Origin of the sequence: Streptomyces sp. CB02009, assembly GCF_001905825.1 — a bacterium.
Lineage (GTDB): Bacteria > Actinomycetota > Actinomycetes > Streptomycetales > Streptomycetaceae > Streptomyces.
In genome coordinates this window covers 827,189-880,574 of the sequence record NZ_LIVV01000005.1, presented here as the reverse complement: position 1 = coordinate 880,574, position 53,386 = coordinate 827,189, and the positions used below count along the sequence as shown (strand labels likewise).

General features: G+C 72.8%; 60 protein-coding genes (1 of these 60 only partly in view). 33 read left to right on the top strand and 27 right to left on the bottom strand.

The window, feature by feature from the left end; translation table 11 throughout:
- The 4 genes from AMK27_RS23670 to mshD form a co-directional block, all read right to left on the bottom strand.
- On the bottom strand, positions 1-333 hold the beginning of the coding sequence (locus AMK27_RS23670) for an ABC transporter permease (RefSeq protein ID WP_073911740.1). Its footprint begins 603 nt before the window's first position; the window shows 333 of its 936 coding nt (coding positions 1-333); it begins with the start codon at positions 331-333; the stop codon falls past the left edge of the window.
- On the bottom strand, positions 330-1,172 hold the full coding sequence (locus AMK27_RS23665; protein ID WP_073911737.1) for an ATP-binding cassette domain-containing protein: 843 nt from the start codon (positions 1,170-1,172) through the stop codon (positions 330-332). The genes AMK27_RS23670 and AMK27_RS23665 overlap by 4 nt, the downstream gene beginning before the upstream one ends.
- The gene (locus AMK27_RS23660; RefSeq protein WP_055601792.1) at positions 1,169-1,555 is read right to left on the bottom strand and encodes a GntR family transcriptional regulator; all 387 of its coding nucleotides are present in this window, start codon (positions 1,553-1,555) and stop codon (positions 1,169-1,171) included. The genes AMK27_RS23665 and AMK27_RS23660 overlap by 4 nt, the downstream gene beginning before the upstream one ends.
- A 150-nt stretch (positions 1,556-1,705) precedes the next feature.
- On the bottom strand, positions 1,706-2,632 hold the full coding sequence (mshD, locus tag AMK27_RS23655) for a mycothiol synthase (RefSeq protein WP_073911734.1): 927 nt from the start codon (positions 2,630-2,632) through the stop codon (positions 1,706-1,708).
- A gap of 162 nt (positions 2,633-2,794) precedes the next feature.
- Between mshD and AMK27_RS23650 the strand changes: the two genes are divergently transcribed.
- Both AMK27_RS23650 and AMK27_RS23645 read left to right on the top strand, forming a co-directional pair.
- Entirely contained in the window at positions 2,795-4,603 is a 1,809-nt protein-coding gene (locus tag AMK27_RS23650; protein ID WP_073911731.1) for a bifunctional metallophosphatase/5'-nucleotidase, read from the top strand.
- A gap of 140 nt (positions 4,604-4,743) precedes the next feature.
- Positions 4,744-5,595: a phosphatidylinositol-specific phospholipase C gene (locus AMK27_RS23645; RefSeq protein ID WP_073911729.1), complete on the top strand. Its 852-nt coding sequence runs from the start codon at positions 4,744-4,746 to the stop codon at positions 5,593-5,595.
- Here the strand turns inward: AMK27_RS23645 and AMK27_RS23640 are convergent.
- From AMK27_RS23640 to AMK27_RS23620, 5 genes are all read right to left on the bottom strand, one after another.
- The gene (locus tag AMK27_RS23640; protein WP_198955927.1) at positions 5,560-6,978 is read right to left on the bottom strand and encodes a sensor histidine kinase; all 1,419 of its coding nucleotides are present in this window, start codon (positions 6,976-6,978) and stop codon (positions 5,560-5,562) included. The two genes, AMK27_RS23645 and AMK27_RS23640, sit on opposite strands and share 36 nt — an antisense overlap.
- Entirely contained in the window at positions 6,975-7,703 is a 729-nt protein-coding gene (locus AMK27_RS23635; RefSeq protein ID WP_073911726.1) for a response regulator transcription factor, read from the bottom strand. Before AMK27_RS23635 ends, AMK27_RS23640 begins: the two co-directional genes overlap by 4 nt.
- Before the next feature lie 32 nt (positions 7,704-7,735).
- Positions 7,736-8,887: a S1C family serine protease gene (locus AMK27_RS23630; protein WP_073911725.1), complete on the bottom strand. Its 1,152-nt coding sequence runs from the start codon at positions 8,885-8,887 to the stop codon at positions 7,736-7,738.
- A gap of 155 nt (positions 8,888-9,042) precedes the next feature.
- Positions 9,043-10,071 (bottom strand): LacI family DNA-binding transcriptional regulator, encoded by a 1,029-nt coding sequence (locus AMK27_RS23625; protein WP_073911723.1) that lies wholly within the window; start codon positions 10,069-10,071, stop codon positions 9,043-9,045.
- Positions 10,072-10,095: 24 nt separating this feature from the next.
- Positions 10,096-10,926, bottom strand: a complete 831-nt coding sequence (locus tag AMK27_RS23620; RefSeq protein ID WP_073911721.1) for a response regulator transcription factor — start codon at positions 10,924-10,926, stop codon at positions 10,096-10,098.
- Positions 10,927-11,152: 226 nt separating this feature from the next.
- On the opposite strand from AMK27_RS23620, the gene AMK27_RS23615 reads away from it, so the two are divergent.
- The 8 genes from AMK27_RS23615 (at position 11,153) to AMK27_RS23585 (ending at position 16,443) form a co-directional block, all read left to right on the top strand.
- Positions 11,153-11,962, top strand: coding sequence for an alpha/beta hydrolase (locus AMK27_RS23615; RefSeq protein WP_079188559.1), 810 nt, complete (start codon positions 11,153-11,155; stop codon positions 11,960-11,962).
- Between the two features lie 45 nt (positions 11,963-12,007).
- Entirely contained in the window at positions 12,008-12,262 is a 255-nt protein-coding gene (locus tag AMK27_RS23610) for a MoaD/ThiS family protein (RefSeq protein WP_030323286.1), read from the top strand.
- A 10-nt stretch (positions 12,263-12,272) separates the two neighbouring features.
- Positions 12,273-13,544, top strand: a complete 1,272-nt coding sequence (locus AMK27_RS23605; protein WP_073911718.1) for a hypothetical protein — start codon at positions 12,273-12,275, stop codon at positions 13,542-13,544.
- A gap of 103 nt (positions 13,545-13,647) precedes the next feature.
- Positions 13,648-14,334: an LmeA family phospholipid-binding protein gene (locus tag AMK27_RS23600; protein ID WP_073911716.1), complete on the top strand. Its 687-nt coding sequence runs from the start codon at positions 13,648-13,650 to the stop codon at positions 14,332-14,334.
- Between the two features lie 281 nt (positions 14,335-14,615).
- Positions 14,616-14,696: a putative leader peptide gene (locus AMK27_RS44585; protein ID WP_350497993.1), complete on the top strand. Its 81-nt coding sequence runs from the start codon at positions 14,616-14,618 to the stop codon at positions 14,694-14,696.
- Between the two features lie 203 nt (positions 14,697-14,899).
- Positions 14,900-15,745 carry a sulfurtransferase gene (locus AMK27_RS23595; protein ID WP_073911714.1) on the top strand — a complete coding sequence of 282 codons (846 nt, stop codon included), beginning with the start codon at positions 14,900-14,902 and terminating at the stop codon, positions 15,743-15,745.
- Positions 15,746-15,794: 49 nt separating this feature from the next.
- Positions 15,795-16,082, top strand: coding sequence for a DUF1416 domain-containing protein (locus AMK27_RS23590; RefSeq protein WP_015035121.1), 288 nt, complete (start codon positions 15,795-15,797; stop codon positions 16,080-16,082).
- A 97-nt stretch (positions 16,083-16,179) separates the two neighbouring features.
- The gene (locus tag AMK27_RS23585; RefSeq protein WP_073911713.1) at positions 16,180-16,443 is read left to right on the top strand and encodes a DUF3099 domain-containing protein; all 264 of its coding nucleotides are present in this window, start codon (positions 16,180-16,182) and stop codon (positions 16,441-16,443) included.
- Between the two features lie 13 nt (positions 16,444-16,456).
- Here the strand turns inward: AMK27_RS23585 and AMK27_RS23580 are convergent, their stop codons facing one another.
- Positions 16,457-16,822 (bottom strand): DsrE family protein, encoded by a 366-nt coding sequence (locus AMK27_RS23580; RefSeq protein ID WP_073911711.1) that lies wholly within the window; start codon positions 16,820-16,822, stop codon positions 16,457-16,459.
- 187 nt (positions 16,823-17,009) lie between these two features.
- On the opposite strand from AMK27_RS23580, the gene AMK27_RS23575 reads away from it, so the two are divergent.
- The 6 genes from AMK27_RS23575 to ygfZ all read left to right on the top strand — a co-directional run bounded on the left by AMK27_RS23575 (position 17,010) and on the right by ygfZ (position 21,998).
- On the top strand, positions 17,010-17,867 hold the full coding sequence (locus AMK27_RS23575) for a hypothetical protein (RefSeq protein ID WP_241847582.1): 858 nt from the start codon (positions 17,010-17,012) through the stop codon (positions 17,865-17,867).
- Between the two features lie 17 nt (positions 17,868-17,884).
- Complete coding sequence (locus tag AMK27_RS23570) at positions 17,885-18,754, top strand: hypothetical protein (protein ID WP_241847581.1); 870 nt, start codon at positions 17,885-17,887, stop codon at positions 18,752-18,754.
- Positions 18,751-19,668, top strand: a complete 918-nt coding sequence (locus AMK27_RS23565) for a hypothetical protein (RefSeq protein WP_073911709.1) — start codon at positions 18,751-18,753, stop codon at positions 19,666-19,668. The genes AMK27_RS23570 and AMK27_RS23565 overlap by 4 nt, the downstream gene beginning before the upstream one ends.
- Positions 19,669-19,906: 238 nt before the next feature.
- Complete coding sequence (locus AMK27_RS23560; protein WP_073911706.1) at positions 19,907-20,479, top strand: FABP family protein; 573 nt, start codon at positions 19,907-19,909, stop codon at positions 20,477-20,479.
- A 91-nt stretch (positions 20,480-20,570) separates the two neighbouring features.
- The gene (locus AMK27_RS23555; protein ID WP_073911705.1) at positions 20,571-21,008 is read left to right on the top strand and encodes a Fur family transcriptional regulator; all 438 of its coding nucleotides are present in this window, start codon (positions 20,571-20,573) and stop codon (positions 21,006-21,008) included.
- 9 nt (positions 21,009-21,017) lie between these two features.
- Entirely contained in the window at positions 21,018-21,998 is a 981-nt protein-coding gene (ygfZ, locus tag AMK27_RS23550; RefSeq protein WP_073911703.1) for a CAF17-like 4Fe-4S cluster assembly/insertion protein YgfZ, read from the top strand.
- Between the two features lie 69 nt (positions 21,999-22,067).
- Here ygfZ and dtd read toward each other — a convergent pair whose 3' ends face one another.
- The gene (gene dtd / locus AMK27_RS23545) at positions 22,068-22,493 is read right to left on the bottom strand and encodes a D-aminoacyl-tRNA deacylase (protein WP_073911702.1); all 426 of its coding nucleotides are present in this window, start codon (positions 22,491-22,493) and stop codon (positions 22,068-22,070) included.
- 139 nt (positions 22,494-22,632) lie between these two features.
- On the opposite strand from dtd, the gene AMK27_RS23540 reads away from it, so the two are divergent.
- Together AMK27_RS23540 and AMK27_RS23535 are read left to right on the top strand one after the other, a co-directional pair.
- On the top strand, positions 22,633-23,253 hold the full coding sequence (locus tag AMK27_RS23540; protein ID WP_073911943.1) for an RsiG family protein: 621 nt from the start codon (positions 22,633-22,635) through the stop codon (positions 23,251-23,253).
- Positions 23,254-23,393: 140 nt separating this feature from the next.
- Positions 23,394-24,638, top strand: a complete 1,245-nt coding sequence (locus tag AMK27_RS23535) for a GNAT family N-acetyltransferase (protein ID WP_073911700.1) — start codon at positions 23,394-23,396, stop codon at positions 24,636-24,638.
- 23 nt (positions 24,639-24,661) lie between these two features.
- Here the strand turns inward: AMK27_RS23535 and AMK27_RS23530 are convergent, their stop codons facing one another.
- Positions 24,662-25,417, bottom strand: a complete 756-nt coding sequence (locus AMK27_RS23530) for an ABC transporter permease (RefSeq protein ID WP_073911699.1) — start codon at positions 25,415-25,417, stop codon at positions 24,662-24,664.
- Positions 25,410-26,357, bottom strand: a complete 948-nt coding sequence (locus AMK27_RS23525) for an ABC transporter ATP-binding protein (RefSeq protein WP_073911697.1) — start codon at positions 26,355-26,357, stop codon at positions 25,410-25,412. The genes AMK27_RS23530 and AMK27_RS23525 overlap by 8 nt, the downstream gene beginning before the upstream one ends.
- Before the next feature lie 124 nt (positions 26,358-26,481).
- Here AMK27_RS23525 and AMK27_RS23520 point away from each other — a divergent pair, with 124 nt between their 5' ends.
- The 3 genes from AMK27_RS23520 (at position 26,482) to AMK27_RS23510 (ending at position 29,980) form a co-directional block, all read left to right on the top strand.
- Positions 26,482-27,258: a TetR/AcrR family transcriptional regulator gene (locus AMK27_RS23520; RefSeq protein ID WP_073911696.1), complete on the top strand. Its 777-nt coding sequence runs from the start codon at positions 26,482-26,484 to the stop codon at positions 27,256-27,258.
- Positions 27,255-27,902, top strand: coding sequence for a TetR/AcrR family transcriptional regulator (locus AMK27_RS23515; protein WP_073911694.1), 648 nt, complete (start codon positions 27,255-27,257; stop codon positions 27,900-27,902). The genes AMK27_RS23520 and AMK27_RS23515 overlap by 4 nt, the downstream gene beginning before the upstream one ends.
- A gap of 74 nt (positions 27,903-27,976) precedes the next feature.
- Positions 27,977-29,980: a HelD family protein gene (locus AMK27_RS23510; RefSeq protein WP_073911692.1), complete on the top strand. Its 2,004-nt coding sequence runs from the start codon at positions 27,977-27,979 to the stop codon at positions 29,978-29,980.
- Here AMK27_RS23510 and AMK27_RS23505 read toward each other — a convergent pair.
- From AMK27_RS23505 to AMK27_RS23495, 3 genes are all read right to left on the bottom strand, one after another.
- On the bottom strand, positions 29,892-30,899 hold the full coding sequence (locus tag AMK27_RS23505; RefSeq protein WP_073911690.1) for a helix-turn-helix transcriptional regulator: 1,008 nt from the start codon (positions 30,897-30,899) through the stop codon (positions 29,892-29,894). The two genes, AMK27_RS23510 and AMK27_RS23505, sit on opposite strands and share 89 nt — an antisense overlap.
- Positions 30,896-32,350: an MFS transporter gene (locus AMK27_RS23500; protein WP_241847591.1), complete on the bottom strand. Its 1,455-nt coding sequence runs from the start codon at positions 32,348-32,350 to the stop codon at positions 30,896-30,898. Before AMK27_RS23500 ends, AMK27_RS23505 begins: the two co-directional genes overlap by 4 nt.
- A 228-nt stretch (positions 32,351-32,578) precedes the next feature.
- Positions 32,579-33,064: a MarR family winged helix-turn-helix transcriptional regulator gene (locus AMK27_RS23495; protein ID WP_073911688.1), complete on the bottom strand. Its 486-nt coding sequence runs from the start codon at positions 33,062-33,064 to the stop codon at positions 32,579-32,581.
- An 86-nt stretch (positions 33,065-33,150) separates the two neighbouring features.
- Between AMK27_RS23495 and AMK27_RS23490 the strand changes: the two genes are divergently transcribed.
- Both AMK27_RS23490 and AMK27_RS23485 read left to right on the top strand, forming a co-directional pair.
- On the top strand, positions 33,151-33,630 hold the full coding sequence (locus AMK27_RS23490; protein ID WP_073911685.1) for a hypothetical protein: 480 nt from the start codon (positions 33,151-33,153) through the stop codon (positions 33,628-33,630).
- Positions 33,631-33,796: 166 nt separating this feature from the next.
- Positions 33,797-34,546 (top strand): methyltransferase domain-containing protein, encoded by a 750-nt coding sequence (locus tag AMK27_RS23485; RefSeq protein ID WP_073911681.1) that lies wholly within the window; start codon positions 33,797-33,799, stop codon positions 34,544-34,546.
- Positions 34,547-34,722: 176 nt separating this feature from the next.
- On the opposite strand, the gene AMK27_RS23480 is transcribed toward AMK27_RS23485, so the two are convergent.
- From AMK27_RS23480 to AMK27_RS23470, 3 genes are all read right to left on the bottom strand, one after another.
- On the bottom strand, positions 34,723-35,139 hold the full coding sequence (locus AMK27_RS23480) for a VOC family protein (RefSeq protein ID WP_073911679.1): 417 nt from the start codon (positions 35,137-35,139) through the stop codon (positions 34,723-34,725).
- 78 nt (positions 35,140-35,217) lie between these two features.
- Positions 35,218-35,625, bottom strand: coding sequence for a helix-turn-helix transcriptional regulator (locus tag AMK27_RS23475; protein WP_073911675.1), 408 nt, complete (start codon positions 35,623-35,625; stop codon positions 35,218-35,220).
- 61 nt (positions 35,626-35,686) lie between these two features.
- Entirely contained in the window at positions 35,687-36,094 is a 408-nt protein-coding gene (locus tag AMK27_RS23470) for a RidA family protein (RefSeq protein ID WP_073911673.1), read from the bottom strand.
- A 114-nt stretch (positions 36,095-36,208) separates the two neighbouring features.
- Here AMK27_RS23470 and AMK27_RS23465 point away from each other — a divergent pair, with 114 nt between their 5' ends.
- Positions 36,209-36,598, top strand: coding sequence for a winged helix-turn-helix transcriptional regulator (locus tag AMK27_RS23465; protein WP_073911670.1), 390 nt, complete (start codon positions 36,209-36,211; stop codon positions 36,596-36,598).
- Positions 36,599-36,650: 52 nt separating this feature from the next.
- Here AMK27_RS23465 and AMK27_RS23460 read toward each other — a convergent pair whose 3' ends face one another.
- Complete coding sequence (locus tag AMK27_RS23460; protein ID WP_073911668.1) at positions 36,651-37,334, bottom strand: ATP-dependent endonuclease; 684 nt, start codon at positions 37,332-37,334, stop codon at positions 36,651-36,653.
- Between the two features lie 153 nt (positions 37,335-37,487).
- On the opposite strand from AMK27_RS23460, the gene AMK27_RS23455 reads away from it, so the two are divergent.
- The 3 genes from AMK27_RS23455 (at position 37,488) to AMK27_RS23445 (ending at position 39,086) form a co-directional block, all read left to right on the top strand.
- Positions 37,488-38,009: a helix-turn-helix domain-containing protein gene (locus AMK27_RS23455; RefSeq protein ID WP_079188558.1), complete on the top strand. Its 522-nt coding sequence runs from the start codon at positions 37,488-37,490 to the stop codon at positions 38,007-38,009.
- Positions 38,010-38,061: 52 nt separating this feature from the next.
- Positions 38,062-38,652 (top strand): hypothetical protein, encoded by a 591-nt coding sequence (locus AMK27_RS23450; RefSeq protein WP_073911666.1) that lies wholly within the window; start codon positions 38,062-38,064, stop codon positions 38,650-38,652.
- A gap of 89 nt (positions 38,653-38,741) precedes the next feature.
- Complete coding sequence (locus AMK27_RS23445; RefSeq protein WP_073911664.1) at positions 38,742-39,086, top strand: DUF2516 family protein; 345 nt, start codon at positions 38,742-38,744, stop codon at positions 39,084-39,086.
- A gap of 147 nt (positions 39,087-39,233) precedes the next feature.
- Here AMK27_RS23445 and AMK27_RS23440 read toward each other — a convergent pair whose 3' ends face one another.
- The 3 genes from AMK27_RS23440 to AMK27_RS23430 form a co-directional block, all read right to left on the bottom strand.
- Positions 39,234-40,469, bottom strand: coding sequence for a PP2C family protein-serine/threonine phosphatase (locus tag AMK27_RS23440; protein ID WP_374194161.1), 1,236 nt, complete (start codon positions 40,467-40,469; stop codon positions 39,234-39,236).
- Between the two features lie 550 nt (positions 40,470-41,019).
- Complete coding sequence (locus AMK27_RS23435; protein ID WP_073911941.1) at positions 41,020-42,069, bottom strand: C40 family peptidase; 1,050 nt, start codon at positions 42,067-42,069, stop codon at positions 41,020-41,022.
- 289 nt (positions 42,070-42,358) lie between these two features.
- Positions 42,359-43,153, bottom strand: coding sequence for an SAM-dependent methyltransferase (locus AMK27_RS23430; RefSeq protein WP_073911658.1), 795 nt, complete (start codon positions 43,151-43,153; stop codon positions 42,359-42,361).
- 319 nt (positions 43,154-43,472) lie between these two features.
- Here AMK27_RS23430 and mshA point away from each other — a divergent pair, with 319 nt between their 5' ends.
- From mshA to AMK27_RS23415, 3 genes are all read left to right on the top strand, one after another.
- Positions 43,473-44,840, top strand: a complete 1,368-nt coding sequence (mshA, locus tag AMK27_RS23425) for a D-inositol-3-phosphate glycosyltransferase (protein WP_073911656.1) — start codon at positions 43,473-43,475, stop codon at positions 44,838-44,840.
- A complete protein-coding gene (locus AMK27_RS23420; RefSeq protein WP_073911654.1) occupies positions 44,833-45,333 on the top strand; it encodes a YbjN domain-containing protein in 501 nt (166 codons plus the stop codon). Before mshA ends, AMK27_RS23420 begins: the two co-directional genes overlap by 8 nt.
- Positions 45,334-45,418: 85 nt before the next feature.
- Positions 45,419-47,167, top strand: a complete 1,749-nt coding sequence (locus tag AMK27_RS23415; protein WP_079188557.1) for a glycosyl hydrolase family 28-related protein — start codon at positions 45,419-45,421, stop codon at positions 47,165-47,167.
- Here AMK27_RS23415 and AMK27_RS23410 read toward each other — a convergent pair.
- Positions 47,154-48,170 (bottom strand): AraC family transcriptional regulator, encoded by a 1,017-nt coding sequence (locus tag AMK27_RS23410; protein WP_073911651.1) that lies wholly within the window; start codon positions 48,168-48,170, stop codon positions 47,154-47,156. The two genes, AMK27_RS23415 and AMK27_RS23410, sit on opposite strands and share 14 nt — an antisense overlap.
- 116 nt (positions 48,171-48,286) lie before the next feature.
- On the opposite strand from AMK27_RS23410, the gene AMK27_RS23405 reads away from it, so the two are divergent.
- A complete protein-coding gene (locus AMK27_RS23405) occupies positions 48,287-49,273 on the top strand; it encodes an MBL fold metallo-hydrolase (protein WP_073911649.1) in 987 nt (328 codons plus the stop codon).
- On the opposite strand, the gene AMK27_RS23400 is transcribed toward AMK27_RS23405, so the two are convergent.
- A complete protein-coding gene (locus AMK27_RS23400) occupies positions 49,263-50,678 on the bottom strand; it encodes an MDR family MFS transporter (protein ID WP_073911647.1) in 1,416 nt (471 codons plus the stop codon). The genes AMK27_RS23405 and AMK27_RS23400 overlap by 11 nt on opposite strands.
- A 126-nt stretch (positions 50,679-50,804) precedes the next feature.
- Here AMK27_RS23400 and AMK27_RS23395 point away from each other — a divergent pair, with 126 nt between their 5' ends.
- Both AMK27_RS23395 and AMK27_RS23390 read left to right on the top strand, forming a co-directional pair.
- A complete protein-coding gene (locus AMK27_RS23395; RefSeq protein ID WP_055601085.1) occupies positions 50,805-51,563 on the top strand; it encodes a phosphoglyceromutase in 759 nt (252 codons plus the stop codon).
- 251 nt (positions 51,564-51,814) lie between these two features.
- On the top strand, positions 51,815-52,282 hold the full coding sequence (locus AMK27_RS23390; RefSeq protein WP_073911644.1) for a GNAT family N-acetyltransferase: 468 nt from the start codon (positions 51,815-51,817) through the stop codon (positions 52,280-52,282).
- Positions 52,283-52,351: 69 nt separating this feature from the next.
- Here AMK27_RS23390 and AMK27_RS43070 read toward each other — a convergent pair whose 3' ends face one another.
- Positions 52,352-52,510: a hypothetical protein gene (locus AMK27_RS43070; protein WP_198955925.1), complete on the bottom strand. Its 159-nt coding sequence runs from the start codon at positions 52,508-52,510 to the stop codon at positions 52,352-52,354.
- 90 nt (positions 52,511-52,600) lie between these two features.
- On the bottom strand, positions 52,601-53,281 hold the full coding sequence (gene phoU, locus AMK27_RS23385) for a phosphate signaling complex protein PhoU (RefSeq protein WP_030323218.1): 681 nt from the start codon (positions 53,279-53,281) through the stop codon (positions 52,601-52,603).
- Positions 53,282-53,386 lie beyond the last annotated feature (105 nt).

Here is a 53,386-nt window from a genome sequence, read left to right as displayed (position 1 = left end):
CCAGGCCGTCGGGCTGATCGACTGGGTGAGCGAGAGCTTGTACGTGCCCGACTCCAGCTCGCGGGCGATCAGCGGGCCGGCGACGAACGCGCCGACGAGCAGCGGCAGCGCGATCATGCCGTGGGAGAGCTGCTCCATGGCGCCCCGCAGCATGTCGTAGCCGAGGCGGTGCTCGTACGGGAACGAGCCCGAGGCGCGGTCCTGGGCTTCCCAGATCCGCAGGGCGCCGATCACCGCGAGGGACGCGGCCACCGCGGCCCCCACCAGCCAGAGGGTGCGCCGGTACTGGCGGGCCGTCACCCAGTAGGGGCCCTTCAGGGCGAGGGTGCTCATGCCGGGGCTCCTTCGGTGGTGCGGAGGTGGGCGAGGAGGAGGTCCTCCAGGGAGGGGTCCCGGGTCTCCCAGGGGCCTTCGAGGGGGCCCTCGGGGCGGATCAGGGCGGTGAGTTGACGGCCCGTCGTGCGGGACTCGACGACCGTGTGCGGGGCCAGGTCGGCGACCGGGCCGGTGAGCAGGGTGTGGGCGGAGAGGAGTTCGTCGACGGGTCCGTCGAGGCGGATCCGGCCGCCGTGCAGCAGCAGGAGGTGGTCGCAGGCGCCCTCCAGCTCGGTGAGGATGTGGGACGACATGAGGACGGTGGTGCCGCGTTCGGCGGCGTCGGCCATGAGCAGGCCCATGAGCTGGTGTCGCGCGAGCGGGTCAAGGTCGGCCATCGGCTCGTCGAGGAGCAGGAGTTCGGGGCGCTTGCCGAGGGCGAGGGCGAGGGCGACGCGGGTGCGCTGGCCGCCGGAGAGGGTCCGTACGACGGCCTTGGGGTCGAGCGTGTCGGCGAGGGCGCGCCGGGCGGCGGCGTCGTCCCAGCGGTCCGGGTTGAGCTCGCGGCCCATGCGCAGGGTGTCGGCGACGGTGAGCCGGGGGTGGAGCGGCTTGTCCTGGGCGACGTAGGCGAGGTGTTCGCGGGCCGGGGCCTTGATGCTGCCCTCGGTGGGGCGCAGGAGCCCGGCGGCGAGGGCCAGGAGGGTCGACTTGCCGGCGCCGTTGGGGCCGACGAGGGCGCAGACCCGGCCGGTGGGGAGGGCGAAGGCGCACTCCCGCAGGGCCCAGCCGCGGGTTCCGCCCCCGTATCTCTTGCCCAGGAGATCGGCCTCCAGCGCGATGGCGTCTCGTGTCATGCGTCGTCCCCCTCGAAGTGTTCCTTCAGTACGGATGTGAAGAGCGCGGCCACGTCCTCGCGGTCCAGGCCCGCGGTGCGTGCGCGGCGGGCCCAGTCGGCGAGTTCGCCGCGCAGGGGTGAGTCGGCCGGGCCGGTGCCGAGCGTGGCGCGGACGAAGGTGCCGAGGCCGCGGCGGGCCTCGACGAGGCCTTCGCGTTCGAGCTCGCGGTAGGCCTTGAGGACCGTGTTGGGATTGATGGCCGTCGCTTCGACGACCTCGCGTGCGGTGGGCAGTCGGTCGCCGGGCTCCAGGAGGCCCATCCGGAGGGCCTGTTTCGTCTGCTGGACGATCTGGAGGTAGGTGGCGACGCCACTGCGCCGGTCGATGCGGTACTCGACCACGATCGCTTCCACCACCCTTTCACTAATCAAGTAGTGAAAGGGTGGTGGAAAGAAGGGGGCGGTGTCAACCGCCCCCTGAGTCACAGGTGTGACAACTCGGCTTCTGTGAACCGCTGTACGGCTCCGCGCCCGCGAACTACCGCTCCGCGGCTACGACTCCGTGCGGTACATCAGGTCCACCTCGTGCGTGACGAAGCCCAGCCGCTCGTACACCGTCACCGCCGCCGTGTTGTCCGCGTCCACGTACAGCATCGCCGTCGGCAGGGCCTGTGCCGCCAGGTGCCGCAGCCCGGTCGCGGTGAGCGCCTTGCCGAGGCCGCCGCCCTGCGCGTCGGGCAGGATGCCGACCACGTACACCTCGCCGAGCTGCTCCTCGGCGTGGGTCTTCGTCCAGTGGAAGCCGACGACCCGGCCGTCCTTCTCGGCGAGGAAGAAGCCCTTCGGGTCGAACCACGGCTCGGCCATCCGGTCGTCCAGGTCCCGCTGGGTGAGCGAGCCCTGCTCCGGGTGGTGGGCGAAGGCCGCGGAGTTGACGGCCAGCCAGGCCGCGTCGTCCTGGCCGGGGACGAAGGTGCGGACGGTGACGCCCTCGGGGAACACCGGCTCCGGGATGTCGAGCGGGGTCAGGGAGCGGCGGAGCTGGCGCAGTTCGCGGAACAGGGTCAGGCCGAGGACCTGGGCGAGGTGGCGGGCGGCGGACTTTCCGCCGTGCGCCCAGACGCGCAGCCGCTTGCCCGAGGCGGCCAGCAGGGCGCTGCCGAGCGCCCGGCCGTGGCCGCGGCCGCGGTGGCCGGGGTGGACCACGAGCTCGGCGGCCGGGGCCTCGATGGGGTCGGTCTCCTCCAGCTGGGCGTAGCCGTAGAGGTGCGGCCCGACGGTGAGGAGGAAGTGCCGCACGCCCTCGCGGCCGCCGTGCCGGAGGTAGAGCCGGCCCTGTTCGGAGACGGCGTGTACGCCGTCGGCCTGGTCCGCGGCCTTCAGCAGGTCCAGAACGTCCTGGATCTGCTCGGGCGTGAGCTCGTCGTAGGTGTGGATCTGCCGTCCGGGTTCGAGGGCCGGCGCCGCGTCGGAAGTCATGGACCCGAGCCTACGGTGACGTGCGGCCGCCCCGGGGAAAGGCGACGGCAACTGTCTCGTAACCCGCTACCCCCTGTTGCGCTACGCGCGTTGACTCTAGGCTTCGCTGGCACGTCAGCAGTCGAGAGGCGCACCGGAACGGGCGCGGGGACAAGGGGAGCGATGGCAGCGACACCGAAGAAGAAGAGGACAGCCGCGCGGATACTCGCCGTCGGCGCGGGGCTCGCCACCGTCGGCGCACTCGTCGCCGCACTGCCCGCGGGCGCCTCGGGGACCAAGGGCGGGGGCAACCACGGGCGGTACGTCGACGTCCAGCTGCTCTCCTTCAACGACCTGCACGGCAACCTGGAGCCGCCGACCGGCTCGGCGGGCCGGCTCACCCGCCTCAAGGAAGACGGCACGACCGAGACCCTCAACGACGTGGGCGGCGTCGAGTACCTGGCCACGCACCTGCGCCAGGCCCGCGAGGGCAACCGGTACTCCGTCACCGCCGCCGCGGGCGACATGATCGGCGCCTCGCCGCTGCTCTCCGGGCTCTTCCACGACGAGCCGACGATCGAGGCGCTGAACAAGCTGAAGCTCGACGTCACCTCGGTCGGCAACCACGAGTTCGACGAGGGCGCGCGCGAGCTGGCCCGCATCCAGAACGGCGGCTGTCACCCGACCGCCGGCTGCTTCGAGAAGGGCAAGCGGTTCCGGGGCGCGGACTTCCCGTACCTCGCCGCCAACGTGACGAACGAGAAGAGCGGCAAGCCGCTGCTCGACCCGTACTTCGTCTGGGAGCGCAACGGAGTCAAGATCGGCTTCATCGGCGTGACCCTGGAGGGCACGGCGAACATCGTCTCCGCCGAGGGCATCAAGGGCCTGAAGTTCGGCGACGAGGTCGAGACGATCAACAAGTACGCCAAGGTGCTGGAGCGCAAGGGCGTGAAGTCGATCGTCGCCCTGCTCCACGAGGGCGGCCTGCCGGCCTCGGGCGCGTACAACTACGACTGCGACAGCCCCGGTCCCGGCAACGGCATCTCCGGCCCGATCGTGGACATCGCGAAGAACGTCAGCCCGCAGGTCGACGCCCTGGTCACCGGCCACACCCACCAGGCTTACGCGTGCACGATCCCGGACCCGTCGGGCAAGCCGCGCACGGTCACCTCCGCGGCCTCCTTCGGCCGGCTCTACACCGACACGACGCTCACCTACGACCGTCGTACGAAGGACATCGTCCGGACGGCCGTCGCCTCCGCGAACCACGTCGTCAGCCGTGACGTGCCGAAGGCCGAGGACATGTCCCGGCTGATCACCCGCTGGAACGCGCTGGCGGCGCCGATCGCGAGCCGTCCCGTCGGATACATCTCCGCCGACATCGACAACCCCCTCGACGCGACGGCGTACGAGAAGCCGCTGGGCAACCTGATCGCCGACGCGCAGCTCGAGGGCATGACCCCGGCCGACAAGGGCGGCGCGCAGCTGGCCCTGATGAACCCGGGCGGTGTCCGCGCGCCGCTGGTCCACAAGGCGTCCGGCGCCGAGGGCGACGGGGTGGTGACCTACGGCGAGGCCTACACGGTCCAGCCGTTCACCAACATGATGACGGCGGTCGACCTGACCGGCGCCCAGCTCATCACCACGCTCCAGCAGCAGGTCAGCGGTGCCAACCAGGCCGCCCCGAAGATCCTCCAGATCTCGAAGGGCCTCACCTACACCCTGGACATGACGAAGGCCGGCGCCGACCGGATCGTGGTGTCCTCGGTGAAGCTGAACGGCGAGGCGATCGACCCGTCGAAGACCTACCGGGTCGCGATGAACGAGTTCCTGGCCGGTGGCGGTGACGGCTTCGCCGTCCTGAAGGAGCACAAGAACAAGCTGGTCGGCGCGTCCGACCTGGACATGTTCACCGCCTACCTGGCGGCGCACTCCACCCCGGCCGCCCCGCTGGCCCCGCCGGCGACGGGCCGGATCACGGTCGTGAAGTAACTCCGCGACTCCGTACGTCCGAGGGGGCGGTGGACCGTTTCGACGGTCCGCCGCCCCTTCGTCGTGTGCGGGCCGCGGCCCCTGCTTTCCCGGCCGCGGCACCCTGGCGCGTGGTGACGCGTACACGTCATACTCCGCGCATGGACCGTAGAAGCTTTCTCGCGGGAGCCGCGGCGGCGGGTGCCGTCCTCCTGGTCGGCGCCCCCACCGCACGGGCGGCCACGACCCAGGACTGGATGTCCGGCCACGGCGACCCCACCCCGCTCCAGAAGCTCACCATCCCCGGCACCCACGACTCCGGCGCCCGCTTCGGCGGCCCCTGGTCCGAGTGCCAGAACACCACGATCGCGCAGCAGCTCGCCGCCGGCATCAGATTCCTCGATGTGCGCTGCCGGGTCACCGGCGGCTCCTTCGCCATCCACCACGGCGCCTCCTACCAGAACATGATGTTCGGCGACGTCCTCGTCGCCTGCCGCGACTTCCTGGCCGCCCACCCCTCCGAGACCGTCCTGATGCGGGTCAAGCAGGAGTACTCCTCGGACTCCGACGCCACCTTCGGCGCCGTCTTCACCGACTACCTCGACAACCGGGGCTGGCGCCCGCTGTTCCGCATCGGCGACACCCTCCCGACCCTGGGCGAGGCCCGCGGCAAGGTCGTCCTCATCGCCGACAACGGCGGCCTGCCCGGCCTCAAGTGGTGGGACGGCGGCGCCATCGCGCTCCAGGACGACTGGAACGCCCTGCCCAACGCCAAGTACCCCAAGATCGAGGCCCACTACCGCAAGGCCGTCGAGCAGCCCGGCAAGCTGTACATCAACTTCGTCAGCACGTCCGCGTCCCTGCCGCCCCGGTGGAACTCCGACAACCTCAACCCCCGCGTCCACGGCTTCCTGGACGGCACGGCCGCCACCTGGAAGGGCCTCGGCATCACCGTCCTGGACTACCCGAACACCCGCTCAGGCCTCGTCGAGTCCCTCATCCGCCACAACTGACGGCGGCGGGGTCGGCGCCCCCGGCAGCCGGAGCGTCGCCACGGTGCCGCCGCCCTCCGCCGGGGTCAGGGCGATCGTGCCGCCCGCGTGGTGCACCGTGCGGGCCACGATCGACAGGCCCAGGCCCGAACCCGGGAGGCTGCGGGCCGACGGGGAGCGCCAGAAGCGGTCGAAGACGTGCGGGAGCTCGTCCGGCGGGATGCCCGGACCCTGGTCGCGGACCGTCAGCTCGCCGCGCATCAGGGTCACCTCGACCGTGCCCCGGCGCGGCGAGAACTTCACCGCGTTGTCCAGGACGTTCACCAGCGCCCGCTCCAGAGCGGCCGGCTCCGCCCGCACGTACCAGGGCGCCAGATCCGTGACGAAGCTCAGCTCGGGGCCGCGCAGCCGCGCCCGGTCCAGGGCCGCCCGCAGGATCGTGTGGAGCGGGACCACTTCGAGGGGCCCCTGCTGCGTCGCGTCCGGCCGGGCCAGCTCCTGGAGGTCCCCGATGAGCGCCGCCAGCTCGGTCATCTGCGCCTTCACCGAGGCCATCAGGGCCCGCCGGTCGTCCGGCGGGATCGCCCGGCCGGTCTCCTCGCTGCGCGCGAGCAGCTCGATGTTCGTCCGCAGCGAGGTCAGCGGCGTCCGCAGTTCGTGCCCGGCGTCCGCGATCAGCTGCGCCTGCCGGTCGCGGGACGTCGCGAGCGCCGCCGTCATCGCGTTGAACGAACGCGAGAGCCGGGCGATCTCGTCCTCGCCCTCGACCGGGATCCGCACGGTCAGGTCCTCGGTCGCGGCCACGTGCTCCACCGCCCCGGTCAGCCGGTTCACCGGTTCGAGGCCGGTCCGCGCCACCCACAGGCCGGCCGCGCCGGCGCCGACGACGCCGATCCCGGAGACCAGGAGGAGCACCCAGCGCAGGGTGGACATCGAGTTGTCGATCTCGTCGAGGGGGCGGGCGACGGAGACGGCGAGCCCGACCGGGCCGTCCTGCGGGTAGGTGAAGACCCGCATCTCCCGGCCGGCGTCGTCCTTCACCGTGTGCAGGGCGTACTCCAGCTGCCCCCTGGCCACCGCGAGATCCCCGGCTCCGGCCGGGATCGCGGCCTTGCCGGAGGTGCACACGGTGCCGTTGGCGATGACCACCTGCACCGTGTACGAGCCGGCCACCGGCGGCGGCGTGGTGCCCTGCCGGCACAGGGTGAGCAGGCTCTGCACCCCGCTCGGGTCGAGCCGGGTGCTGCGCAGCGAGGCGTCCATCTCGTGCTCCAGCTGCGTCCGCGTCACGAACCAGCACGCGAGCGACACCGCGGCCACCGCCACGGCCACGGCGAACGCGGTGAGGAGGGCGAGGCGCGAGCGCAGCGGCCGCGACCGGAACCAGGCGAGGGGACTTCTCACTCCCCGCCCCCGCCGCGCAGCGCGTATCCCACGCCCCGCACCGTGTGCACGAGGCGCGGCTCGCCTCCCGCCTCCGTCTTGCGCCGCAGGTACATCACGTACACGTCCAGTGAGTTGGAACTCGGTTCGAAGTCGAAGCCCCAGACGGCCTTGAGGATCTGCTCCCGGGTCAGCACCTGCCGCGGGTGCGCCAGGAACATCTCCAGGAGCGTGAACTCCGTCCGCGTCAGCTCCACCGTCCGCCCGCCCCGGGTCACCTCGCGGGTGGCGAGGTCCATCCGCAGGTCCTCGAAGGACAGCACGTCGGCCTCGGCCGGGCCGGAGGCCGTCGCGGAGGCGTACGAACTGCGCCGCAGCAGCGCCCTGATCCGGGCGAACAGCTCGTCCAGCTCGAACGGCTTCACGAGGTAGTCGTCGGCGCCCGCGTCGAGCCCCGTGACCCGGTCGCCGACCGTGTCGCGCGCGGTGAGCATCAGGATCGGCACGGTCGAGCCGGACGCCCTGATCCGGCGGGCCGCCGTCAGCCCGTCCATGCGGGGCATCTGGACGTCGAGGACGACGAGATCGGGGGCGTACGACTCCATCCGGGCGAGCGCGTCGAGTCCGTCCACGGCGTCCTGCGTCCCGTACCCCTCGAAGGCGAGGCTGCGGCGCAGGGCCTCCCGTACGGCTGGCTCGTCGTCGACGATGAGGATGCGTTCGGGCTCGTGTCGCTGGGCGGTCATGGGCTCAGCGTCGCATGCCGCCAGGTCGCCGGTCAGCTGTCGCCGCCCGCGCGCAGGCTGTCCAGGTCGGCCTTCACGGTGTCGACCGGGATGGCGAATCCGAGGCCGACGCTGCCGGCCGTCGAACCGCTCGAAGAACTGGGCGAATACATGGCCGAATTGATTCCGATGATCTCGCCGTTCATATTGATCAACGCGCCGCCGGAATTCCCCGGATTGAGCGAGGCGTCGGTCTGCAGCGCCTTGTACGTGGTCTTCGACGAACCGGTGTCGCCGTTGAACTGCTGTCCGCCGAACTCGAACGGCCAGCCCTGCCGCGGGTCGTACTGCTGCTGCCCCTGCTGCTGGTCCTGGCCGTCGTCGTCCTTGGCCACGGTCACGTCCCGGTCGAGCGCGGAGACGATGCCGCTGGTGACGGTCCCGGTCAGGCCCTCGGGGGAGCCGATCGCGACGACCTGGTCGCCGACCCGCACCTTGGACGAGTCGCCGAGGGTGGCGGTCTTGAGGCCGGAGGCGCCCTGGAGCTTGATGAGGGCGAGGTCCTTGTCGGGGTCGGTGCCGACGACCTCGGCCCGGTAGGACTTGCCGGTGCTGAGCTGCACGGTGATCTCGGACGCGCCGGAGATCACGTGGTTGTTGGTGATGATCTCGCCGTCGGAGGTGATGATCACGCCCGAGCCGGTGGACTTGCCGGAGTCGGAGCTTGCGGAGATCTCGACGATGGAGGGGGAGACGGCCGCGGCGACGCCGGCGACCGTGCCCGTGCTGCCGGTGGAGACGTTGGTGCCGTTCACGTTCGAGGCGGCGGCGACGGGGGTGTCCGAGGTGGCCTGCTGGACCAGCGTCGCCGTGCCGCCGCCGATCGCGGCGGCCGCGATGGCCACGGCGGCCATGAGGCCGACCCCGCGCTTGGCGCGGCGCCGGGAGCCGGGGCCTCCGGCGGGTGCGGCGGCCGGGGCGCCCAGGGGGGCGACGGGCGGGGCGGGCGGACCCGACGGCGGTACGTGCCCGCCGGACGGCACGTGCCCGCCGGACGGCCAGACGGTGGTGCCGGGGCCGGTGACGATCGGCTGGGCGGCGGTCTGCTCGGCGCCCGCCGGCGGCTGGGCCGGGGCGTAGGGAGGCCTCGGCGGGTGCGGCGGGTAGTAGGGCTGCTGCGGCTGCTGCTCCTGGAAGTCCGTCATGCAATGACTCTCGGATCTGTTCATGAGAGCCGTCTGAGGACCGGCTGAGAAGCCCGACAGAAGCCTGTATGCCCGATATAAAGAGCCCTCCTGGAGGGGAGGGCTCTCGTTCGGTCGAAGCGCCGGCCGAAGCGCCGAAGCGCCGGCCGACGCGCTCAGCCGCCGTCGCAGCCGCAGGAGCGGCGGACCACCAGGGCCGAGGGGAAGAGCTTCACCCGCTCGCGGCGCGAGCCCGCCACGCGGAGCGAGTCGTCCAGGACCAGGTCCACCGCCGCACGGGCCATCGCCGGCCGGTCCGAGGAGATCGTGGTGAGCGGCGGGTCGGTGAGCGCCGCCTCCTTCACGTCGTCGAAGCCCGCGACCGCCAGCTCCGTCGGCACCTCGATGCGCAGCTCGCGCGCCGCCCGCAGGACGCCGAAGGCCTGGTCGTCGGTCGAGCAGAAGATGGCCGGCGGTCTGTCCGGGCCCGCGAGCAGCTTGAGGGCCACCTGGTAGGCGTCGTAGCGGTTGTACGGGGCCTGGAAGAGCCGGCCCTCGATCGAGCGGCCCGCCTCCTGCATGGCCCGCCGCCAGCCTTCCTCGTGGTCGGCGACCGGGTCGCCGACGGCCGGGGTGTTCGGGATGCCGCCCATGCAGGCCACGTAGGGGTGGCCGTGCTCCAGGAGGTGCCGGGTGGCGAGCTGGGCGCCGCCGATGTCGTCGGTGACGACGGCCACGTCGTCCAGGGCCTCGGGCCGCTCGTGCAGCAGCACCACGCGCGCGTCCCAGGCCTCGATCTCGCTCGCGGCCCGCTCGCTCATGCCCTGGCTGACCAGGATCAGACCGGAGACCCGCATGCCGAGGAAGGCCCGCAGGTAGTGGACCTCGCGCTCGTCGCGGTAGTCCGAGTTGCCGACCAGGACCATCTTCCCGCGCTCGGCGGCGGCCTGCTCGACCGCGTGCGCCATCTCCGCGAAGAACGGCTGCCGCGCGTCCGGCACGATCATGCCTATGAGGTCCGTGCGCCGGGACGCCATCGCCTGGGCCACCCGGTCGGGGCGGTAGCCCAGCTCCTTGATGGCGGCGAGGACACGCTCGCGCGTGGCCGGGGCGACCGGCCGGGGTCCGTTGTTGATGACGTAGCTCACGACCGCGGTCGAAGTACCTGCCAGTCGAGCTACGTCATCCCGCGTCACCTTGGCCACGCGCGGCAGTCTACGCGGGGTGACCTACCTACCGGCAGGTCGCACTGTGGCATCTGCCACGTTCCTGTCCGCCAGGGGGGTGACATCCTCCGTGGCTTCCTTGACGCGGGCGGTCGCCCGGGCCTCTTCCTGCACACGGGCCTCCTCGGCCTTGGCGCGTGCCTCCTCCGCCGCCCGCTCGACCTTCTCGGGGGTGACGAAGCGGTAGCCCACGTTGCGTACGGTGCCGATGAGCGACTCGTGCTCGGGGCCGAGCTTGGCCCGCAGCCGCCGTACGTGGACGTCGACCGTCCGGGTGCCGCCGAAGTAGTCGTACCCCCACACCTCCTGCAGGAGCTGCGCGCGGGTGAAGACCCGGCCCGGGTGCTGGGCCAGGTACTTGAGGAGCTCGAACTCCTTGAAGGTCAGGTCCAGGACCCGGCCCTTGAGCTTGGCGCTGTACGTGGCCTCGTCGACCGACAGGTCGCCGTTGCGGATCTCCATGGGGGAGTCGTCCGCGACGATCTGCTGGCGGCCCATGGCGAGCCGCAGCCGCGCCTCGACCTCGGCGGGTCCCGCCGTGTCGAGGAGGACGTCGTCGATGCCCCAGTCGGCGGTGACGGCCGCGAGACCGCCCTCGGTGACGACCAGGATCAGCGGACAGCCGGGCCCGGTGGACCGGAGCAGCTGGCAGAGCGAACGGACCTGCGGCAGGTCGCGCCGCCCGTCGACGAGGATCACGTCCGCGCCGGGGGTGTCCACGAGGGCGGGGCCCTCCGCCGGGGCGACCCGGACGTTGTGCAGGAGCAGACCGAGGGCGGGCAGCACCTCGGTGGAAGGCTGGAGAGCGTTGGTCAGGAGCAGCAAGGCGCTCATCGCGCACCACCTGCCGTCCCTGCCGTCGGTCGGTCGTGCTTCGGTCGCTCGCTCATAACGTCGGTTCCTCCTCGGTCCCTGCGAGGACGTGCACTGCTTCGTACAGATCACTGCCGGCTCTCGCGCCCTGAGAGCTTTTGTTCATCCGTCCGTAACAACGGTCGGAAAACGCAAAAGGACCCGGGGGCTGCGTTGCCCGGATCCTCTGCCAAGGAGAATAGCCCACATGAGTTCAGAGGGAGAGGGTCGATTTCATATGGTGGATGTCTCCCTGATCACTCCCGGCTCCCGGCGTGCAATGTTGCGTACGGATGACGATGTCCGGATCGAGGCGGTTTACGAACCCTCTCCGGCCAGTGTCACCGATACGGCGGTCGTCGTCGCCCACGGGTTCACCGGGTCGGCCGACCGGCCGGCCGTCCGCCGCGCCGCACGGGTGTTCGCCGAGCGGGGTGCGGCGGCCGTGATCACCTTCTCCTTCCGGGGCCACGGAGCCTCCGGCGGCCTCTCCACCCTCGGCGACCGGGAGGTCCTCGACCTGACCGCCGCCGTCCGCTGGGCACGTGAGCTCGGCCACGCGCGCGTGGCGACGGTCGGCTTCTCCATGGGCGGCTCCGTGGTCCTGCGCCACGCGGCCCTCGCCCGGGGGACCGAAGGACGCGCCGACGCGGTCGCCGCCGTCTCCGCGCCCGCCCGCTGGTACTACCGGGGGACGGCGCCGATGCGCCGCCTCCACTGGATGGTCACCCGGCCGACGGGCCGCCTCGTCGGGCGGTACGGGCTCCGCACCCGCATCGACAGCCGCACCTGGGACCCCGTCCCCCTCTCCCCGGTGGAGGCGGTGCCGCTGATCGCGCCGACCCCGCTGCTGATCGTGCACGGCGACCGGGACGCCTACTTCCCGCTCGACCACCCTCGGATGCTGGCCGGGGCCGGCGAGGCCGAGCTGTGGCTGGAGCGGGGGATGGGCCACGCCGAGAACGCGGCGGACGAGGAGCTGCTCGCCCGCGTGGGGAACTGGCTGACGCGCGCATAGCCCATCATGGGGGGCGGCGCGCACACGAACGAAGGGAGCGCCGCTATGGCAGCGGGAACCATCCGCTACTGGGCCGCGGCCAAGGCCGCCGCCGGTGTCGCGGAGGAGCCGTACACCGCCGAGCACCTCGCCGAGGCCCTCGACGCGGCCCGCGCGAAGCACCCGGGCGAGCTCGTCCAGGTCCTCAAGCGGTGCTCGTTCCTGGTCGACGGCGACCCCGTCGGGACCCGGAGCCATGAGACGGTACGGCTTGCCGAGGGCGGCACGGTCGAGGTGCTCCCCCCGTTCGCAGGAGGGTGAACCCCAGAGCATGAGCAACGACCAGTACTACGGCGGTCAGCAGTACGACCCGTACGCGAACGGGACCGGGAACGGCCACCAGGGCCACCAGGAGCAGCAGGGCCCCGACGTCGCACAGACGTGGGAGGGCCAGACCTGGGACACCCAGTACCAGCCGGCCGTCACGTACGACCAGGTCCAGGCCGACCGGGCGCAGGCCGCGCAGGCCCAGCAGGGCTACCCGCAGCAGACTCACCAGCCACACCAGCCACACCAGCCGCACCAGCCCCAGCAGCCGTCGTACGAGGCGTACGCGCCGGGCCAGGGCGCGTACGAGTCGTACGGGACCCCCGCCGCGTACTACCCGGAGCCGCAGCACCAGCAGCCGCCGCAGGCGCAGGACCAGCACCGGCACCAGTCGGCGGGGGCCGCCCCCGTCGCCCCCGTCGCCCCCGCCCCCGTCGCGGAGTCCGCTCCGGCGGCCCCCGCGCCCTCCGCCGAGGCGGGTCCCGGCTGGTCCTCGCCGACCACCTCCGGGAACACCCGGATCACCGACGCCCAGCGCGCCCGCGCCGAGGGCCGCTCGCCGATCATCGCGCCGGGGATGCAGCCCGCCGCGCTGACCGCCGTCCTCGGACTGCTGCTCGCCGGCGGCGCCGCCCTCGGCACGTACGGGCTCCTCGTGCCGCTCGTGCTGCTCCAGGGCCTCACCGCCGCCGGCTGGTTCCGGCTCAACGGCATGTGGCCCGCCCGCCAGGGCATCGCCCTCGCCTTCGCCGGCGGCCTCGCCGCCGACGCGGCCCTGCTCGTCACCGGCCGGGAGAACGCGGCCGCCGCGATCTTCGGAACCCTCGGCGTCTGGGTGCTGCTCTGCCTGGTCCTCCAGCTGCGCAGCCACGCCGACCCGGACGAGCGCATGTACGGCCTGATGGCCACCATCGCCTCGGCGGCGCTGACCGTCGTCGCCACCGGACACCTGGGCGCCGACCCGGACGCGGTCGTCGTCGGCGGGGTCGCGGTCGCCGCGGCCGTCCTCGCCCGGGCGCTCCCGCTGCCCGGACCCGTCTCGCTGATCGCCGCACTCCTTGCCTCGGCGGGCGCGGGCATCGCGGCCGGCGGACTCACCGGCCTGGGCTCCTCCGGCGCGCTGCTCGGCCTCGGGGCCGGGGTCTGCGCGCTGGTCGGCCTGCGGGTGGCGAGCTACGACTACCCGTCCCGCTTCGTGCACATGACGGCCGGTGTGGCGCTGCCGCTGACGGCTGCCGCGCCCGCCGTCTACCTGCTGGGCAGGGCGCTGGTCTGACCGCTTCCGGGCACCGGACGGGAACCAACCGGCCCTCCGACACGTCGATCTCCGTGTCGGGGGGCCGGACTTTATCCATTTCCATCGGGGGGACGCACAGCCCATGCGAGCACTGCGGATTCTGTTGATCGTGGCCGTCGTGCTGGGCGGGGTCCTGGTGGGGATCGACCGGCTCGCCGTGGCGTACGCCGAGGACGAGGCGGCGGGCCGGGTGAAGCTCTCCTCGGCGAAGAGCGACGCCGTCGAGGTCGACATCAAGGGCTTCCCGTTCCTGACCCAGGTCGCGGCCAAGCGGCTCGACGAGGTCGACGTCCGGCTGACCGGCGTCACCGCGACGGCGGGAGACAAGAACATCCGGGTCGGCGAGCTGGACGTGGCGCTGCGGGACGTGACCGTGACCGGTGACTGGTCGGGCGCGAAGGCGGGTTCCGCGAGCGGGACGGCCCTCGTGTCGTACGCGGACCTCACGGCCGCCTCGGACCGCGAGGCCGTCGTGGCCTACGGCGGCAACGGCAAGGTGAAGGTGACCGGCGGCGTGAAGGTGATGGGCCGCACCCTGACCCGTACGGTCCTGTCCACGGTGACCGTGGTGAACGGCGACACGATCCGCGTCCGCGCCGACGAGGTGCCCGGCGAGGGCATCCCCGGCATCGAGGACCTGGTCCGCGAGCGCACCGACTTCGACCGGTCGATCGGCGCGATCGCCGGGATGAAGGTGGAGAAGGTCGAGCCGAGGCCGGACGGCCTCGCCATCTCGGTGACCGGCAGGGACGTGGTCCTGGCGGGCTGACGGCCAGGAGCGCGGGCCCCGCCCGCCGACCTGCCCGGCCTGTCGAGCCGCCGCGCCGCCCCGGCCGGGTGCCCGCGCCGCCCGGCAGGGCCTCCGCGCGTACCCGTTGGTCACATGCTGAGACATTGCTGTCCGACCAGCAGAATCAGAACCGGACGCCCCGGTACGGAGGCGTCCGGAGTGCTCTCGTACCGTGATCGCGTCTCGCATCTCGGACGATCGCGTCTCAAAATACGACACACCGGTGACACGGCCGCCTGTCCGTCCCTACGATCGAGGGCATGAAGCGACAGGCGGATCTCACGAAGCGGCGGGCAGTAGACCTGTGCCGCGTCGCCGCCATGCTCTGTCGCTCCGTCTGAGCGGGACTCACCACTCCCGTATTCCTCAGGCCCTCCGACCGCGGTCGGGGCCGCCCCGTGAGCCGTACGCACGTCCGTCACGCACGTCCGCTTGCCCGACACGTCCCTGACACGTCACCCGACGAGCCGCCCGCGACGAGCCGTACCGCACCACACCGCACACCCGTACCACACCGCCGCACACTGCCCCGGAGGAGAACAGCATGGCTCGCAGCGACGTCCTGGTCGACGCGGACTGGGTCGAGGCCAACCTCGACAACCCGCAGGTCGCCATCGTCGAGGTGGACGAGGACACCTCGGCCTACGAGAAGAACCACATCCGCAACGCCATCCGTATCGACTGGACCCAGGACCTGCAGGACCCGGTCCGCCGCGACTTCATCGACCAGGAGGGCTTCGAGAAGCTCCTCTCGGCCAAGGGCATCGCGAACGACACCACGGTCGTCCTCTACGGCGGCAACAACAACTGGTTCGCCTCCTACGCCTACTGGTACTTCAAGCTCTACGGCCACCAGGACGTGAAGCTCCTCGACGGCGGCCGCAAGAAGTGGGAGCTCGACTCCCGCGACCTGGTCGACGGCTCCGCCGTGCCGGCCCGCCCGGCCACCGAGTACAAGGCCAAGGCCCAGGACTCCTCGATCCGCGCCTTCCGCGACGACGTCGTGGCCGCGATCGGCGCCCAGAACCTGGTCGACGTCCGCTCGCCCGACGAGTTCTCCGGCAAGCTGCTCGCCCCGGCGCACCTCCCGCAGGAGCAGTCGCAGCGCCCCGGCCACGTGCCGAGCGCCCGCAACATCCCGTGGTCGAAGAACGCCAACGACGACGGCACGTTCAAGTCGGACGACGAGCTCAAGGCCCTCTACGAGGACGAGCAGGTCGATCTGGCGAAGGACACCATCGCCTACTGCCGCATCGGTGAGCGCTCCGCGCTCACGTGGTTCGTCCTGCACGAGCTGCTCGAGGTCACGAACGTCAAGAACTACGACGGCTCGTGGACCGAGTACGGCTCCCTCGTCGGCGTGCCGATCGAGCTCGGCGCCAACAAGTAACCCCGGACCCTCCCTCCTCCGGACCCCTCGACCGTAAGGACAGAACGACATGTGTGGAGCGCAGCCCGGCGGCCCCGACGCCTCGACGATCAAGCCCGGTGAGACCACCATCCAGGGCTTCGTGACCAAGGACGGCCAGCCCGTCACCGGTTACGTCCGCCTCCTGGACTCGACCGGCGAGTTCACGGCCGAGGTCCCGACCTCCGCCACCGGACAGTTCCGTTTCTACGCGGCCGAGGGCACCTGGACCGTCCGCGCCCTGGTCCCCGGCGGCACCGCCGACCGCCAGGTCGTGGCGCAGCACGGTGGCCTCGCCGAGGTCGCCATCGCGGTCTGATCCGCGACGCAGAACCGGCCGAAGGGCCGTGCCTCCTGGGGGGTTGGACGCCGTTTCCAGGACTCGAGGCACGGCCCTTCGGTCGTACCCTGGAGGTGTGTACGCGCGACGCCGCCACGTCTACTTCTGGATGATGGGCGCCTGCCTGCTGCTCTTCGTGGGCGCCTGGGCCGTCGTGCGCCTGTTCTCGATGCCGGTGGCCATCGGCATGTGCGTGGTCGCCATGGTCATCCCCCCGGTCGCCGCGATGGTCGCGAACCGCCGGGGCCCGGAGGACCGCTGGTGGGACGACCCCTCGGGCGACCCGAAGTCGGACGAGTGGTGGGACGAGCTGGACGGCAAGAAGCGCCGGGAGCCCTGACCGGGCCGCCCGTCTAGTAGACGAGCGCCTGCGTCCCGTCCGCCATCGCCTCCTGGACGAAGAGCTGGGCGCCGGCGATGCGGAAGCCGTCCAGGAGGTCCTTCTCCTCGATGTCACGGCGGGCCGCGCACTGCGTGCAGACCGTGATGCGCCCGCCGGCCGCCACGATCCCGTCGATCAGGTCCGGGAGCGGCGCGGCGTGCGGGAGCTCGAACTCGGCGGCGCGGCCGGGGAGGGCGAACCACGAGGACTCACCGGTCAGCCAGAGCGAGACCTCGACGCCGCTGGCGGCGGCCACGGCGGCCACCGTGAAGGCCTGGGAGCAGCGTTCGGGGGCCTCGGCCCCCGCGGTCACCTTGATCACGAGCTTCTTCGGCATATGCCGAACTGTAATGTGCGGCACCGCAACCCCCGGTGTCCCCCACGTGTCTGGTGGGTGCGCGGATGACGGAATCCGCGCTTCAGGTCTCGTGGGGGGACTCTTGAGCAACGAAGAAAACGCCCGAAATCCGGAAACGGCACCACCGCCGCACCCGGAGCCGGGCACGGAAACCGCGCCTCCGGTCATGCCGGAGGCCGCGCCGGCGGGTGTGGCTCCGGTCACAGAGGCGGTCGCGCCGGACGCCGAGCCGGCAGCGGAGCCGGTCGTGCCGGCCGCCGCGCCGACGGCGGACCCGGTCGTGCCGGCCGTCGCCGTGCGGCCCCGCCGCCGTGGGCTCCGTACCGTCGGACTGATCGCCGTCGCCGCCGTGATCGGCCTCGTCGGCGGCACGGCCGTCGGCTACGGCATCCAGGCGGACCGCGAACCGACCGCGCTGCCGCCGCTGAACCAGCCGGGCCTCGCGTACCCCGCGAAGGCGCTCCCCGAGGGGCAGCGGGTGAAGCTCCCGGCCTCGGAGGACCTCCGGGCGAAGGCCGAGGGCGACCTGCGGAAGCTGCTGCTGCCGAAGCCGGCCGGGGCGAAGAAGTCCGAGTTCGCCGACGCCGACGGCTGGCTGCGGGTGTCCACGTTCGCCTCGCAGTTCAACCGGCCGGGCAACGCCCTCGACGACCTGCTGGAGACGGACATCCGGCGGATCGCGGTCACCTCCTGGGCGACGGGCGAGTACAAGGAGACCGAGATCCGGCTGGTCCAGTACCGCGCCGGCGACGTCCTCGGCGCGCAGGAGTTCGTCGAGGAGCAGCAGGCGTACATGCCGGAGGAGGACTTCGCCGAGAGCGAGGGCACGGAGCTCGACGGCTCCGCCAACGGCCGCTTCTACGTCTTCCCGGTGCGGAAGAAGGCCGGCTACCTCGACCTGTACGAGGCCAGGGCCTACTTCTACCGCGGTGACATCGCCGTGGAGATCTTCGTCATCGACACCAAGAAGATCTCCGCGAAGGAGATCCGTTCGCTGGCCGAGCGACAGCTGGGGCGCCTGTGAGTGAGGACCGGAACGACGTGACCGAACCCGTGACCGAACCTGCGGCCGCCGAACGCGTGACCGCCGAACCCGCGGCCGCAGAACCCGTGACCGACGTGGTGACCGGAGCCGAGCCGGTGGTGAACCGGGGTACCCGCAGGGTCCTGCTCCGTGTCGTCCTGCCCTCCGTGCTGGTCCTCGGCCTGATCGGCGGCGGCGTCACCTTCACCGCGCTCACCGCCTCCTCCGCCGACCGGACCGCGCCGACGGAGGTGTGGGGCTCGGCCGAGGAGACCGCGCAGGACGAGGACCCGGCCGCCGCGCTGGCGCGCGGCAAGGCGGGAACGCCGCTGAGCAAGCTCCTCCTGCCCCTCCCGGAGGGGTACGAGTTCGGCCCCGACGAGGAGCTGTACGGCAACGACGGCGAGCTCGGCGCCGCGGAGGCCACCGCCCTGATGAAGCAGTCGGGCGAGGGCCTCTCCGGGAAGAAGCGCCGCACCTTCGAGAAGAACGTGGACAAGCTCGGGATCCAGGGCATCGGTGTCCGCTCCTTCGCGGACCTGAACAACGACGTCGTGGTCTCCGTGGAGCTGGCGCGGATGAAGGACAAGAAGCGGATCAAGGACAGTTACCGGCTGCGCAAGGAGGTCATGGAGTTCCTGGAGTTCCCGAAGGGACCCAAGGTGAAGGACCACCGGAACGCCGTCTGCTACCTCGCGCCCGTCGACGAGTCGCTGGACAAGAAGGAGCGGGCCGCGGCGCTGGAGGAGATGTTCTGCCTCGCGTACGACTCCGAGGTCTTCGTCACCGTCAAGGCGGCCGGTGCCAAGCCGTTCGACAAGGCGCGGGTGGCGAAGCTGCTGACGCAGCAGCTCGACCACATCGCATCCCCGGGGGAGTACGTATGACCGAGCAGACCCTCACCCAGCCCGGGGCCGAGCCCCAGCCCGAGACCGGACCCCAGCCGCAGCCCGTGGCCGAGCCCCAGCCCGGGACCGGGCCCCAGTCCGAGGCCGCGGCCCCGGCGCAGGTCCAGGCCCCCGACCCCGTACCGGCGAAGCCGAGGAAGTCCCGCCGGCCGCTGCTCCTGGGCATCGCCCGCTGGACCGCCGCCGTGCTCGTCCTCGGCGGCGTCGGCGCCGGTACGGCCATGGGGATCACCGCCATGGAGCGCTCCGAGGTGCCGGGACTCTCGACCGAGTCCGACGGCCGTTGGGAGTACCCGAGGCTCGCCCTTCCGGCGCTGCCCGCGGACGCCCTGCGTCCGTTCACCGAGGGCAACGACGGCGAGGTCCACCACGCGGACCTCCGGCAGCTGCTGCTGCCCGCGCCGAAGGGCGCCACGGTCGACCCGAAGCTCAAGGGCGGCTGGGTCGGCCTCGACACGTACCTCGCGCACTTCCACGCCGACGACCGGGACGCGGTGAAGGAGGCCCTGGCCGAGTCCGCGCCGCGGCACGTCGCGGCCCGCGGCTGGACGACGCCGGACGGCACGTCCACCCGTGTGTACCTGCTGAGGTTCACGTCGGTCGCGTTCGCGGAGGCGTTCAAGGACGACGTCCTGGACACGGGCACGCGCGGCAGCCGGCTCCCGGACGGCGTCGACGGCGAGACGCTCGACTCCTCCCTGAAGGACGCCCGTCTGCCGTTCCTGTCGCTGTACTCCTTCGACGAACGGAAGCCCTACGGGCCCGAGCAGACGCGATGGGCCTACATCCAGGCCGGTGACACGCTCGGCCTGGTCGTCCAGTCCCGCAAGGGCGCGGCGCTCACCGTCCCGTTCCAGCAGACGGTCGTGCTGCAGGCCCAGCTGCTGAGCTGATCATCGGCGAGACCCACCTCACCGAGTGGGCCGGGCCCCCGCCCACTAAGCTGGGGTCCGGCCCGTTCCGCCTTCACCGCTCAGTCGAGGAGCACCCTGTGATCATCTTCTTCGAAATCCTCCTGGTCCTGGTCGCCGTCGGCGTGATCGCCTTCGCCGGTCTGGCCGTGAAGAAGCTGTACCAGGGCCAGCGCTAATCCTTCTCGCCAACCACTTCTAGAGAACGCCAGAGCTGCTCATGATCGAGATCCCGTCCGACCTCAACCCGGACCTCGTCCCCCTCGCGTTCCTGCTCGGCACGTGGGAGGGCGCGGGCGTCTCCGACTTCCCCGGCGCCGAGAAGTGCAACTTCGGGCAGTCCGTGACCTTCAGCCACGACGGCCGGGACTTCCTCGAGTACACGTCGCACTCCTGGGTCCTGGACAACGAGGGCAACAAGGTCCGCCCGCTGGAGAGCGAGAGCGGCTACTGGCGCATCGACAAGGACCGCAAGGTCGAGGTCGTCATGGTCCGCGACCAGGGCATCGTCGAGATCTGGTACGGCGAGCTCGCCGACCAGAAGCCGCAGATCGACCTGGCCACGGACGCCGTCGCCCGCACCGCGGCCTCGGGCCCGTACGCCGGTGGCAAGCGCCTCTACGGCTACGTCAAGAGCGACCTCATGTGGGTGGGCGAGAAGGCGACCCCCGAGGTCCCGCTGCGGCCGTACATGTCGGCGCACCTGAAGAAGGTCGTGACCCCGGAAGAGGTCGCGGACATGGCCCGCAACCTCGGCGACCTGCCCGACGACGGCATCGCCTTCTTCCGCTAGAACGCCGAGAACCTTCGAGAAACCCCGCCGGACCGCTTTCGGTCCCGCCGGGCCCTGGGGCGGAGCGCCGCGCCCTCCTACACTGGAGGGCGTGGTGAGCACCGACTGGAAAAGCGACCTGCGGCAGCGCGGCTACCGGCTGACGCCGCAGCGTCAGCTCGTCCTGGAGGCCGTCGACGCCCTTGAGCACGCGACGCCCGACGACATCCTCGTCGAGGTCCGCAGGACCGCGTCCGGGGTGAACATCTCGACCGTCTACCGGACCCTGGAGCTCCTGGAGGAGCTCGGCCTGGTGAGCCACGCCCATCTGGGGCACGGGGCTCCGACGTACCACCTCGCCGACCGGCACCACCATCTGCACCTGGTCTGCCGGGACTGCTCCGAGGTGATCGAGGCGGATGTCGAGGTGGCCTCCGAGTTCACCGGGAAGCTCCGCGAGGCCTTCGGCTTCGAGACCGACATGAAGCACTTCGCCATCTTCGGCCGCTGCGCGGACTGCACGCGGAAGGCGCTGGACAGCGAGTCGTAGGCTTGCCCCATGCAGCGACATTCCACGACCAGCCCTCTGCTGTCCCTGCCCGGCGCCGTCGCCGCGGAAGGCCGCGACGAAGGTGTCGCCGCGCACTACGGCGACCTGTTCCGCGAGCAGCGCGCCCTCGCCGACGGACGCGGTTTCGTCGACCTCTCGCACCGCGGTGTCATCGCCGTCACCGGTGACGACCGGCTGAGCTGGCTGCACCTGCTGGTCACCCAGCACATGACGGACCTCGCGCCCGGACAGGCCACCGAGGCGCTGATCCTCTCCGCGAACGGGCACATCGAGCACGCCCTGTACCTCGTCGACGACGGCGAGACGGTGTGGGCGCACGTCGAGCCGGGGACCCGGGAGGAGCTCGTCGGGTACCTGGAGTCGATGAAGTTCTTCTACCGGGTCGAGGTCGCCGACCGCACGGACGACATCGCCGTCGTCCACCTCCCGGCCGGATCCATCGCCGAGGTGCCCGAGGGTGCCGTCGTACGGGAGACCCCGCACGGCCGCGACCTCTTCCTGCCCCGCGCCGACCTGGAGTCCTTCGCGGCCTCGCACGGCCCGGCCGCCGGCATCCTGGCGTACGAGGCGCTGCGCGTGGAGGCCCACCGGCCCCGGCTCGGCTTCGAGACCGACCACCGGACCATCCCGCACGAGGTCGGCCTCATCGGAAGCGCCGTCCACCTCCAGAAGGGCTGCTACCGGGGCCAGGAGACCGTCGCCCGGGTGCAGAACCTGGGGAAGCCGCCGCGCCGCCTGGTCTTCCTGCACCTGGACGGCAGCGAGGTGCTGCTGCCCGGGCACGGCGCCCCGCTCCGGCTCGCCGCCGACGGCGAGGAGGGCCGCCAGCTCGGCTTCGTGACCAGTTCCGTCCGCCACCACGAGCTGGGGCCGATCGCCCTCGCCCTGGTGAAGCGGAACGTGCCGGTGGACGCCCCGCTGATCGCCGGGACGACGGCGGCCGCGCAGGAGACCGTCGTCGAGCCGTAGCGCCGCCGGGGGCGCTACGGCCCCCGTCGGCCCCCGCCGGCTCTCCGGCAGCCCACTCTCGGCTCTCCGTCAGACCTCGAGCAGCACCGTGAACGGGCCGTGGTTCGTGAGCGAGACGCGCATGTCCGCTCCGAACCGGCCCGTCTCCACGTGCGCGCCCAGCTCGCGCAGCCGGGCCACGACCTCGTCCACGAGGGGCTCGGCCACCGGGCCGGGCGCGGCCGCGTTCCAGGTGGGGCGGCGGCCCTTGCGGGCGTCTCCGTAGAGCGTGAACTGGGAGACGACGAGCAGCGGCGCGTTCACGTCCGAGCACGACTTCTCGTCGTCCAGTACCCGGACGGACCAGAGCTTTCTGGCCAATTGGGCCGCCTTCTCCGGGGTGTCGTCGTGGGTCACCCCGACCAGCACGCACAAGCCCTCGCCGGTGATCTCACCGACGGTCTCCCCTGCGACGACGACACTCGCGCCGTCCACCCTCTGCACCACTGCACGCATGCGCCCCAACCTACCGAGTGGCCACCACTCCGACGGATGAGGGGCCGAACGGGTGCAGAGCGCCTGCACGCGCACATGCATGAGTGGCACGATGCGTGTCAGGCGGTGCGGCTCCGCACCGGTCGAGGGGACGATTCTCATGAGTGCATCTGGCACCGGGCCGACGCCGTCCGGCCCCGTACCGCTGATCCGCGCCGGAACCAGGGGCGGTGGACCGGGCGGAGGCCCGGCCTCGCGCCCACCGGTGCAGAGGACCGCCGAACCCGCCCTGCCGGACCGGGCCCAGCCCGAGCTCGGTGCGCTGCGACTGCCCGAGCTGCGCGCCCTGCGCCGGGACGCGCAGAGCGACGAGGCCGACCTGAGCTACGTGCGCCGGATGCTCCAGGGCCGGATCGACATCCTGCGGGCCGAGCTGGCGCGGCGCACCGACCCGGAGGCCCCGGTCCTCGACCGGCTCTCCGAGATCCTCGCCGACGTGCCCTCGCGGCACCGCTCGTCGGCCCGGCACGTGACGCTGTCGACGCCGCGCAGCGAGGAGTACCGGCGGCTCGCGTCCGAGATGCTGTCGGAGGTCGAGCTGTCGGACCTCACGGCCCGCACGGACGACGAGCTGCACGCGGGGATGGGGCGGCTCGCCGGGTACGAGCAGCAGATCTCCCGGCGCCGCCAGCACCTCCAGCGGACCGCCGACGACTGCAGTGCCGAGATCGCCCGCCGCTACCGGGAGGGCGAGGCACAGGTCGACGACCTGCTGGCGTGAGCCGGGCAGCGGGGGCGTTCCGCCCGTGAAGCCCGGGTGCGGGTGCGGGTGCGCCCGGGAAAGCGCCCCCGGAAAGCGTCCGGGAAAGCGCCCCGGAAACTCGGGTGCGGGTGCGCCGGGGCCGTGCGTAGGGTCGAAGGATGACTGTCGACGTACGCGCGGTGACGGAGTCCGAGTTCCCCGACTGGCAGCGGGCCCTGCGCACCGGCTTCCTCCGTCCGCCGGTCGTGAGCGACGAGGAGGTCGCCGACCGGCTGCCGCACGTCGACCTCGCGCGGACCCTCGGGGCCTTCGACGGGGACCGGATCGTCGCCACCTTCCGGTCCTTCCGGCAGGAGGTGAGCACGGTCGGCGGCGGGAGTCTCACCGCCGACGCGATCACCCAGGTCACCGTCTCCCCGACGCACCGCAGGCGCGGACTGCTCAGCCGAATGATGTCCGGGGACCTGGCCGCCGCGAAGGAGCGGGGCGACGCGATCGCCACCCTGATCGCCGCCGAGTACCCGATCTACGGGCGGTACGGGTTCGGCCCGGCCAGCTCGTGCGGCGAGTGGAGCGTGGACGTCCGCAGGGCCGGGCTCGACCCGCGCCGCTCGGGCCGTCCGGAGGACGGCGGCCGGATCGATCTGACCGACGCCGACGAGATCCGCAAGATCGGCCCCGAGGTGCACCGCCGGCTCGCCGGCGTCCGTGCCGGGGTCACCGACCGCTCCCCGCGCGACTGGGAGGTCGGCACCGGCCGCAGCGTGCAGAGCGGTCCGTGGCGGGAGCCGTACTACGCGGTGTACCGGTCGGAGTCCGGCGAGGTCGACGGCTTCGTGGCGTACACCTCGGACGACAAGTGGGACGACGCCAAGCAGCCGCTGAACACGGCGACCGTGCGGGATCTGATCGCCGTCACCCCGGCCGCCGAGCGGGCCCTCTGGCACTATCTGTGCTCCGTCGACTGGATCACCACCGTCCGCTCCGGCTACCGGGCGCCGGACGACCCGCTGCCGCTGCTGCTGCCGGACCCGCGTGCCGCGAAGCTGCTGACGTACGCCGACATGCTGTGGGTCCGGGTGCTCGACGTGGTCCGGGTCCTGGAGGGCCGTACGTACCCGGTGACGGACGGTCTGGTGCTCGACCTGCGGGACCGGGACGGGTTCGCGGGCGGGCGCTACCGGCTCGACGCCTCCCCGGACGGCGCCTCCTGTGTCCGCACGGACGAGTCCGCCGATCTCGCCCTCGACATCGCCGAGTTGGGCGTGCTCGCCTTCGGCGACGAGTCGGCGGTACGGCTCGGGCGGCTCGGGCGCGTCGAGGAGCTGACGGCCGGCGCGGCCGCCCGCGCCGACCTGCTGTTCCGTACGCCGCTGCGGCCCTTCTCGCCCGACATCTTCTGAGGCGCGTCCCTTCCGGGAGCCCGTCAGCGGGTGCGGAGCCGGAAGAGGAAGCCGGACGCGGTGACCGCGAGCGCCAGCAGGCCCGCGCACCAACCCAGCGCGATCCAGGGCGAGTCGCCCACCGGCCGGTCGAGCAGCAGGCCCCGCATCGACTCGATCAGCGGTGTCACCGGCTGGTGCTCGGCGAAGCCGTGCAACCAGCTCGGCATCGTCCCGATCGGCACGAACGCGCTGCTCGGATAGGGCAGGAACATCATGAAGAACGTCACCGCGCCGGCCGCCTCCGGCGTTCGGGTGATCAAGCCGATCGCCGCCGACAGCCACGACACAGCGGTGAGGTAGGCGAGCAGCAGCCCGATCGCCGCGAGCCAGCCGGCCGGTGAGGCGGTCGGGCGGAAGCCGATGGCGAAGGCGGCGCCGAGGACGAGCGTCGTGGAGAGCACGTTGCGGGTGACGGCGGCGGCGACGTGTCCGGCGAGGAAGGGCGTTCCGCCGACGTCGAGCGTGCGGAAGCGGTCGACGACCCCGAGCCGCATGTCCTCGCTGACGGAGAGGGCGGTGCCCGCCGCGCCGAACCCGGCGCAGAGGACGAGCACACCGGGGACGACGTAGGTGACGTACCGGGTGCCGGTCTCGATGGCTCCGCCGAAGAAGTAGACGAAGACCAGCATCAGCATGATCGGCAGCATCATCGAGGTGATGACCGCGTCGAGGTTGCGCCGGCTGAGGCGGATGCCGCGCCCGGCGAGGGTGCTCGCGGCGGTGAGGGTGTCAGACACGGGTGGGCTCCTTCTCGGCGGTGAGGGTCAGGAAGACGTCGTCGAGCGTGGCCGTGTGCAGGCCGAAGCGGGCGATGTCCCGGCGCCCGGGGTCGAGCGTGTCGAGCAGCTCCCGTACGTGGGCGGCGGTGCCGTCGGTGGGGATGCCGAGCGTGCGGGTCTCCGGGTCGCGGGTCGCCGCGGGGCCCGTCCGTTCGGTGAGCAGGGTGTAGCTCACGTCGTCGGGCGCCGTGACGTCGAGGCGGTGGGCGGCGTACCGGGCCTTGAGTTCGGCGGGGGTGCCCTCGGCGAGGGTGCGTCCCCGGCCGAGGACCGCGATCCGGTCGGCCAGCCGGTCCGCCTCCTCCAGGTACTGGGTGGTGAGGAAGACCGTCGTACCGGCGTCGGAGAGTTCGCGGACCGCCTGCCACAGCTCCTGGCGGCTGCGCGGGTCGAGTCCCGTGGTGGGTTCGTCGAGGAACATCACCTGGGTCGCGCCGGGGTCGCGGACGAGCCCGGCGGCGAGGTCCAGGCGGCGGCGCATGCCGCCCGAGTACGTCCTGGTGAGGCGGCCGCCGGCCTCGGCGAGTCCGAAGCGGTCGAGGAGTTCGGTGGTGCGGCGGGCGGCGGCGGGGCGGGAGAGGCCGGAGAGCCGGGCCGCCGTCCAGAGGTTCTCGGCGCCGGTCTGGGTCTCGTCGACGGCGGCGAACTGCCCGGTGAGGCTGATCGCGCGGCGGACCCGGGAGCGTGCGGTGACGACGTCGTGCCCGGCCACGCGCGCGTGGCCGGCGTCGGGCGTGGTGAGGGTGGCGAGGATGCGGACGGTCGTGGTCTTGCCGGCGCCGTTGGGGCCGAGGAGGGCGAAGACGGTGCCGCGCGGGACGTGGAGGTCGAGGGCGTCGAGGACGCGGAGGTCTCCGTAGGTCTTGGTCAGGCCGGTGGCTTCGATGGCCGGAGGCATGGGTGCTCCCTGGGCGGGTGGACGGCTGGGGCGCTTCATCCGTACTGCGTATGCCATACGCGTTACTGCGTAAGGGTTACGCATTACTAGGATGGGCGTCAAGCGTGCGAGGTGGAGGCGGGACATGGCGGGCGACGGAGACAGGGGCGGCGCGGGCGACGGCGGGACGTTTCTGCCGCCGAGCATCGAGGCGGCCTGGGGGCTGCGGGAGCGCCCCTCCAAGGGGCCCAAGCCCGGCCTGACCCTGGACCGGATCGTCGACGCGGCCGTCGCGCTCGCCTCGGCCGAGGGGCTCGGCGCCGTCTCCATGGGCCGGGTCGCCAAGGAACTCGGCGCCTCGACGATGTCGCTCTACCGGTACGTCTCCGCCAAGAGCGAGCTGTACGTCCTCATGCAGGAGGCCGCCACCGGCGCCCCGCCCGAGCTCTTCCCGCCCGGCACCGCCTGGCGCGAGGCCCTGGAGGCCTGGGCGTGGGCGCTGCGCGAGGTCTACCACCGCAACCTCTGGATGCTGCGGCTCCCCGTCTCCGGCCCGCCCGCGACCCCGAACCTGGTCGCCTGGTGGGAGAAGGCCCTCGTCGCCCTGGAGGGAACCGGTCTCGACGCCGGCTCCAAGATCTCGGTCTCGATGCTCGTCGGCGGTTTCGTACGGAACGACGGCCTGGTCATGGCCGACCTCGCCTCGGTCATCGCCACGGCCGAGGCGGACCCGGAGGAGGTGCTCGCCCGGTACGGCCGCACCCTGCGCCGGCTCGCCGACCCGGAGGAGTACCCGCAGGTGGCGCGGATGCTGGCCTCGGGCGTGATGGACGTCGCCGACGAACCCGAGGTCGAGTTCCGCTTCGGTCTCGCCCGTATCCTGGACGGGGTCGCCGTGCTGGTGGAAGGGCGTGCCGCGTGAGTGCCGACCGCGACCCCGCTGCGGCCCCGGGGCTCCGCGAGCGGAAGAAGGCGCGCACCCGGCAGGCGCTGTCGGACGCGGCCGTCGCGCTCTTCCTGGAGCGTGGCTTCGACGCCGTCTCGGTCGCGGAGGTGGCGGCCGCCGCCGAGGTCTCCAAGCCGACCCTGTTCCGGTACTTCCCGGCCAAGGAGGACCTCGTCCTCCACCGGTTCGCCGATCACCAGGACGAGTCGGCCCGGGTGGTCGCCGCGGGGCGGCGCGCCGGTACGGCCCCGCTCGACGCGCTGTCCGCGCACCTGCTCGACGGCCTGGCCCGGCGCGACCCGGTCACCGGGCTCTGCGACCACCCTTCGGTCCTGGCGTACCTCCGGCTGCTGTACGGCACGCCGGCCCTGGTCGGCCGTCTCCACGCCTACCGGGTGCGGTCGGAGGAGGCGCTCGCGGAGGCGCTGGCGGCCGGTGCCGAGGGCGACCCCCTGCTCGCGCGGCTCGCCGCCGGGCAGATCGTGACGGTGCTCCGGGTCCTCGCGGAGGAGAACACGGCCCGGATCGCGGCCGGGGAGACGGCCGGCGCGGTGGCGGCGGACGCGGTGGCGGCGGCGGGGGTGGCGTTCCGGGCCCTGCGGGAGGGGCTTCCCTACTGACCCGGCACGGCGGCACGGTCGCGTAGACAAGTAAAGAATGTAACTCGGTAACGTTTTCCGTTAGGCTCGACGGAATGACGTCACTGGACCTTGAGCTCGCCCGCGAACGCTCCCACCACGACGCCTGCCGCGCCGCCCTGACCCGGATGACCGAGGACGTCGCCGAACAGGTCGTCACCGGCGAGGACACCGCCGCCTCCGGCGCCGACGCCGAGGCGCTCGGACGCCATCTGCGCAGCCGCGCCAAGGAGATGCGCGAGCAGTCGCCGGGACCGCTGTTCTTCGGGCGCCTCGACCTCGACGACGGCCGGGTCCACCACATCGGCCGCCGCCGGATCGGCGAGGACCCGGCCGCCCTGCCGCTCGTCGTCGACTGGCGCGCGCCCGTCTCCCGCGCCTACTACCAGGCGGGCGCCCGCGACCCGCAGGGCGTGCTCCGGCGCCGCCGCTTCGGCTGGGCCCCGTACAGCAGGGGCGCCTCGGAGGATCTGACCGCGATCGAGGACGAACGGCTCGCGGCGGGCGGGGAGGTGACCGTCAGCGCCCTGCTCACGGGGGAGATCGAGCGCCCCCGGGTGGGCCCCATGCGGGACATCGCCGCCACCATCCAGCCCGAGCAGGACGACCTCGTACGCTCCGACCCGGCCGCCTCCCTGTGCGTGCAGGGCGCGCCCGGCACCGGCAAGACCGCCGTGGGCCTGCACCGCGCCGCCTATCTCCTCTACACCCATCCGCAGCGGATCCGGCGTTCCGGCCTGCTCGTCCTCGGCCCGCACCGCGCGTTCCTCTCGTACATCTCCGAGGTGCTGCCCTCGCTCGGCGAGACCGGGGTGCGGCAGGCCACCCTCGACGACGAGATCGCCCGCCACCCGGTCCGCGCCCGGGACGGCGAGGCGGCGGCCCGGGTCAAGCACGACGCCCGGATGGCGGACGTGCTGCGCCGCGCCCTGTACGGCAGGGTCGACCCGGCGCCGGCGGCGGACCTCGCGGTGCCGGACGGCTCGTACCACTGGCGGCTGCCGGCCGCGCAGCTCGCCGCGATCGTCGCGGCCGTACGCCACGAGGCGCCGCCCTACGCGACGGGCCGCGAGCGGGTCCGGGCCCGGATCGTGCGGGCCCTCCAGCTCCGGGCCGAGCGCCGGTCGGGGCCCATGGGCGCGGCCTGGGCCCGGCGGATCGAGCGGGCCCGGCCGGTGACGGCGTTCCTCGACGCGTGCTGGCCGAAGGCGACCCCGGAGGAGGTGCTCGCGGGCCTCCTCGCGGACCCCGCCGACCCCGCCCTGACGGCGGCCGAGCGGACGGCGATCCGCTGGGACCGGCCGCCGCGCTCGTACCGCTCGGCCCGCTGGACCGCCGCCGACCTCGTGCTCCTCGACGAGCTCGCGGGGCTGATCGAACGGCCCGAGAGCTACGGCCATGTCGTCGTCGACGAGGCCCAGGACCTCTCGCCCATGGAGTGCCGGGCGATCGCCCGCCGCACCGGCTTCGGCTCGCTCACCGTGCTCGGGGACCTCGCCCAGGGCACCACCCCGTGGGCGGCCCGCGACTGGCACGAGCAGCTGGCCCACCTGGGCAAGAGCGGGGCGCCCGTGGTGCCGCTGACCCTCGGCTACCGGGTCCCGGCGGCGATCGTGGACCTCGCCAACCGGCTCCTGCCGCACCTGGGCGCGGACGTACCGGCGGGCCGCTCCGTCCGGAAGGACGGCGAGGTGACGGTCGCCCGGACGACGGACCGCCTCGACCTGCCCGCCGCGACGGCCGGTGCCATCCGCGCGGCGCTCACGGCGGAGGGGTCGGTCGGGGTGATCACGGCCGAAGGCCTGGTGGGAACCGTGGCGGAGGCCGTGCGGGGGTGCGGGGCGGGCGAGCGGGTGACCGTGCTGCCTGCGACGGCGGTGAAGGGCCTGGAGTTCGACCATGTCGTCGTGGTCGAACCGGCCGCGATCGTGGCGGCCGAGGCGCGCGGACCCCACCGGCTGTACGTGGCGCTCACACGGGCGGTGTCACGGCTGACCCTGGTGCACGAGGCGGACCTTCCGGACTGTCTGACGGCGCCGACCGCCCGTACAGCAGGGTGAGTTCGGTCCCGATGCGGGCGAGTGCCGTACGCGCCTCCGGCGGGTCGAGGAGCTCCACGCGGGCGCCGAGTCCGGCCAGCCGGGCGGCGACCACCTCGGGCGAGGGCCCGTCGGCCTCGAACGGCGCCCAGCCGTCCGCGGTGCGCTCCCCGTACCGTACGCGCGCGCCGAACAGGCCCTCCAGGACCGGCTCCGTGCCGGGGGCGGCCCGGCCCCGTACCGTCGCGGCGACCATCCGGTCCTCCATGCGGGCGGCGAGCGCGCGCCACGCGGTCGGGAGGTCGAAGCCGTCGGGGCGTACGGCGGGGGCGCCGGTCTCGGTGACGGAGCTGACGCGGCCGACCCGGAAGGTCCGCAGACCGTCTTCGGTGCCGGCGACGAGATAGCGGACCCCGGACTTCACGGCGATGCCGAGCGGTTGGACGGTGCGCTCGCGGGGTTCGCGGCCGGGGCGGGCGTAGCCGATCGTGACCTCCCTCGCGTCGACCACCGCCCGCTGGAGCGGGGCGAGACAGGCCTCCTCCGTCTCGGCGCCCGTCCAGTCCGTGCCGTCGGACACGCCCGCGCGGGCCGCCGTCTCGGCGCCTTCCCTGAGGGGCGCGGGGAGGGCCCGTACGAGCTTCCGCAGGGCGGTCCTGGTCCGGGGGTCGGCGTCGGCGTCCGGCCCGGTCAGGAGGAAGAGCGCGCGGATCTCGGGGGCGGTGAGGCCGGTCAGATCGGTACGGGCTCCGCCGACGAGGGACCAGCCGCCGCCCTGGCCCGCCTGCGAGTACACCGGGATCCCGGAGCTCGCGAGAGCTTCGAGATCCCGGCGTGCGGTGCGCTCGGACACGTCCAGTTCGGCGGCCAGTTCGGCGGCGGTGACCCGCTGCCGGGTCTGCAGGAAGAGCAGGGCGGCGACGAGTCGGTCGGCTCTCATGCCGCCATTGTCGCGGGGGGCTCGGCCCTCTCCTCCTTGGCCCTCTTCTCCTTAGCCCTCTCCTCCTTCGTCCTCGCCCGCTTCGTGGTCCGCTGCGGCGCTCCCGGCTTCCCGGGGCGGCGCAGGACGGTGAAGGCGAGGGCGAGCGCGGCGAGCAGGAGACCGGCTCCGACGGCGAACGCCAGGTGGTAGCCGCCGGTCAGGGCCTCGGCGGCGGGCCGGCCGGCCGCGGTGAGCGACTCGGTACGGGTGGCGGCCAGCGTGGAGAGGACGGCGATGCCGAGGGCCATGCCGATCTGCTGGGTGGTGTTGAACAGGCCGGAGGCGAGGCCCGCGTCCTTCTCCTCGGCGCCCGACATCGCGAGCGAGGTGAGCGCGGGGAGCGCCAGGCCGAAGCCGGCGGCGAGCAGCATCACGGGGAGCAGATCGGTGGCGTAGGAGGCGTGGACGGGGACGCGGGCCAGCAGACCGAGGACGCCGACGAGCAGGACGAGGCCGGTGAGCAGGACGTTCCGCTCGCCGAAGCGGGCGATCAGGCGGGCCGAGACGCCGAGGGAGACGGCGCCGATGACGACTGCCGCGGGCAGCATCGCGAGACCCGTCTCGGCGGCCCCGTACCCGAGGACCTTCTGCAGGTAGAGCGCGACGAGGATCTGGAAGGAGAAGAGCGCGGCGACCATCAGCATCTGGACGGCGTTGGCGCCGGCGACGCTGCGCGAGCGGAGGATCCGCAGGGGCATGAGCGGGTTCGCGGCCTTCGCCTGGCGGACGAGGAAGCCGGTCAGGAGGGCGAGCGCGAGGGCCCCGAGGCCGAGGGTGTGCGCCGAACCGGCCCCGTGCTCCTCGATCTTGACGACCGCGTAGATCCCGGTCATCAGGCCGGTCGTGACGAGCACCGCGCCGAGGACGTCGGCGCCCGCCCTGAGCCCGAGGCCCTGGTCGGAGGGGAGGGCGCGGAGCGCGACGAGGAGGGTGGCGAGGCCGATGGGCAGGTTGATGAAGAAGATCCAGTTCCAGGTGAGGGCGTCGGTGAGGATGCCGCCGAGGACCTGGCCGAGGGAGGCGCCGGCGGCGCCGGTGAAGCTGAACACGGCGATGGCGCGGGCCCGTTCGCGCGGCACGGTGAAGAGCGTGACGAGGATGCCGAGGCCGACGGCGGAGGACATCGCACTGCCGACGCCCTGCAGGAAGCGGGCGGCGATCAGGACGCCGGGCGAGGCGGCGACTCCGGCGAGGAGCGAGGCGGCGGTGAAGATCCCGGTGCCCGCGAGGAACATGCGCCGGCGGCCGATCAGGTCGCCGAGGCGGCCGGCGAGGAGGAGGAGCGAGCCGAAGGCGATCAGATAGGCGTTGACGACCCAGCTGAGGCCGACGGGGGTGAAGCCGAGGTCGCTCTGGATGGCGGGCATCGCGACGGTGACGATGCTGCCGTCGAGGATCGTCATGAGCATGCCGGTGGCGAGGACGCCGAGGGCGAGCCGACGGGAGGGGGTGCGCGGGGGCGTGGGCGCGGGAGGTGTGGGCACGGGGATCACTCCTGTTCGGTGGGACCGACAGGAGTGACGTTAGCAGAAGGTTTTGTTGCAGACTATTTTTTACGGAACGAGTGTGGGGTGGTGGTGGTGCGGTGCGGTGCCGCGTGGGGCGGTGCGGTGCCGGGGTGTCGTCCGGTGGCGGGCTCAGCCGCGCTGACGGGCCCGACGGGCCGGCCTCGGGCTCTCGATCGGGGTCTCCAGATGCCCGGTGACCAGCAGGTTCAGGGCGTTCAGCAGGGCGGCGCGGGCGTCGTCGGGCAGGGAGGCGAGGGCGCTCTCGTGGACGCCGTCGACGATCTTCTGGCTCTCCGCGGCCACCCTGGCCCCCGCCTCGGTCACGGCGATGATCCGCGCGCGCCGGTCGGTGCTCGACGGCCGCCGCTCGGCGAGCCCGGCCTTCTCCAGGGCGTCCACGGTGACGACCATGGTCGTCTTGTCCATGTCCCCGATCTCCGCGAGCTGCGCCTGCGTGCGCTCCTCCTCCAGGGCGTGGACGAGGACGCAGTGCATCCGGGGGGTGAGCCCGATCGCGTCGAGAGCGGCGGTCATCCGGGTCCGCAAGGCGTGACTGGTGTGGTCGAGGAGGTAGGAGAGGTCGGGCTCGGTGCGGGTGGGCGCCATGGCTGTCATGCCTGCAAGGGTAACGAGGATCGATCCGTCGCGGATTATCGCGAAGCGGACGAAGGGGGCGTCGGGCGCCCGGCCAGGATGGACCCATGACGACCCCGCTGCTCTTCCTGGACGTCGACGGCCCGCTGATCCCCTTCGGGGCGAGCGGGCGCGAGTACCCGACGTACGCACCGCCACCGCCTCCGTCCGTGAGCCCGCTCCTCGCCCGGCTCGATCCCGCGCAGGGACCGCGGCTCGCGGCACTCCCGTACGAGCTCGTCTGGGCGACGACCTGGGAGGACGACGCGAACGCCTGGGTCGCGCCGCGGCTCGGGCTGCCGGTGCTGCCGGTGGTCCGGTGGCCCGAGGACGGGCCCGAGCCGGCGCCCGGGGTGCACTGGAAGGTGCCGGGGCTGGTGGCCTGGGCCGGCGGGCGGCCGTTCGCCTGGGTCGACGACGAGATCGGCGCGGCCGACCGCGCCTGGGTGGCCGCCCGCCATCCCGGCCGCGCGCTGCTGCACCGGGTGGACCCCCGGCAGGGGCTCACCGCGGCGGACTTCGCGGCGCTCGCCGCCTGGGCGGGCTGACCTGCGGTTCAACCACCCTATGGCGGAGGGGTGTTGGGTGATACGAGGGTCGCCCCTCCGACCTCTTGTGTCATCTGCCAGTACGTCGGGCGGGGTGCGGCGGCGCAGACTCGACGGGCGCGCAGGACTTCGGGACCACACGACGAAGGACACGAGGGGGCGCCATATGGGCGTGCGGCAGCAGTACGACGGGATCGGCGAGGCGTTCGAGGGCTTCAAGTCCCTGCCGCTCACGCGGTACGGGGAGGTGCCCAGCTTCCTGGGCATGGTCGGGGACGTCAGCGGCAGGTCGGTTCTCGACCTGGCGTGCGGAACCGGCTTCTACAGCAGGGAGTTCAGGCGGCGCGGCGCCACGGAGGTCCTCGGCGTCGACATCTCCGTCGAGATGATCGCCGCCGCGAGGGGGTTCGAGGAGCGCGCCCCGCTGGGCGGCGTGCGCTACGAGGTCGGCGACGTGGCCGAACTCCCCTTGCTGGAGCAGAAGTTCGACATCGCGCTCGGCGTCCAGTGTCTCAACTACGCCGAAGACATCGCCACGCTGGAGCGCATGTGTCGCCGCATCCACCAGAACCTGGTGCCCGGCGGTGAGTTCTTCGTGCTCGCCCAGCGGCCCGACTACCGGTTCGACTGCGCGTCCCTGCCCGCGTACGGCTTCCGCTGCGAGCCGACGGGCGAGGAGGCCGAGGCGGGACCGCGCGTCCGGGTCACGGCGCTCCTCGACCCGGAGCCGATCAGCATCCTCGGCACGGTCCCGCGCCGCGAGGTCTACGAGCAGAGCCTGGAGGCGGCCGGGTTCCGGGACGTGGAGTGGGTGCCGCTCCACGTGTCGGAGGAGGGCGTCAAGGAGTTCGGCGAGGACTTCTGGGCGGACCTCCTCGCCCACCCGCCCCTGGTGATGCTGCGCTGCCGCGCCTGACCGGGGGCCGCTCATCCCGGTGACCTTCACGCGAGGGGAGCGGAACCCCCTGTCGGCCTCGGCCCGACGCGGGCGCCGCCCGGGCCGTGGTGGCACGGGCGGGCGCGGCCGACAGGGAGTTCGGCGGGGTGCTGGAGGTCCGGGGGCTCCGAGCAGCCGGGCTCCGAGGAGCGGGGCTATGAGGAGCGGGGCTGCGTGAAGCGCAGCATGTTGCCCGCCGGGTCGCGGAAGGCGCAGTCGCGGACGCCGTACGGCTGGTCGACCGGCTCCTGGAGGACCTCGCCGCCGGCCGCCCTGACCTGCTCGAAGGTGGCGTCGACGTCCTCGGTGGAGAAGATCACGCCGCGCAGCATGCCCTTGGCGAGCAGCTCGGCCACCGCCTGCCGGTCGGCGGGGGAGGCGTTGGGGTCGGCGAGTGGCGGTTCGAGGACGATCTCCACGTCCGGCTGCGCGGGGGACCCGACGGTCACCCAGCGCATGCCCTCGAAACCGACGTCGTTCCGGACTTCGAGGCCGAGCGCGTCGCGGTAGAAGGCGAGGGCCTTGTCGTGGTCGTCGACTGCGATGAAGCACTGCGAGAGCTTGACGTTCATGCCTTCGAAGCTACGGCGGACCGATGGATTCCGCTTCTCCGGAACGAACCGATCGCCCAGGTCCCGCGAACCGATCGCTCAGGCCCCGCGGACCGGGCGCGTCCGGACCTTGGCGACGCACGCCGGGATCGCCGCCCCGTCCTCGTGGCGGCGGGCCCGGTAGGCGGAGGGCGGCTCGCCGACGAGTTCGGTGAAGCGCGAACTGAAGGACCCGAGCGAGGTGCACCCGACGGCGAAGCAGACGTCCGTGACGCTCATGTCACCCCGTCGGAGCAGTGCCTTGGCGCGCTCGACGCGACGGGTCATGAGGTAGCTGTACGGGGTCTCGCCGTAGGCGGCGCGGAAGCTGCGGGCGAAGTGCCCGGTCGACATGAGGGCGACGGAGGCGAGCGCGGGTACGTCGAGCGGCTGCGCGTAGTCGCGATCCATCACGTCCCGCGCGCGGCGCAGCCGTACCAGGTCCTCCAGTGCCACGCCCACCAGCATGGCACGGCGGAGTGGGCGGGGCAGGAGGGGCAGGTGAGGGGTGGCCGACGGCTCCGCGGTCTCAGTCGACGACGGCGGTGGCCTCGATCTCGACGAGGTGCTCGGGTACGTCGAGCGCGGCGACGCCGATCAGCGTGGCCGGCGGCACCGGGGTGATTCCGAGCCGGGCGGCCGCGCGGTCGATCCCCTCCAGGAGCAGGGGCATCTTGTCGGCGGTCCAGTCGACGACGTACACGGTCAGCTTGGCGACGTCGGCGAAGGTGGCGCCGGCGCCGGCGAGGGCGGTGCCGACATTGAGGTAGCACCGCTCGACCTGGGCGGCGAGGTCGCCCGCCCCGACGGTGCTTCCGTCGGCGTCCCAGGCGACCTGCCCGGCGAGGAAGACCAGCTTCGATCCGGTCGCGATCGACACCTGGCGGTAGACGTCGACGGCGGGGAGTCCTTCGGGGTTCACGAGGGTGACGGCCATGGGATTCCTCCGGGGGAGATCAGGAGCGGAGACGGTCTCTTGTGGTGACTCGGGAACCGTAAGAGAGTGTGCTCCGACATGGAAGAACGCACTTTTCGGTGACGGGGGAACCTGATGGTGACCAAGCAGTACAGCGGCTCGCCCGAGGACGCGGACCTGCGGCGCGCGGACTCCCTGGCGCGGGAGATCTTCTCCGACCTCGCCAACAAGTGGGCTTTCCTGATCGTCGAGGAGCTGGGTGAGCGCACCCTGCGCTTCAGCGAGCTGCGGAACGGGATCGAGGGCATCAGCCACAAGATGCTCACCCAGAACCTGCGCATGCTGGAGCGCTACGGCTTGGTCGACCGGACCGTGCACCCCGAGGTCCCGCCCCGCGTCGAGTACACCCTCACGGCACCGGGCCGCGGGCTGCAGGCGACGATCGGCGGCATGTGCGACTGGACCCACCAGTACCTCGGAGCGATCGAGTCGGCCCGCCGCCGCTTCGACGCCCCGGCGGACTGAGGGGCCGGGGCGGACTGAGGGGTCGGGGCGGGCGCGGCGGCGCGCGGGTTCCTCAGTTCGCGGCGGCGGACGCGGAGACGTGCGCCAGCAGACGGTCCAGCGGGCGGGGCACCTCGGCGAGGTCGAGGGCGTCGACGAGCGAGCGGGCGTACTGGCTCTTGCGGCCGCTGATGGTGCCCATGAAGCGCCGCAGCTGGCGCTCGACCTCCCGCTCCCGCTGGGCGGGCTGCTTCTGGAAGATGCGGAAGGCCCGCAGGTCGCCCTGGGCGTCGACGACCCGCTGCACTCCCTCGGCGCCGAGGGAGCGGATCAGCTCCTCCTCCAGGTCGGCGTCGCACACGTAGAAGCCGAGCGGCTCCATGTCGGCGCGGGCGAGGTCGTGGCCGAGCCCCTCGCGTTCGAGCGCGCGCGAGAAGTGGCCCTCCTCGCCGGCGTCGCACAGGCCCGCCAGCGGGACGCCGAGCCCCTGGGGTCCGAGCAGGTGCACGAACCTGCCGATGTTGGTCGCCCCGCCGAGCGGAACGACGGCGATGCCCTCGGCGTCGAGGGAGCGGCCGTGCCGGGCCGCGAGCGCGTCGAGCGCGACGTGGTCGCTGACCCCCTCCACGAGCACCGCCGTACGCAGCTCGGTGCCGGCCGCGAGTGCGCGCGCGACCTCGGCGGCCTCCGAAGCCTCCGCGCCGTCGGCCGCCCATTCCCTGACCGCTGCCCGGAAGCGCCCCGTCGTCGTCTCCATGCGGCCCAGTCTCGCAGCAGCGACCGCGGAGATCACGGGGATTTCAGCGGGCCTCGCGCGGGTGCGCGAGGGTGGCCTGCGGGTCGCGGCGCGAGGGGCGACACTTGCAAGCGGCTGCTTGCAATAGTTAGCAAAGGCTGGCATGGTCGGGGCATGGCATCGCTCAACGTCGGCAATCTCGGTGACTACCTCCGCGAACAGCGGAGGACCGCGCAGCTGTCCCTGCGGCAGCTCGCCGACGCGGCCGGCGTGTCGAACCCGTATCTGAGCCAGATCGAGCGCGGGCTGCGGAAGCCCAGCGCCGAGGTGCTGCAGCAGGTCGCGAAGGCCCTGCGGATCTCCGCCGAGACGCTCTACGTACGGGCCGGGATCCTCGACGAGACGGAGCGGGAGGAGCTGGAGACGCGCGCCGTCGTCCTCGCCGATCCCTCGATCAACGAGCGGCAGAAGCAGGTGCTGCTCCAGATCTACGACTCCTTCCGCAAGGAGAACGCCGCCGAGGCGGCAGCGGCGGCGGCCACGACGGCCGCCCAGACCGGAGCCGCCGGAGCCGGAACCACGGAGACCGCCGGAGCCACCGGAGCCGGCGTCACCGCAGACGCCGGAGCCACCGAGACCCCCGCGGGCGCCCCCGCCGCGGCCGCCGAGCGGCCCGCCGACGCGCCCGATGCCTGACCGCCCTGAGCCCAGCGCTCGCTCGTACGTCACCACCGGGAGGACCACCAGCATGGCCATCATCGACGAACTGCGTACCCCTCTCTACTTCGCCGCCGGCACCGCGGACCTCGCCGTGCAGCAGGCCAAGAAGGTGCCCGGCCTGATCGAGCAGATCGCCGCCGAGGCGCCCGCCCGCATCGACGCCGTACGGAACACCGACCCCAAGGCCGTGCAGGAGAAGGTGACCGCGCAGGCCAAGGAGGCCCAGGCCACCGTGCAGTCGAAGTTCGCCGATGTCGTCGGCGGCCTCGACACGGACCTCAAGAAGCTCGGCGAGACCGCCCAGGACCTCGCCCTGCGCGGCGTCGGCGTCGCCGCCGAGTACGCCGTGAAGGCGCGCGAGAAGTACGAGGAGGTCGCCGCCCACGGCGAGGAGGCCGTCAAGGCCTGGCGCGGGGAGGTCGCCGAGGAGATCGTCGAGATCGCCGTCGTCGTCGAGCCGGAGGAGGCCAAGGCCGAGGAGACCAAGGCGGAGGAGCCGGTGGAGGCCCCTGCCGCGGCCGCCGCCGCCCAGCCCGCCGAGGCGAAGAAGCCCGCCCGGAAGACCACCGCGCGCAAGGCTCCCGCCAAGAAGGCGGCCGTCGCCGCCGAGAAGGAGTAGTACCGGGCACCAATACGGGTAGCTGGTGCGTTGAACCGGGTACCTTGACCGCGAGGCGCTCTTTCCCTCTTTCCTAGGCGGTGCTCAGCATGTTGCGCGCGGGATTCGACTCCCTCCTCACCCTGGTGATGTTCCTGATCTTCACCGGCTTCGCCGTCGCCGCGCTCGTCTTCGCCGCCATGGCGCGCGAGGACGCCTACCGCGCCGCCGAGAAGCAGACGAAGAAGTTCTGGCTGATCGTCCTGGGCATCAACCTCGCCCTGAACCTGCTCTTCCCGATGCTGTTCCTGCAGATCGCGGGCGTGATCGCGGCCATCGTCTTCATGGTCGACGTCCGCCCCGCGCTCCAGCAGGTGTCGGGCGGCGGAGGCGGCCGGCGGGGCGGCGGCTCCAGCAGCGACGGACCGTACGGCCCGTACAACGGCGGCCGCTAGCCGCTGGCCGCGGCGGTCGAAGGCCCAGTCGCGGGCGACGGCGACAGACGGCCGGCCGCGAGCGACGGCGGCGGACGGCCTGGCGGCGAGCGGCGGCGGCCCATCGCGGCCGCCGGCCGCATCAGGTGACGACAGCGGGGCCCGGGGTCATCCCCGGGCCCTGTCCCTTTCCAGGGCCAGGACCGCGACGTCGTCCGTCAGCTCGCCGCCGTTCAGGGACCTGACCTCCGTCACCGCGGCCTCCAGGAGCTCGTCGCCGCGCAGGCCCGCGGCCAGCTGCCGGTTGATCATGTCGACCATCCCGTCCTGGCCGAGCCGCGGCGAGCCGGGGCCGGCCGAGCGTCCCTCGATCAGTCCGTCCGTGTACATGAGCAGGCTCCACGCCCCGCCGAGCTCGACCTGCCGGCGCGGCCAGCGGGCGCGCGGCAGCAGTCCGAGTGCCGGGCCGCCGTCCTCGTACGGAAGGAGCCGGGCCACCCGCCCCTGCCGGGCGATCAGCGGCGACGGGTGCCCGGCCAGGCACAGGCCGGCGCGGCGGCCGTCGGGCGCGATGTCGACGGTGCAGAGGGTCGCGAAGATCTCCTCGCTCTCCCGCTCGTGCTCCAGGACCTGCTGCATCGTGGAGAGCAGCTCGTCCCCGCACAGTCCCGCGAAGGTCAGGGCCCGCCAGGCGATCCGCAGCTCGACGCCGAGCGCGGCCTCGTCGGGGCCGTGGCCGCAGACGTCGCCGATCATGGCGTGGACGGTGCCGTCGGGCGTACGGACCACGTCGTAGAAGTCTCCGCCGAGCAGGGCGCGCGAGCGGCCGGGCCGGTAGTGGGCCGCGAACCGGAGGTCGGAGCCCTCCAGGAGCGGTGTGGGGAGCAGCCCGCGCTCCAGGCGGGCGTTCTCCTGGGCGCGGAGCCGGGACTCGGCGAGCTTCACCTGGACGGCGTCGGCGCGCTTGCGCTCGACCGCGTACCGGATGGCCCGGCTGAGCAGCCGCCCGTCGAGCTCCTCGCGGAAGAGGTGGTCCTGGGCTCCGACGCGTACCGCCTCGGCCGCCAGCTCGGCGTCGGCGGAGGCCGCGAGCGCGAGGACGGCGTGGCGCGGGGCGAGCCGCAGGATGTGCCGCAGCGGGGCGAGCGGGTCGGCGTCCGCGGCGGCGCGGGGGCCGGGCAGGGAGAGGTCGACGAGGACGCAGTGGACGTCGTCGGTGAGGAGCCGCTCGGCCTCGGTGAGGTTGCGGGCGGTACGGATGCGGACCCGGGTGCCGACGGCGTCGGCCGCGTCGAGCAGTTCGGGTACGGCGAGGACACCCGCCGGGTCGTCCTCGACGACCAGGAGAGTGAGATCGGTGCGATCGGTGCCTGTGACTGTGCCTGTCATAGCGGTGGCGTCCATGGCGGTGGCGTCCGTAGTGGCGACGTCGCCGGGTCCCGCAACGGCAGAGACGTTTCTCTGACGCGGTACGGATACGGGCATCGGTCCGGGTTTCCTTCCCTCCCCCCGAGGGTGCGCAGGGCGCCGGGTGGCGTCCCGCCCGTCCCGGACCATAGCGGTAGGGCGGTGCGCAGCGGAATGGCGATCAGCCGGTCGGCGTCCGCGTCTCGATTGGCATATGCCGCGGAAGGGGAGGTACTTGCCCCCGTACGGCCGACAGGGCGCCCCCGGGGCAATGAGAAAGGTCACGCCGGGGGGGCGTCCGCGGTTCCGCCGTCGCGGGTGGACTGCGTCACGTCGCGGGGGAGCGGGCGACGCGATGCGCGCCGCGGAGCGGGCGGACGAGGACGGTCCCGGCCGGCGCGCGAGGCCCCCGCCGTGCGGGTGCACGGCGGCCCGTCACGTCGGCGGGCGGCGGCCCGTCACGTCGGCCGACGGCGCCTCTCGTACCGGCGGACGGCGTCCCCGTACGGGCGCGCACAGCGCCCCCGCACCAGCGCACGGCGGTCCGTCACGTCGGGCGGACGACGCCCAGGATCTCCATCGAGCCCGCCCCCGCGAGCGTCACGTCCCTGCCGGGCCGCGGCGCGTGCACGATCGTGCCGTTTCCGACGTACATCCCGATGTGGCTCGCGTCCTTGAAGTAGACGATCAGGTCGCCGGGCCGCATGTCCTTGATGTCCACGCGGGGCAGCAGGCGCCACTGCTCCTGCGAGGTGCGCGGGATCGGCCGGCCCGCCTTGCCCCAGGCGAGCTGGGTCAGTCCGGAGCAGTCGTACGAGTCCGGTCCCTCCGCGCCCCACACGTACGGCTTGCCGATCTGCGCGGTCGCGAACGCGATCGCCTGCTTCGCCGCCGGGGTCGTGTCCCCCTTGAGGCCGGTCAGGACACCGGTGCCGAGCCAGGTCGTCTGGGCCTTGGTGCGCTCCAGCTCCTCGAGCCGGCGCAGCCGCTCCCGCTCCTCGGCGGCGAGTTCGGACTCCAGCTTCTTCGCGGCGGCGATCTTGCCGTCGATCTCCTTCTTCGCCTGGGCCTGCCGGACGCGGTTGGCCTCCAGCTTGGTCCAGTTCACCCCGGCGTCCTTGGCGTAGACGTCCAACTGGGCCTGGGTGCGGTTCATCTCACCGAGCAGGTCGGTGGTGGCCTTCGCTCCGGCCTTGAGGCGCCCGGCGTTGTCGAGGAAGAGCTGGGGGTCGTTCGTGAGGACGAGCTGCGCGCCGTCGGGGAGCCCGCCGTTGCGGTACTGGGCGCGGGCGGTGGCGCCGGCCTTGGCCTTGAGCGCCTCGATCTTCTCGCGGCCCTCCACGATCATCACGGCGACCCGGACGATCTCGGCGGACTGCTCCTTCGTCTTCTCCTCCGCGAGGTTGTACGCGTCGGTGGCGACGGCGGCCTGCCGGTACAGGGTGTCTATCTCCTTGCGCACCTCCTCCAGGCTCTTCTTCGGAAGGGGCGGCGGGAGCGGTGCGGCGGCGGCCTGCAGGGTCAGCGCGGGCGAGGCCAGCACGGTCAAGGCGCAGATCATGGTGATCGCGGCGGTGGCGTGGCGGCGTCGGTTCACGAGCTCCCCCTCGAGTGACGACATCTGATTTACCGTCAGTAACTTGTTGCTGACCTTGGCGATAGTGCCATGCGAAACCGCAAAGCAACAGGGGAAACCGGGGCCTGTCGGGCCTGCTCCCCCCACGAGGGACGAGGGATGCGGACGTGGCGTTCCCGACGTACCGGAAATTAAGCGGCAGTTGGTGAAAGAGAGGTCTCGTTCACCCGCCCGCCCCGCCACCCCCGCAGCGCAGCCGGCCCCCGCCGGACCCTCACCCCCCGCAGTGCATCCGGCCCCCGCCGGACCCTCACCCCCGCGGCGCCAGCGCCTCCCACCGCACCGTCACCTCGCCCTGGCGCCACCGCCGGGGCCCGTCCGTCAGCGGCCAGTCCGCCGCCAGGTCGCGGGCCGCGCGGATCCACCGCTGCCGTGCGCCGAGCGAGGCGTACGGGGCCGCCGCCGCCCACGCCCGGTCGAAGTCCCGCAGGAACGCGTGCACCGGTTCGCCCGGCACGTTGCGGTGGATGAGCGCCTTCGGCAGCCGCTCCGCCAGGTCCGACGGCCGGTCGAGCGAGCCGAGCCGGGTCGCGAAGGTCACCGTCCGGGGCCCGCTCCCGTCGAGCGCGACCCAGACGTGCCGGCGCCCGATCTCGTCGCAGGTGCCCTCGACGAGCAGTCCGCCCGGGGCGAGCCGCCCGCGCAGTCGCTCCCAGACGGCCGCGACCTGCTCCTCGTCGTACTGGCGGAGCACGTTCGCCGCCCGGATGAGGGCGACCCGGCCGGGTACGGGCACCTCGAAGCCGCCGTGCACGAAGGAGAGGCCCTCGTGCTCGTACGGCTTCCCGGCCTCGACGCGGGCGGGCTCGATCTCGATGCCGTAGAGACGGGTGCGGGGTTCGGCGGTGCGCAGCCGGGCGAGGAGCTCGACGGCGGTCCAGGGGGCGGCCCCGTATCCGAGGTCCACGGCGAGGGGCGGCTCGGGGGAGCGGCGCAGGGCGGGCCCGTGGACGGCGGCGATCCAGCGGTCCATGCGGCGCAGGCGGTTGGGGTTGGTGGTCCCGCGGGTCGGGGTGCCGACGGGTCGGGTGGTGCGCGGGGCCATGTCCGAAAGGTTACGGGGTGGGGGTGGGGGGTTGACGCGCCCCGGTAATGAATTGGCAAAGCGGCGTCGGCGGTGGAAATGAAAGGGTCCGTTCCGGTGTTGTCCCGGCCGGAGGGCGCACCACGTCCTCCCGCCGTCATGCCCACGGTGCCGAGCTCGACCGACCCGCCGTCCGGGTCGACCGGCCCGGCCCGCCCTGCTCGACCCGTTCGACCTGCTCGACCTGTTCGATTGTTCAGCCCGACGTGCTCAGCCCGATGTGCTCAGCCCGGACGTGTCGGACCCGACGCGTTCGCCCCCGAGCGGAAGGACCGCCGACGTGAGCCAGTACGTGTCCCGGTTCACCGGTACCCGGCACCGGCACCCGGCACCGGCCCGGCTCCGGCTCCCCGGCCGGAGCCGCACCCCGCGCCGTGTGGCCATGCTCAGCGTCCACACCTCCCCGCTGCACCAGCCCGGCACGGGCGACGCGGGCGGCATGAACGTCTACATCGTCGAGCTGGCGAAACGACTCGCCGCCATCGACATCGAGGTCGAGATATTCACCCGGGCCACCACCGGCGGCCTCCCGCCGGTCGTCGAGCTCACCCCCGGCGTCCTCGTCCGGCACGTCGACGCCGGTCCGTACGAGGGCCTGGCCAAGGAGGAGCTGCCGGCCCAGCTCTGCGCCTTCACGCACGGCGTGATGCAGGCCTGGGCGGGCCACCGGCCCGGCCACTACGACCTGGTCCACTCCCACTACTGGCTCTCCGGCCACGTCGGCTGGCTGGCCGCCCAGCGCTGGGGCGTCCCGCTCGTCCACGCCATGCACACCATGGCGAAGGTCAAGAACGCCGCGCTCGCCGAGGGGGACACCCCCGAGCCCGCGGCCCGGGTGATCGGCGAGACGCAGATCGTCGACGCCGCGGACCGGCTGATCGCGAACACGGCCGAGGAGGCCGACGAGCTCGCCCGTTTCTACGAGGCCGATCCCGGCAAGATCGCCGTCGTCCACCCGGGCGTCAACCTCGACCACTTCCGTCCGGCCGACGGCAGGGCCGCCGCCCGCGCCCGGCTCGGGCTGCCGCGGGACGCCTTCATCCCCGTCTTCGCCGGCCGCATCCAGCCGCTGAAGGCGCCGGACATCCTGCTGCGGGCCGCCGCCGAGCTCCTCGACCGGGACCCCTCGCTGCGCTCGCGCATGGTCGTTCCCGTGGTCGGCGGCCCGAGCGGCAGCGGCCTGGCGAAGCCGGAGGGCCTGCAGAAGCTGGCCGCCCGGCTGGGCATCGCGGACATCGTGCGCTTCCATCCGCCGGTGGGCCAGGACCGGCTCGCCGACTGGTTCCGGGCGGCGAGCGTCCTCGTCATGCCGTCGTACAGCGAGTCCTTCGGTCTGGTCGCGATCGAGGCGCAGGCGGCCGGCACGCCGGTCGTCGCGGCGGCGGTGGGCGGGCTGCCCGTGGCCGTACGGGACGACGTGACCGGTTTCCTCGTCCAGGGGCACGATCCGGTGGACTACGCCCGGGCGCTCGGCCGCTTCGTGGCGGACCCGTCGCTCTCGGCGCGGATGGGCGAGGCCGCGGCGCTGCACGCCGGCTCGTTCGGCTGGGACACGGCGGCCTCCGGCACGGCGGACGTGTACACGGCCGCCGTGCACGACCATCGGCTGCGCGAGAACCGCCGTCGCGTACGCTCCCACCATGTCTGATCTTGAGGACGTCCGGCGGACCGTCGAGGACACGTTCACGGACGCGGAACTGGAGTGGGAGTCGCCGGAACCGGGCTCCTACGTGGTCAAGCTCCCCGGCACGCGCAAGCTCTTCACCACGCTCTCGCTGCGCGTCGGACGCCACTCGCTCTCCCTCAACGCCTTCGTCATCCGCCACCCCGACGAGAACGAGGCCGGAGTCCACCGCTGGCTCCTGGAACGCAACCTCAGGCTGTACGGGGTGAGTTACGCGGTGGACGGCCTCGGTGACATCTACCTGGCCGGCAAGCTGCCGCTCTCCGCCGTGACGCCCGAGGAGCTGGACCGGCTCCTCGGCTCGGTCCTGGAGGCGGCGGACGGCGACTTCAACACGCTCCTGGAGCTGGGCTTCGCGTCGGCGATCCGGCGCGAGTACGAGTGGCGGGTCTCGCGCGGCGAGTCGACCCGGAACCTCGACGCGTTCAAGAACCTGACCCAGAAATCCGGTAGCTGACCCCTTCCCGCCCGGTGCTCCCAGTGCCATGCTCACGCCCGACGTAGATCTGAACACCGTTCATATACATGAAAGGTTCAGGGGTATGGCACTGAGCAGAAGGCAGTTCGTCGGCGGCGCGGTCGCCGTCGCAGGAGCCACGACCGCGGCACTCGGCACCACCGGCTTCGCTCCCCCCACCGGCTTCGCTCCCCCCACCGGCCTGACTCCCCCCACCGGCTCGGCTCCCCACGCCGGCCTCACTCGCCCCACCGACCTCACTCCCCCTACCCGCCCCGCGCGGCTCTGGCGGGAGTTCGAGGCCGCCCCCTCCACCCACCCCCAGATCCCGTACGTGGGCCGGGCCGGCGCCCACGGCGGCGCCCGCCGCGCACCCCGCCCCCGCGTCGTCGCCGACGCCCTCACCCACGGGGCCACCCCCGACGCCTCGGCCGACTCGGCGCCCGCGATCAACCGCGCCCTCGCGGAGGCGGGCGAGCGCGGCGGCGGCACGGTCCTCCTCCCGCCGGGCACGTACCGGATCGACGACTACCTGCGGATCGGCCACAGCGGCGTCGTCCTGCGCGGCGCCGGCTCCGGCCGTACGAAGCTGCTCGCCACCCGGCACCTCACCGAACTGATCGGCCCGTACGGCTCCCGCTACGGCGGCGACAAGTCCTCCTGGTCCTGGGCCGGCGGCCTGATCTGGCTCTCCCCGCGGGCCCGGCACGCCTCCCTCGTCGCCGCGATACGGGACCGGGCCTGGCCCTTCGAGGGCTGGACCGGCAACCGGCGCGACGAGTGGAGCACCCTGACGACCGTCCGCCCCGGCCGCCGTGGCGACCGCACGATCACGGTCGACGACCCCTCCGCCCTCCGGCCCGGCCGGCTCGTCGTCCTCCGCCTCGCCGACGACGCCGGCCACACGCTCCTGGAGCACATGGCGGGCGACGGCGCGGGCCCGCAGGCGTACCTCTGGGACGACAAGACCAAGCTGACCAGCTACGTCCCCTACGAATGGCCCGTGCGGATCACCGCCGTACACGGCCGGACGGCCACCCTGGAACGCCCGCTCCCGCTCGACGCCCGCCCGGAGTGGGACCCCCGGCTCATCGCCGGGGCGGCGGCGCTCACCGGGTCCGGGGTGGTGGGCCTGACCCTGGAGGCGGTCGAGACCCCGCAGTCCCCGCACCTCCTGGACAAGGGCTTCAACGGCGTCACCTTCCAGTGCGCCTACGACTGCTGGGCGGAGGACGTGGTGGTCCGGCACGTCGACAACGGCTTCGGGCTCGTCGCCGCCTCCGCCTGCACCCTGCGCCGCACCCGGGTGGAGGGCCGCGGCTCCCACCACCCGTACTTCTGCCGTGAGGGCTCGCACGACAACCTGGTCGAGGACTTCCGCATCGCGGCCCGCACGGTCCCCGCCCCGGCCGGCACCCAGCTCCACGGCATCAACGTCGAGGGCCTGTCCAGCCACAACGTCTGGTCGCGCGGGGTGATGGAGACGGGCACCTTCGACACCCACCGGGGCATGCCCTTCGCGAACGTACGGACCGAGATCACGGTCGAGAACGACGGCAGGCACGGTGGCGACGCCTCCGCGGGTCCCCTCTACGGCGCCCGGTTCACCCACTGGAACGTGACGGTGACGAACGGCCGGGCCGGCCTGGTGAAGATCGACACCGTCGCCCCGTACAGCGCCACGGTCGGCATCAGCGAGGTCCGCGAGTTCGACCAGATCGACGTGCCGGACTTCACGGGCGAGCTCCACGCGCGCGTGGAGGCGTACGGCAGCCCGGGTTCGGTGCGCCCGGTGAACCTGTACGAGGCGCAGCGCGCGCTCAGCCGGTGGTAACCGCGGCCGGATCCGCCCGGTACTGCCCCGGGGTCGTACCGAACTCCCGGCGGAAGGCGTGCGAGAGGGCGTACGGCGTGCTGTAGCCGACGCGTCGGGCGACGGCGGCCAACGGGTCCGGGGTGTCGCGGAGCAGGGCGGCGGCGCGGGTGAGCCGCCACCAGGCGAGGTACGCCATCGGGGGCCGGCCGACGAGCGCGGTGAAGCGGCGGGCCAGGGTGGGCCGGGAGACCCCGGCCTCGGCCGCGAGGCGTTCGACGGTCCAGGGGGCGGCCGGGTCGGTGTGCAGGGCCCGCAGGGCGGCGGCGGTCACCGGATCGCCGAGGGCGGCGGGCCAGGTCCCGGCCGCGCCGGCCCGGCTCCCGGGGGCGGCGTGCTGGGCCGTCCAGGACCGGATCATGTAGACGAGGAGCAGATCGAGCAGGCTCGGCAGGGCCACCCCGGAGCCGGGGAGCCGCTCGTCCACCTCGTGGCCGAGCAGGGCGATGGCGGAGCGGAGCCCGGGATCGGCACCGCCGCCGAGGCCGGTGAGGCTGGTGAGGTCGGTGGGGTCGGCGCTGTCGGTCCGGCTCGGCAGATGGAGGAGCGGAGGGAGCTCCGCGAGGAGCGGGTGGACATGGCTGCGGTCGAGCCGGTACTTCCCGCACAGCATCTCCACCGCGGCGCCGTCGTCGGCCGAGCACGGCTCCCGCCTCCCCGCCCGCGAACCCGCCCCGGCCCGCCACTGCTCGAAGGGCACGGCACCGGCGAGCCGCGCCGCGTCGGCGGGCCCGTCGGCGATCACGTGACCGGTCCCGTGCGGCAGCAGGACGGCGTCGCCCGGGCCGAGTTCGACCGGCTCGCCGCCGTCGGGCAGCAGCCAGCAGCGCCCCTCAAGGACGACGTGGAAGCCCGCCCCGTCGTACGGGGCGAGGCGGGCGCACCAGCTCCCGGTGACCCGTACCCGCTGGGAGGAGGGCCGCCCGATCCGTACGGCCGAGATCGCGTCGCTCACCACGTCCATCGCGCCAGCGTAGCTCCGCCCGGCCACCCGACGGTCCCTTGTGGTGAGACGGACGCGTATCCGGTGGAGCCGTACGGGCATTGAGACGCTCAGAGGCGCCTCCTAGCGTCGACGGCATGACACAGGAGAGCGCACAGCGCACGATGGTGGGGGACGTCGAGGTCATCCGGGTGGTCGAGTGGCGGGGGCCGTTCGCGGCCGCCGGTGACCTCGTCCCCTCGGCCGGCCAGGAGACCTGGAAGGACAACGAGGACTGGCTCGCGCCGGACCACTGGGACCCGGAGACCGACCGGGCGGTCATGGCGTTGCAGACCTGGGTGCTGCGCAGCGGGGGACGGACGGTCCTGGTCGACACCGGGGTGGGCAACGGGCGCGAGCGGCCCGGCTCGCCGCAGTTCCACCACTGGCAGGGGGACTTCCTCGGCTGCCTGGAGCGGGCCGGGGTCCGGCCCGAGGACGTGGACGTCGTCGTCAACACCCACCTGCACGCCGACCACGTCGGCTGGAACACCCGAGCCGCCGACGGCAGCGACGTCGCCGGTGGTGGCGGCAGCGACATCGGCGGTAGTGGCGGGGGCGGTGGCGTCGGCGCCGGGGAGTGGGTCCCGACCTTCCCGCGCGCCGAGTACCTCGTACCGGCGGCGGACGACGCCCACTTCGGGCCCGGCAACGCCTACGGCGGCGGCCGGAACCCGAGCGACCGGTTCGTCTACGAGGACAGCGTCGCGCCCCTCCACCGCGCGGGGCGGATCGTCCTCTGGGACGGCGAACACCGCATCGACGAACACCTCACCCTGGAGTCCGCACCCGGCCACACGCCCGGGTCGGCCGTGCTGAGGCTCGCGTCGGCGGGGGAGCGGGCGGTCTTCGCCGGGGACCTGCTGCACAGTCCCGTACAGATCCTCGACCCCGCGCACAACAGCTGCTTCTGCCTGGACGCGCGAGCGGCGTCGGCGAGCCGCCGCCGCATCCTCGAACGGGCCGCGGACGAGAGGGAGCTGGTCGTGCCCGCGCACTTCGGCGGGTCGGGCATCGCCGAAGTGCGCAGGGAGGGGAACGGGTTCGGGCTCGTGGGGAGGGGGGAGCGCCGGGTCAGGCGGTGACGGGGGACTTCCCGGCGGAGCCGACGTCGCCGAGTCCCTCGCCGAGGCCGTCCCCGAGTCCCTCGCCGGGCTCGGCGACCCCGGGCCCGGCCTCGACGCCACTGTCGACGACCGCCTCGACGACACTCTGGCCTTCGACGGCACTCTGGCCCTCGGCGACGATGCCGTCCTCGGAGCCTCGGTCGATGTCGTCGTCGAGGGCCTTGCGCAGCCGCACGGTGTAGCCGACGGCGGCCAGGACGCCGATGGCGAAGGTCGCGGCCCAGAGGACGTTCGGGCCGGGGCCGCCGACGATGGCGCCGGCGCCGATCGGGGCGACGAACCCGGCGACGGCCCAGGACATGCCCATGACGCCCTGGTACCGGCCGCGGGCGTGCTCGGGGGCGAGCCGGGCGGTGGCGGCGGCGTTCGTCGGGACGTGGATCATCTCGCCGACGGTCCAGACGACGACGGTCGCGGCGAAGGCCACCACGGAGGAGCCCGCGAGGGCGGTGGCGCCGGTGCCGAGGGCGAAGAGGAGCGAGGAGAGGGTCAGCAGGAGGACGGGGGAGCGCTTGTCGGTCACCTTGTTGACGAGCAGCTGGAAGCCGACGATCACGATGCCGTTGACGGCGATGACGACGCCGTACGACGAGGGCGAGAGGCCCTTGTCCGCCATGGTGAGCGGGAGGCCGATCCAGGGGGCGGTGAAGACGAGGCAGACGAAGAGGTTGAGGAGGACGAGGGTGCGGAACGGCGCGTCGCGCAGCACGGTGAGCATGCTGACCTTGGCCTCGACGACCGGCCGGCCGGCCGTGTCCGTCCGGGCCTCGGGGCGGGTCTCGGGGAGGCGGAGGAAGACGATGACGGCGCACAGCGTGGTGGCGACGGCGTCGACGACGAACAGCGTCCGGTAGCCGAGGAAGATCGCGGCGCCGCCGCCGATGGAAGCGATGGCGAAGCCGAGGTTCAGGGCCCAGTAGTTGAGGGCGTACGCCCGGCGCACATCGTGGGCGGGGACCATGTCGGCGATGGTGGCGTTGATCGACGGGCGGACGGCCTGCATCGCGACGCCCATGAGGAGCACGACCGTCGCGATGGCCCAGGCGCTGGTGACGACGGCGAGCGCGGCGGCGGACGCGGCGGCCGCGAGGTGCATGGTGACCATGGTGGGGCGGCGGCCCCAGCGGTCGGTGAGCGCGCCGCCGAGCGGGGAGCCGGCGACGCCGCCGAGGCCGTGGAGGGCGACGACGAGTCCGGCGAACCATGCCGAGTGCCCGAGTTCCACCGTCAGATAGAGGGAGAGGAACGTCAGGACGAAAGCCCCGGTCCGATTGACCAGGGTCGACAGCCACAGCCACCAGAATCCCTGCGGGAGGCCGGAGACGGTCGCGCTGGCTGATCGTCTGAGCGAGTCGATGGACATGTGTGGCCGGCCCCCTGCTGTGTGTAAGTCCCTCTTACGGCTCTCGTAACTTACGCATCTCATGTGCCGGACGCCAGCGGATTGACGGCGCGCGTCAATCGTCAGAGAGCCATTAGGCTCGTACGCATGGCCGACGCACCGTACAAGCTGATCCTCCTCCGCCATGGCGAGAGCGAGTGGAACGAGAAGAATCTGTTCACCGGTTGGGTGGACGTGAACCTCACCGCGAAGGGTGAGAAGGAGGCGACGCGCGGCGGCGAGCTGCTCAAGGACGCCGGCCTGCTCCCCGACGTCCTGCACACCTCCCTCCAGAAGCGCGCCATCCGCACCGCCCAGCTCGCGCTGGAGTCCGCGGACCGCCACTGGATCCCGGTGAACCGCTCGTGGCGCCTCAACGAGCGCCACTACGGCGCCCTCCAGGGCAAGGACAAGGCCCAGACGCTCGCCGAGTTCGGCGAGGAGCAGTTCATGCTCTGGCGCCGCTCGTACGACACCCCGCCGCCGCCGCTCTCGGACGACAGCGAGTTCTCGCAGGCGCACGACGCCCGCTACGCGACGATCCCGCCGGAGCTGCGCCCGGACACCGAGTGCCTCAAGGACGTCGTGGAGCGCATGCTCCCGTACTGGTACGACGCGATCGTCCCGGACCTCCTGTCGGGCCGCACGGTCCTGGTCGCGGCCCACGGCAACAGCCTCCGCGCGCTGGTGAAGCACCTCGACGGCATCTCGGACGAGGCCATCGCGGGCCTCAACATCCCGACGGGCATCCCGCTGGCCTACGAGCTGGACGAGAACTTCAAGCCCCTCAACCCGGGCGGCACCTACCTCGACCCGGAGGCCGCGGCGGCGGCGATCGAGGCGGTCAAGAACCAGGGCAAGAAGTAGCAGTAACAGTGATCATGCCCCTGACCTGCGCATACGGCGCAGGGCGGGGGCATTTTCGCGCTCTGGTCCGACGCTGGGCCCTCAGCACGGGGAGTGATGGAGCCTCAGAGCCCTGCCGAGTGCCTGCCGCGCGCGGCCCCGCCGGCCGGTCCCACCCGGCCCTCACACCGGGGCGCCGCCGCCCCCGCCCCCGCCCCCGCCCCGCCGAAATCGGCGCGACGGCCGCCCGCGGTCCGGCTACCGTCCGGGCCATGACCACCGCGCTCCGCCTGGAGAAGATCACCCCCGCCACCGTCGACGCCGCCCTCGCCCTGCGCGTCCACCCCCATCAGGAGCGGAACGTCGCACCCGTCTCGACCTCCCTCGCCGAGGCCTACGCCTTCGGGGAGGCCGCCTGGCCGCGGCTGATCTTCGACGGGGACCGGCTCGTCGGCTTCCTGATGGCCTTCCTCGACCTCCAGTGGAACGCCGAGAAGGACCCCGACGACCGCCGCAGCGGTCTCTGGCGGCTCAACATCGCCGCCGACGGTCAGGGCAAGGGGTACGGCCGGTTCGCCGTCGAAGCCGTCCGCGACGAGCTGCGCCGGCGCGGCGCGTCGCAGCTGTACGTCACCTGGGAACCCGGCGAGGACGGGCCCGGCGCCTTCTACGAGCGGCTCGGCTTCCGTCCCACGGGGGAGACCAGCGGCGACCAGATCGTCGGCGTGCTGGACATGTAGGGAGGGGGAGAGACGGGACGGAGGGGGTGGGGTGCGGCATCCGCACCCCACCCCCTCCGCCGCACCCGATCAGCCCGAGCAGCCGCCGCACTGGCACGGGCCGCCCGACTGGCAGCCGCAGCCGCAGCCCGAGCCGCACCCGCAGGCGCCCAGGAGGGGCAGACGCACCGCCTCGCGCGGTGCCTCCGCCCCGGAGTCGGTCACGGTCGTGTCGGGGGATTCGGCCATGGGGGTCCCTCCCTTTCGAGGCGCACATCGCCTCCCCCCATTGCATGCCCACCCGGACCGGCGCATCAACGGCGCATCGGCGCCCGTGCGCTACGCGCCCTCGACCGGCGCGTCCGCCGCCTGGAGCTCGTCCGCGTGCTCACCCGTCACCAGGTACACCACACGCTTGGCCACCGACACCGCGTGGTCGGCGAACCGCTCGTAGTAGCGGCCGAGCAGCGTCACGTCGACCGCCGTCTCGATGCCGTGCTTCCAGCGGTCGTCGATCAGGTGCTGGAACAGCGTCCGGTGCAGCAGGTCCATCTCGTCGTCGTCCTGCTCCAGCTGGAGCGCCAGGTCGACGTCCTTCGTGATGATGACCTCCGCCGCCTTCGCCATCAGGCGCTGCGCCAGCTGCCCCATCTCCAGGATGGTCGCGTGCAGGTCGCGCGGCACCGCGGACTCGGGGAACCGCAGCCGGGCGAGCTTCGCCACGTGCTGGGCCAGGTCGCCCGAGCGCTCCAGGTCGGCGCTCATGCGCAGCGAGGTCACCACGATCCGCAGGTCCGTCGCCACCGGCTGCTGCCGCGCGAGCAGCGCTATCGCCCGGGCCTCCAGCTCGTGCTGGAGATCGTCGACCTTCTGGTCGGCGGCGATCACGCTCTCCGCGAGCTTGAGATCCGCGTCGAGCATCGCCGTGGTGGCGCGCCCGACAGCCGACCCGACGAGCCGGGCCATCTCGACCAGGCTCTCGCCGATCGAGTCCAGTTCCTCGTGGTACGCGTCCCGCATGGATGTCCCTCTCTACGCAAAGCTCGGCAAAGCTCCGGGGTCCGGATGGGGCCTCGGATCCCCACGTTCCCACCTTCGGCCCCTCACGCGTCCGGCTCCACCCGC

What these genes read in the sequence shown, in the direction of transcription:
- AMK27_RS23665 (WP_073911737.1), bottom strand. Translation starts at nt 1,172, where the DNA reads ATGACACGAGACGCCATCGCGCTGGAGGCCGATCTCCTGGGCAAGAGA.
- mshD (WP_073911734.1), bottom strand. Translation starts at nt 2,632, where the DNA reads ATGACTTCCGACGCGGCGCCGGCCCTCGAACCCGGACGGCAGATCCAC.
- AMK27_RS23650 (WP_073911731.1), top strand. Translation starts at nt 2,795, where the DNA reads ATGGCAGCGACACCGAAGAAGAAGAGGACAGCCGCGCGGATACTCGCC.
- AMK27_RS23645 (WP_073911729.1), top strand. Translation starts at nt 4,744, where the DNA reads ATGGACCGTAGAAGCTTTCTCGCGGGAGCCGCGGCGGCGGGTGCCGTC.
- AMK27_RS23635 (WP_073911726.1), bottom strand. Translation starts at nt 7,703, where the DNA reads ATGACCGCCCAGCGACACGAGCCCGAACGCATCCTCATCGTCGACGAC.
- AMK27_RS23630 (WP_073911725.1), bottom strand. Translation starts at nt 8,887, where the DNA reads ATGACGGACTTCCAGGAGCAGCAGCCGCAGCAGCCCTACTACCCGCCG.
- AMK27_RS23620 (WP_073911721.1), bottom strand. Translation starts at nt 10,926, where the DNA reads ATGAGCGCCTTGCTGCTCCTGACCAACGCTCTCCAGCCTTCCACCGAG.
- AMK27_RS23615 (WP_079188559.1), top strand. Translation starts at nt 11,153, where the DNA reads ATGAGTTCAGAGGGAGAGGGTCGATTTCATATGGTGGATGTCTCCCTG.
- AMK27_RS23610 (WP_030323286.1), top strand. Translation starts at nt 12,008, where the DNA reads ATGGCAGCGGGAACCATCCGCTACTGGGCCGCGGCCAAGGCCGCCGCC.
- AMK27_RS23605 (WP_073911718.1), top strand. Translation starts at nt 12,273, where the DNA reads ATGAGCAACGACCAGTACTACGGCGGTCAGCAGTACGACCCGTACGCG.
- AMK27_RS23600 (WP_073911716.1), top strand. Translation starts at nt 13,648, where the DNA reads ATGCGAGCACTGCGGATTCTGTTGATCGTGGCCGTCGTGCTGGGCGGG.
- AMK27_RS44585 (WP_350497993.1), top strand. Translation starts at nt 14,616, where the DNA reads ATGAAGCGACAGGCGGATCTCACGAAGCGGCGGGCAGTAGACCTGTGC.
- AMK27_RS23595 (WP_073911714.1), top strand. Translation starts at nt 14,900, where the DNA reads ATGGCTCGCAGCGACGTCCTGGTCGACGCGGACTGGGTCGAGGCCAAC.
- AMK27_RS23590 (WP_015035121.1), top strand. Translation starts at nt 15,795, where the DNA reads ATGTGTGGAGCGCAGCCCGGCGGCCCCGACGCCTCGACGATCAAGCCC.
- AMK27_RS23580 (WP_073911711.1), bottom strand. Translation starts at nt 16,822, where the DNA reads ATGCCGAAGAAGCTCGTGATCAAGGTGACCGCGGGGGCCGAGGCCCCC.
- AMK27_RS23575 (WP_241847582.1), top strand. Translation starts at nt 17,010, where the DNA reads ATGCCGGAGGCCGCGCCGGCGGGTGTGGCTCCGGTCACAGAGGCGGTC.
- AMK27_RS23565 (WP_073911709.1), top strand. Translation starts at nt 18,751, where the DNA reads ATGACCGAGCAGACCCTCACCCAGCCCGGGGCCGAGCCCCAGCCCGAG.
- AMK27_RS23560 (WP_073911706.1), top strand. Translation starts at nt 19,907, where the DNA reads ATGATCGAGATCCCGTCCGACCTCAACCCGGACCTCGTCCCCCTCGCG.
- ygfZ (WP_073911703.1), top strand. Translation starts at nt 21,018, where the DNA reads ATGCAGCGACATTCCACGACCAGCCCTCTGCTGTCCCTGCCCGGCGCC.
- dtd (WP_073911702.1), bottom strand. Translation starts at nt 22,493, where the DNA reads ATGCGTGCAGTGGTGCAGAGGGTGGACGGCGCGAGTGTCGTCGTCGCA.
- AMK27_RS23540 (WP_073911943.1), top strand. Translation starts at nt 22,633, where the DNA reads ATGAGTGCATCTGGCACCGGGCCGACGCCGTCCGGCCCCGTACCGCTG.
- AMK27_RS23535 (WP_073911700.1), top strand. Translation starts at nt 23,394, where the DNA reads ATGACTGTCGACGTACGCGCGGTGACGGAGTCCGAGTTCCCCGACTGG.
- AMK27_RS23525 (WP_073911697.1), bottom strand. Translation starts at nt 26,357, where the DNA reads ATGCCTCCGGCCATCGAAGCCACCGGCCTGACCAAGACCTACGGAGAC.
- AMK27_RS23520 (WP_073911696.1), top strand. Translation starts at nt 26,482, where the DNA reads ATGGCGGGCGACGGAGACAGGGGCGGCGCGGGCGACGGCGGGACGTTT.
- AMK27_RS23510 (WP_073911692.1), top strand. Translation starts at nt 27,977, where the DNA reads ATGACGTCACTGGACCTTGAGCTCGCCCGCGAACGCTCCCACCACGAC.
- AMK27_RS23505 (WP_073911690.1), bottom strand. Translation starts at nt 30,899, where the DNA reads ATGAGAGCCGACCGACTCGTCGCCGCCCTGCTCTTCCTGCAGACCCGG.
- AMK27_RS23500 (WP_241847591.1), bottom strand. Translation starts at nt 32,350, where the DNA reads ATGCTCATGACGATCCTCGACGGCAGCATCGTCACCGTCGCGATGCCC.
- AMK27_RS23495 (WP_073911688.1), bottom strand. Translation starts at nt 33,064, where the DNA reads ATGACAGCCATGGCGCCCACCCGCACCGAGCCCGACCTCTCCTACCTC.
- AMK27_RS23490 (WP_073911685.1), top strand. Translation starts at nt 33,151, where the DNA reads ATGACGACCCCGCTGCTCTTCCTGGACGTCGACGGCCCGCTGATCCCC.
- AMK27_RS23485 (WP_073911681.1), top strand. Translation starts at nt 33,797, where the DNA reads ATGGGCGTGCGGCAGCAGTACGACGGGATCGGCGAGGCGTTCGAGGGC.
- AMK27_RS23480 (WP_073911679.1), bottom strand. Translation starts at nt 35,139, where the DNA reads ATGAACGTCAAGCTCTCGCAGTGCTTCATCGCAGTCGACGACCACGAC.
- AMK27_RS23475 (WP_073911675.1), bottom strand. Translation starts at nt 35,625, where the DNA reads ATGCTGGTGGGCGTGGCACTGGAGGACCTGGTACGGCTGCGCCGCGCG.
- AMK27_RS23470 (WP_073911673.1), bottom strand. Translation starts at nt 36,094, where the DNA reads ATGGCCGTCACCCTCGTGAACCCCGAAGGACTCCCCGCCGTCGACGTC.
- AMK27_RS23465 (WP_073911670.1), top strand. Translation starts at nt 36,209, where the DNA reads ATGGTGACCAAGCAGTACAGCGGCTCGCCCGAGGACGCGGACCTGCGG.
- AMK27_RS23460 (WP_073911668.1), bottom strand. Translation starts at nt 37,334, where the DNA reads ATGGAGACGACGACGGGGCGCTTCCGGGCAGCGGTCAGGGAATGGGCG.
- AMK27_RS23455 (WP_079188558.1), top strand. Translation starts at nt 37,488, where the DNA reads ATGGCATCGCTCAACGTCGGCAATCTCGGTGACTACCTCCGCGAACAG.
- AMK27_RS23450 (WP_073911666.1), top strand. Translation starts at nt 38,062, where the DNA reads ATGGCCATCATCGACGAACTGCGTACCCCTCTCTACTTCGCCGCCGGC.
- AMK27_RS23445 (WP_073911664.1), top strand. Translation starts at nt 38,742, where the DNA reads ATGTTGCGCGCGGGATTCGACTCCCTCCTCACCCTGGTGATGTTCCTG.
- AMK27_RS23440 (WP_374194161.1), bottom strand. Translation starts at nt 40,469, where the DNA reads ATGGACGCCACCGCTATGACAGGCACAGTCACAGGCACCGATCGCACC.
- AMK27_RS23430 (WP_073911658.1), bottom strand. Translation starts at nt 43,153, where the DNA reads ATGGCCCCGCGCACCACCCGACCCGTCGGCACCCCGACCCGCGGGACC.
- AMK27_RS23420 (WP_073911654.1), top strand. Translation starts at nt 44,833, where the DNA reads ATGTCTGATCTTGAGGACGTCCGGCGGACCGTCGAGGACACGTTCACG.
- AMK27_RS23415 (WP_079188557.1), top strand. Translation starts at nt 45,419, where the DNA reads ATGGCACTGAGCAGAAGGCAGTTCGTCGGCGGCGCGGTCGCCGTCGCA.
- AMK27_RS23410 (WP_073911651.1), bottom strand. Translation starts at nt 48,170, where the DNA reads ATGGACGTGGTGAGCGACGCGATCTCGGCCGTACGGATCGGGCGGCCC.
- AMK27_RS23405 (WP_073911649.1), top strand. Translation starts at nt 48,287, where the DNA reads ATGACACAGGAGAGCGCACAGCGCACGATGGTGGGGGACGTCGAGGTC.
- AMK27_RS23400 (WP_073911647.1), bottom strand. Translation starts at nt 50,678, where the DNA reads ATGTCCATCGACTCGCTCAGACGATCAGCCAGCGCGACCGTCTCCGGC.
- AMK27_RS23395 (WP_055601085.1), top strand. Translation starts at nt 50,805, where the DNA reads ATGGCCGACGCACCGTACAAGCTGATCCTCCTCCGCCATGGCGAGAGC.
- AMK27_RS23390 (WP_073911644.1), top strand. Translation starts at nt 51,815, where the DNA reads ATGACCACCGCGCTCCGCCTGGAGAAGATCACCCCCGCCACCGTCGAC.
- AMK27_RS43070 (WP_198955925.1), bottom strand. Translation starts at nt 52,510, where the DNA reads ATGGCCGAATCCCCCGACACGACCGTGACCGACTCCGGGGCGGAGGCA.
- phoU (WP_030323218.1), bottom strand. Translation starts at nt 53,281, where the DNA reads ATGCGGGACGCGTACCACGAGGAACTGGACTCGATCGGCGAGAGCCTG.